Origin of the sequence: Pantoea sp. B9002 (assembly GCF_013385945.1) — a bacterium.
In the GTDB taxonomy this organism is placed as follows: domain Bacteria; phylum Pseudomonadota; class Gammaproteobacteria; order Enterobacterales; family Enterobacteriaceae; genus Pantoea.
This window is the reverse complement of sequence record NZ_JACAPA010000038.1, coordinates 1-54932: the sequence shown is the minus strand read 5'-3', so window position 1 is coordinate 54932 and position 54932 is coordinate 1. Positions and strand designations below refer to the sequence as shown.

The window sequence follows — 54932 nt, the reverse complement described above, 5'->3', positions numbered from 1 at the left end:
TGCGCTATTACCCTGGCCGATTGCGAGACCTATTGCTGCAGCGCTTGCGAGGTGGAGCTAATGAGCGACCCGAATTTCAGGATGTGCGGAGGAAGCGATGAGGAAAGTCAGAAGGCGATGTAAAAATACCGACTGCCGCGAATGGTTCCATCCAAAATTCAGCAACCAATGGTGGTGCAGCCCGGAATGCGGAACGGTAATCGCATTAGCCAAAAGAGAAAAAGACCGTCAGAAGTCGATACATGAAGCAGAACGACGACGAAAGGATGAAGCCCAGCAGGAACGACGCAGTATCAAAGTCCGCAAGTTAGAACTCAAGCCCGCCAGTTACTTCAAAGCCCAAGCCCAGCAAGCCTTCAATCAGTTCATCCGCCTTCGTGACCATGACCAGCCCTGCATCAGCTGCGGAGAAACAAACCCTCCCGATTTGCATGGCGGACAGTGGGATTGTGGGCACTTCAAAACGGTTGGCGGCTTTCCAGAACTCCGCTTCGTTGAAAAAAACGCTTATCGCCAGTGCAAATCCTGCAATGCCGGATCGGCAAAGCATGGGGCTAAGGCTGCAACGGTGGCGAAGCAGTACGAAGCCAATCTGGTGCTTAGGTTCGGGCAGGAGTTGGTTGATTGGCTGAATGGCCCACACGAGATGACGCGCTACCGCCGGGAAGATTACATCCGCATCCGCGACGATTACCGGGCAAAGGTGCGAGAACTCAAAAACCAAATGGAGCAGGCCGCATGACCGACTACCTCAGACAGAAGTGGCTCCGGCTACGCATTATGAAGATGCGCGGCATGGCGGAGATAAATTACCGGATTATCAAACTTGAACTGAAATTGAGAGGTGCGCGTTATGGGGCTTGAAGCAACAATAAAATTTCACTTCCCGAAGGGCCAGAACTTCAGCGGAACAGCACCACAGACTTCACCAGACACGCTTACCGGCACTGATTACATCGCAGCCATGGGAATGGTTCTGAGTATCGCGCCACTTGGCTACAGCGCTTTCATGGGGAAGGTAGGAGTAAGTGAGAACGACGCCGCACGCGCCGTATCCCTGTTAACTGATTATGCACTTCAAACCTGCGATAAGGTTCCAGCCTTACGCAAACTCGACACCGATATTAAACCAGCCGTTATGCAAACTCTCGCAACTTATGCCTACATGGATTACTGCCGCAGCGCCGCCAGCGTAAAGCCTTGCGACTGCTGCAATGCGAAGGGCTTTATTGAGGCGGACGTGTTCTCGATGAAATCACCCCTGTCCGGCGGCGTTGCCCGAAACGTGAAAGAGGTGGTGCGTGTGCTCTGCAAACCATGCGGCGGTAAGGGCTTAGTTTCGACAGCCTGCCGCGATTGTAACGGGAGAGGGCGAGCGGTCGATCGCAAGCTGACTGAAGAGCAGGGCGTACCGGTTATGGGCGACTGCAAGCGCTGCTGCGGGCGCGGTTTCGAACGCATTCCCTCAACTGACGTGCACCGGTCAATCTGCGAAATTACCGATGACATCAGCCTGGACACCTGGAAGAAAAGCGGTAAGGCTTTCTATGAGCAGTTGATCGGCAAGCTGGAGATTGAGGAATCGTGGGCAAACTCAGCATTGAATAAGGTCACTGCGTAGCGCAATAGGAAATAGCTCATTAATTTATCGTGAGCTATTTACTTTTCCCGAAGCTGGGGATATGATTCCCAACAGTTGAAGTTGCGCACTGATGTTTGCAGGGTGAGTGCAACGACAAGTTCCATCACAGTGAGTGACATAAAAGCGCCGCGGCTACCAACCGATGGCGCTTTTTTATTGCCTACTGAAAACCAAATCTCAAAATCAGGCACTTTTGCGATTGCCTGAGATTAAAGGTCAGCCATAGAGCTGATCACTTCTTTCGCCCATGCCAGCCAATCCAAACTCACTCGTTATCCTGTGTGGCATCGGGCGTCTTTTATTCACAGCAATGGGCCGGAATATCCGGGATCGCCGGAGACGGCTATGGACTTCGAAATTACCAAAGAGTTTTTCATAGGCGCCGGCGGTTCACTTGCTGCCTGCGTCGCTGGAATTCTTGGATTCTCCAGATACTGGGTAAGCGGAAGGGCGGCAAACGCCAATGACCGCTCTCAGGTGAACATGCTTCAGTTTCTGACCGATGAGCTCAAGAGCACAAAGGCAGAAAACAAAGAGCTTCGCGATGAGATAGAGCAGCGCGACGAGACTATCCGGAAATACTGGGCGGAGATTGGAGAGACAAAAACCTCCCTCCGGCTCATCCAGGAATCTCAGCGACACCTCGAAGAGCAGAACACTCTTCTCAAAGAACAAATTCACGAACTCACCACATCCAACATCGAGCTGATGAAGCAGGTGGTAGAGCTCAGGGATTCACTGAGGGTTTAACGATGACAGAATTACTGGACGATCGTCCCGTCACCCTGCGCACCGTGCTCATCGTCTCTCTTACCTCGCTAGCTATTTTCCTTGGTGGTATGTCATCAGGGTATTTCCTTGCCCGGTCTGAATACCTTCCAAAGACGGAAGCGCGAGACAAAGTGGTGAATGAAATTAAGCAGAAAGTTGACCAGCTACCTCAGCAGATTAACCGGGACATTCAGGAGGATCAGAAGCGATGAGCCAGATTATTCAGATCCTCAATTTTGAGGAAGGCTACAAAGAAAAGCCTTACCTCGACACGCTGGGTTATCCGACTGTTGCAGGCGGAATTAAAATTGGCCCTCAGGGTGCCAGCCTGGCGAATTACACATTCTCGGTGCCGAAGCAGGTTGGAGACGTTTGGAAGTTAGCTCTCGTAAATAGCAAAATCAGCGAGATGAAGACATATCCGGTTATCGTTGCTGCCATGGCTCAATGCAACCCTGCACGAATGGATATCCTCGAATCGATGGCATATCAGCTAGGTGTCGTAGGGCTGTCAAAATTCAACAAAACACTCATCTTCATTTCAAATGCCGACTTCATCAGCGCGTCCAGTGAAATGCTGAATAGCGCATGGGCGAAGCAAACACCATCAAGAGCCCGGCGTCACGCTGATGTGATGCGCACCGGCAGCTACGACATCTACAAGGGGCTGATATGACATTCCTTGTATGGCTACTGATTATCTTCGCCATGATTATCGTGCTGCTGCTGATCCGCAAATACACCAGTCTCGAATTCGTTGCCCATGCCAAATTATTGTTTAAGGCGTGGAGCGTTTGGCTTGGTGCAATCTCGGCGGCGGTGACCGGCTACATGATGCAGTTTCCAAATGCTGCGCTTGACGCGTGGAACTCGCTACCTCCGGATGTGAAGAGCTTCATCCCGCCAAACCTGCTTGGTTACATCAGCCCCACGTTGATGGTGATGGCTGTGCTTGCTCAGTATGTGCGGCAGAACAAGCTGAAAGACCGAGCTGACCAGATGAGAGGCAATCCATGAGCGAAATACTCTCCCTCTTCTCTGGCGGCTGGAATTACGTTCTGGCCGCACTTGCTGTCGTGGCTGCATTACTGACGAGTTACTTCGGAGGTAAGAAAGTTGGCACTGTCCAGACGCAGGCAAAAGCAGATGTGGCTGCTGCTGAAAAAGATAAGAGCCAGGTTGAGGCAGTAGCGAAGAAACAGAATGAGAACGCGGAGGCCGCCAAGAATGTTCAGTCGATTAATTCCGGCATTAGCGATAGTGCTGCTCGCGACAAGTTGCAGCGGTCGAAGTACAACTCAGCCGACTAACCAGCCAACACAGGTAGTCGATTCATCCTGTAGCGCATTCTCACCCATCATCACCCACGGCGATGACTACAAGGTCATGGACATCAGAACCGTCCGGGCTATCAACGCTCATAACGACCTGTACGACAAGCTGTGCGGAGACAAGAAATGAATCCACTTAAATGGCTGCTGACTAAATCAGAGCCTTCAACCAGGGAAAGCACCGTGAGCGATATCACCGCATCAGATCCAGTAGCAGTAGAAGCACAAGAAACAGCTCCAGTAGTTGCAGTAAAATCCGGCGTGAAAGACTTCGAAGCAGCCTTCAGCTTCGTTGAGCAGGGTGTCGCTCAGTTAGGCATCGCAGCTAAAGATGAGCTGAAAGCGCTGGCGCAGAAGTACCTGTAAGGCATTACAAGAGCCATCAACTTTTCCAGGTGGCTCTGATAATGACTTACCCAAGCGAGGAATCGAACATGAGCACTAAATGCATGTCAGTCGGCGGCTACCCGGTAGATGTAGCAACGCCTGAAGATATTGAGGGTGGTGATTACACGCTACCGGCAGCAACGACCACTGCGATCGGTGGTGTGAAGAAAATGGCAACGCAGGCTGATTCAACCGCAACTGATGTTGCTGGCCTGGTGGCAGACTTCAACGCGCTGCTTGCTAAGGCACGAACTGCGGGATTGATTTGATATGAATGGCCTGACTCAGAAGCAAGAAAAGTTCTGTCAGGCATACATCGAAACGGGTAATGCTTCAGAGGCTTATCGGACGGCGTATGCTGCTGACAAGATGAAACCGGAAGCAGTGCACGTAAAGGCGTCAGAGCTGCTCTCCAGCGGTAAGGTATCGGTAAGGGTTGCAGAATTGAAGGCTGATGTTAGAGCTCGTCATGATGTGACTGTCGACTCCCTCATACGTGAACTGGAAGAAGCTAGGCAAGCAGCGTTAACTGCTGAAACACCTCAGTCGTCAGCTGCTGTCGCGGCGACGATGGGCAAAGCCAAGCTGACCGGACTTGATAAGCAGGTGGTTGAACTGCATGGCGCCATTGGCATCAACCTGAACAAATCCCTCAGTGAGCTATTCGACGATGACGGCAATTAATCCCATCTTCAGACCATTTGTTAAGCCTGCCCGCTACAAAGTAGCAAAGGTGGTCGCGGGTCAGGGAAAAGCTGGACGATCGCTCGCTTACTGGTTGAGATAGCCAGACGGGGCGCTTATCGCTTTCTCTGCGCCCGCGAATTGCAGAACAGTATCAGCGACTCGGTTATTCGCCTGCTCGACGACACAATCAACCGTGAAGGTTATCAGGCTGAGTTCGAGGTTCAGCGTGCCAGTATTCGCCACCTGTTTACCGGCAGCGAGTTCATGTTCTACGGCATCAAGAACAACCCGACAAAAATCAAATCGCTTGAAGGTATCGATATCTGCTGGATGGAAGAGGCAGAAGCGGTATCGAAAGAGTCGTGGGACATCCTGATCCCCACCATTCGTAAGCCTGGCTCTGAAATATGGGTCAGCTACAACCCGAAGAACATTCTGGACGATACGCATCAGCGCTTTGTAATCGCTCCGCCTGATGACATCTGCCTGCTCACAGTGAACTACAGCGAGAATCCATGGTTCCCTGACGTTCTGCGTCTGGAGATGGAGGAATGCAAGCGTAAAGACTACGACCTCTATCTGCACATCTGGGAAGGCGAACCTGTTGCTGACAGCGATATGGCAATCATCAAGCCATCTTGGATTGCTGCTGCGGTAGATGCGCATAAGCTGCTTGGGTTCGACATTGCCGGTGAAAAGCGAGTTGGATTCGATGTGGCCGACGAGGGTGAGGACAGCAACGCCCTGACGCTTCGTCATGGCTCAGTGGCCGTAGATGTGCAGGAATGGGATAAGGGTGATGTTATCGAATCATCCAACCGCGTGAACCTCTATGCCGAGCAGCAGCATGCTGATGAAATCATTTATGACTCAATCGGTGTGGGCGCTGGCGTAAAAGCGCAGTTAGGCCGCATAGCCAAAGTGAACATACAGGGCTTCAATGCCGGCGCCGCTGTCCTGCATCCTGAATCTGAGTACATGGCTGGCAAGAAGAACAAGGACATGTTTGCGAACATCAAAGCGCAGGCATGGTGGCACGTACGCGATCGCTTCTACAAAACATGGCGCAGCGTCGAAGCACGTAAAGCCGATCCGAATTGCACGCTCGAGTACAAACCCGACGAGCTGATAAGCCTCTCATCTTCCATTCCGAAACTTGAATACCTCAAGGCTGAGTTGTCACGCCCATGGGTTGACTACGACGGCAACGGAAAGGTGAAGGTGGAGAGCAAAAAGGACATGAAGAAGCGCGGCATACCGTCACCAAACATGGCTGACTCGCTGATTATGGCGTACGCACCACTTATCAGGAAGCCAATGGTTATCGACCCACGCCAACTCGGGAGAATTTAAGTGTGGCCTTTTAAGAAAAAAGAGATCGCCGCGCCTGAGCCGGTGAAGCCGCCTGAAAAGCCGGTGATGAAGATTAAGCCCGAAGAAGTAGCCAGCGTCACAGCAAAACCCGCCAGAGAGTTTCAGCCGTACAAGCCACCTAAAGGTGTTATCCCCGCAAACATCGAGACAGCCGTTCTTGCAATGGACTCCACCGACTACGTTGCGATGAATGATGCCTATGCGATGGGCATGGGCCACGGCAACCTCGACAGCTTCCCCGGCTACCCCTATCTCGCAGCAATGGCGCAGAAGCCAGAGTACCGCAAGATGGTCGGCACCATCGCCGAAGAGATGACACGCAAGTGGATCAAGCTCAAGACGGTTGGCGATGACGACAAATCAGAGCGCGTTAAACAACTGGTTGATGCGCTGGAACGCTATCAGGTTCGCGAGAAGTTTCGCGAAGCAGCGGAGCACGATGGTTACTTCGGCGGCGGACAGATTTATATCGATGTCCTGTCGCCTAAAAATGTATCGGCCTGGACTGATGACGCTGAACTGCAAAGCAAGCTGTTTATCAGCGACAAGAAGATAACCAAAGGCAGCCTGAAAGGGTTGCAGGTTATCGAGCCTGTCTGGACATACCCCGGCGTTTATAACGCGAGCAACCCGTTGAGCCCTGATTTCTACAAGCCGACAGAATGGTTTGTGATGGGTAAAACGGTGCACGCCAGCCGCATGATTGATTTCGTATCGCGGCAGGTGCCGGACCTGCTGAAGTCCTCGTATAACTTCCGTGGGCTGTCACTGGTGCAAATGGCCGAGCCTTACGTGAACAACTGGCTGCGTACGCGTGACAGCGTCAGCGACATGATTCACTCCTTCAGCATCCCGGTGCTGGGTACCGACATGAGTCAGGTGCTGATGGGGAATGGCGCGGATGAGCTGCTTGCACGAATGGAGCTGTTTAACCGCTGTCGTGATAACCGCGGCGTGTTTGCCAAAAACAACGTCGGTGATAGCGAAGAAACGGTTGAGTTCGTCAACGCGCCACTGTCCGGACTTGATTCATTGCAGAACCAAGCTCTGGAGCAGCTTTGTGTAGTTTCTGGCGAGCCAATGGTCAAGTATGCAGGCATCACCCCTAGTGGGCTCAACGCATCATCTGATGGCGAAATACGCGTGTTTTATGACGGCATCCACGCCAAGCAGCAGATAGTGTTCGGGCCCGCTTTAAAGCGCGTTATCGATATCATCCAGTTGTCTGAGTTTGGAGATATTGACCCAGACATCTATTTCGAATTTGAGCCTCTCTATGAGATGAGCGCGAAAGAGAAGGCTGACATCCGCAAGGTTGATGCTGACACTGATGCGGTTTACATCACGGCTGGCGCACTATCAGCAAATGAAGTGCGCGAGAAGATTGCTGACGACCCCGAAAGCCCTTACCACTCACTGGACTTAAGCGATGACCTCGAAATCGAAGAAGGCGACCTCGACGAAAACGAGGAAACCGAGTCCGAAGACGATCCGCCCGACAAGACCTAACGCCGGTGTCGAAGCCTGGTATCGCAGGCAGCTGGATAAGCTCATCACCGAAATGAACGACTCAGTGGTGTACTGGCTAAAGGCGAATTATCGGGCATCCGGCGCAATGGCAATGGACGCATCGCCAGCGGTGTTTATGCGTGACGCGATGAAGAAGTTGGCTAAGCGCTGGCAAAGGCGATTCGATGATGTGGCCGCAAAACTTGCTGACCGGTTCGCTGGTCAGGCGCAAAAGAACTCTGACGTGTCGCTTTATAACGCGCTGGAGACTGCCGGTATGACGGTTCAGTTCAAAATGACGCCAGCGATGAATAACGCATTGCAGGCGACCATCTCTGAGAATGTGAACCTGATTACCAGCATTCCTGAGCAATATCTGACGCAGGTAGAAACTCTGGTTATGCAGTCGGTCAGTCGTGGGCGAGACCTTTCGACACTGACTGATGAGCTGCAGCATCGATATGGCGTCACGCGCAGGCGGGCAGCGCTCATTGCACGCGACCAGAACAACAAAGCCACCGCAGTTATGCAGACGGCAAGGCAACAGTCACTCGGCATCACTGAGGGAATCTGGCGCCACTCTCACGCAGGCAAAGAGCCACGGCAATCACACGTGAAGGCTGATGGTAAGAAATTCGACCTGTCGAAAGGGCTGTATCTGGATGGCAAGTGGACTCTTCCCGGCGAAGAGATTAATTGCTGCTGCACATGGTCGCCGGTCATCCCCGGACTTAATTAAACGGAAGCACACATGACTATCGAACGGTTAGCGTTTGACCGCGCATCCGTGCGCAAACTCGATCATGTCGGCAGGCTTCAGGTTTCAGTCAGCAACATCAGCAAAGCGAATGTCTGCCCCTATTACGGGCGAGAGATTCCCGGTCATGAAGAGTTGGGCCTTGACCCTGACAAAATCTACCGGCTGTACCGCGACCCTGAAGAACTTAAGAAAGCCGTGCCGACATTCAACAACATCCCGATCCTCTGCATTCATACCCCTGACTTCCCCGGCGACCCGCCGCGCGAATATCGGGTTGGCTCTACCCACTCAAGCGCTACCTTCGATGGCACGTATTTAGCTAATGGCCTGTCCATCTGGGACAACTCGGCTATCGCAGGCATTGAGACTGAAGAGCAAAAAGAACTGTCGTCCTCGTACCAGTACAGGGCTGACATGACTCCCGGCGAAGCACCAGATGGCGAAGCATTTGACGGCGTCATGCGTGACATCGTCGGGAACCACGTTGCACTGGTCGAAACCGGCCGCGCAGGAGCTGACGTAGTAGTCGGCGATTCTCTCCCACAGGAGTTCAAACACATGAAGTTAGACCGCAAAGGCGTTGCCATCCGTGCAGCGCTGGGAGCGTACCTTAAGCCGCGACTGGCTCAGGACGCCGCCCCGAAAGACCTGACGGCCATCCTGAATGCCCACAAAACACCGAAGGCAATTGCACAGGCCATCTCCAGCAAATACAAACCGACCCTGGCCGCCGACATGGAGCTTGAGCCGGAAGAGTTGGTGGAAATCATCGAAGCATCCGCTGAAGGCGTAGAGCCGGAAGAAGAAGTGAAGGTTGCAGGTGATGACGACAACGAATCGATCATTTCTCTTCTGCGCGAAGCTGGCGTATCGGAAGAGGTGATCGCCAAAATCTCCGCCGCTCTGTCACCTGCAGTTGCTCAGGATGCCGACAAAGACGACGACAAAGAAGATAAGGACGAAAAAGTGGATAAGCCCGCTATGGATGCTGCCATTCGCCTGGCTGCTGACAGTGCCACTAAGAAAGCTGCTGAAAACTTCCGCTTAGTGCGTCAAGCCGAGCAGGACGTTAAGCCACTCGTAGGCGATCTGGTTGCGATGGACTCTGCTGATGATGTCTACCGCACCGCACTTGAACAGCATGGCGTAGACGTCTCTGGCGTTCATCCTTCAGCGTTCCGCGCGATGGTAGCTCAGGCTATCAGCCACAAAGAAAATTCACGCCCTGCAACTATTGCGCAGGACGCCGCTTCCATCAGCGACTTCGAGAAAGAGTTCCCGACCGCTGGCAAACTGAAACGAGGTTACTGAGATGGCAGGTTTTCAGAGTGTAATTAACCAATACCCGGCTCCGGGTGTTGAAGGTGGCTTCGCAAGCACCAACGAACATGCCACCTATCTGGCTGGTGAAGCAGCGCTGGTTGCAGGCACCGACGGCCTGACAATTGGTCGCTTTGCATGGGACGTTAACGGCGTGGCATCTAATGCCGGCACTGGCGTTCCTTCTGGTTTCGTACATCGCGATGGTCAGGCAATAATCACCACATGGCTGGGCGCAGCATCAAACGTTATCCAGTCCGGTCGCGAAGTGACCCTGATGGTTGCTGGAGACTTCTGGGCGCGTACTTCTACTGCTGCTACGCGCGGACAGAAAATCTTTGCGTCGCTGACCACTGGTCAGATTCAGACGGGTGCGGCTGGCGCCACGATCGCCGGTTATGTCGAAACCCCATTTAAAGCCGGTAGCGTCGCAGCAGCAAACGAACTGGTTAAAATCAGCACCTGGAGCAACTAATGAATAAGTTTCAACAGCACTACGCCGCAGCGAGCGGCAAGTACGGCATCGTGCTGCCGGGCGCGAAAGACTACCTGAAGCCGGAGTTTGCAGAAAACTTCTCACTGGCGATGGATGCTCAGCCAACAATGGTTACCACTGGTAGCTCAGGCATCCCGGCATTCTTCACCAACTACGTTGATCCAGAACTCATTCGTGTACTGGTTACCCCGATGAAGGCAGCAGAAATCATTGGTGAGACCAAGAAGGGTGACTGGACCACATTGACCGCTCAGTTCCCAATCGTGGAATCAGCGGGTGAAACCAGCTCTTACGGTGACTACAACCATAACGGCATGACCGCAGCGAACGTTAACTGGGTGCCGCGTCAATCCTACCATTACCAGACTCACACCCGCTGGGGTGAGCGCGAACTGGAAATGTATGGCGCTGCGCGTATCGGTTACGCCGCGGAGCTGAACGTGGCTTCTGCACTGATTCTGAATAAGTTCCAGAACAAATCCTACTTCTACGGTATTGCGGGACTGCAGAACTACGGCCTGCTGAACGATCCGAACCTTCCTGCATCAATCACCCCCGCCGCAACTGGCACTGGCGGCGGCCTGCTATGGAATACCAAAACGGGCGACCTTGTTTATGACGATGTTGCATCACGCCTTTGGAACCAATTAGTTGTGCAGACTAAGGGTCTGATTGAGCGTACAGACCCGATGACTTTGGCTATGTCCCCTGTGTCGGAAGTGAACCTGACCAAGACAAACATGTACGGTATCAACGTCATGGATCTGCTGAAAAAGAACTTCCCGAACCTGAAGATTGAGACAGCTATCGAGTACTCAACTACAGCCGGTGAAATTGTTCAGCTGATTGCCGATCGCTTGGGTGAGCAGGACACCGCTTACGCCGCCTTCACCGAGAAGATGCGCGCGCATGCAGTGGTGACTGAAGAGTCATCATGGAAGCAGAAAAAATCTGGCGGCACCTGGGGTGCAATCATCCGTCAACCGCTGGCAATCGCCACCATGTTGGGAGTGTAAGAAATGGCTGAAGTTGTAACTGTAGGATGCAAACTGCCGAATGGTCTGGTGCTGGATGTTGAAGGTTCTCAGCCGATCGTACTGAATGGCGCGAACTCAGCCACCGTAATTGGTGGCTACGGCCTGACAGAGAACGTCGATAAGGCAGTTTTCGATAAGTGGCTGGAGCAGCATAAAGACCAGCCCTATGTGAAAAACGAGCTGGTATTTGCTCAGGCGAAAACCAACAGCGCCGAGTCGAAGGCCAAAGAGAATGCTGATGTGAAGTCAGGTCTCGAAGGTCTGCCGCAGGATAACCCGGCGCCCGGCGTAACCAAATCAGACGGTAAGTAATCATGGCGATCGTTGTGTTTGATGTCGCGGCATTCCGCGAAAGTTACCCGGAATTCGAAACCGTAAGTGACACGCTGCTGAATGCTAACTTCGTTAAAGCAACGGTCTACCTGAACAACACCGACACAAGCCCGGTCACTGATGTGAATCAGCGAGCGGTGTTCCTGAACATGCTGGTTGCTCACATCACCGCCCTCACTAGTGGGGTAGGCGGGCAGGCGGCGTCAGGGTTGGTTGGGCGGGTAACGAGCGCATCTGAAGGTTCTGTGTCGGTGTCAGTGGATGCTGGCCCCTCCAGCTCCGCTTCATGGTGGTATCTCCAGACACCTTACGGCGCACAGTACTGGCAGGCCACGCTGCCTTACAGAACGATTCGTTACCTGCCCGGTGGCTCACCATCGATGTACCCGTATCACTACAATCGGCGCGGCACTTTCCGGAGGTAATCATGACTAGCTTTTCAGGTGGTGAAGGCCTCGAGAAAGCGCTGGCAGAGATTGCGGAGAAATTGGGTAACGGATCTACGTTGCGGGTTGGGTTTCTTGAAGGAGCAACTTACCCTGACGGCGAATCGGTGCCTATGGTTGCTGCAGCGAATGAGTATGGCGATCCGGGCAAGAATCGGCCGGCACGCCCATACTTTCGACGCATGATTGCTGTCAAATCACCGGATTGGGGAAATGACATATCGAGAATAGCGAGCGCCACAAGTTACGATCCACGTGCTTTTCTCCCGTTAATGGGTGAGCACATTAAATCGCAGCTGCAGGAGTCAATTCGGGAATTCACCGACCCACCATTATCTGCCTATACCATCAAGCGGAAAGGTTTTGCCAAGCCGCTCATCGAAAAGGGCGTGATGCTTAATGCGGTCGATTATGACGTTAAGGACGGCGTATGAACCTCCATGGCATTGTGCGCCGCGCCATCACCACTGTTAACGCGGATGTGCCGGGCGTGATGATGGTTAGCCTTGGCACATACACTACCGATGGCGCCGGTCACCGAACTCCTGCTTATAGTGAACAGGATGTGACTGTGCAGCTGCAGCCATTGACCTATACCGACCTGATGAAGCTCGACGGCCTAAACCTGCAGGGCATCAAAAAGAAAGCGTACGTGAACGGTAACTTTGAAGGCGTTAACCGACCGAAACAAAAGGGCGGCGACAAGCTCATCGTTAACGGCGAGACGTGGCTGATTACTCAACCTCTGGAAGAATGGCCTGACTGGTGCGCCTTCGCTGTAACGCTGCAGGTGAGCACATGAGCGCAACGATAAGCATTAAACAGGATGACCTGACGACCGCCTTGCGCGGTTTTTTATTGTCTCTCGTCGACGTAGAAGTGTTTCTGGCGCAGGAAAACCTTGTGCCGATGCCGAATGAAGACTTCGTCACCATGACGCCGATGTTCATCACCGGCCTGTCAACCAACCGCGTTGCTTATAACGATCCCGGCGTGGGTGCGGGCAGTGAGATGACACAGCGAAGCAATCAGTGGCGATGTCAGCTCGATTTCTACGGCAACACAGCTGCAGAAATGGCTGCGATCGTCGGCACGATGATTCGTTCTGAGTACGCCGCGAACTGGTTCAAACAAAACAACATGCCGGTGACGCCGCTTTATGCCGGTGAACCGCATCAGACAACGATGATCAACGCCGAGCAGCAGTATGAAAGCCGCTGGACGCTTGATTTCATCGCGCAATTTAACGCAGTCGTTACGACGCCTCTGTATTTCTTCGACGAAATTGAAGTCACAGCGATTGCCGCAGACCTGAAATACCCACCGGAGAATGCTTAAATGCCAATCCCTTTAAGTAAAGATATTTCCATCATCCCCGGCGTGCTTTCTGCCGGCGGTACAGCCCTCTATCTGAATGGGTTGGCTCTGACCGATAGTGAATATGCGCCAGTTGGTGCGGTTACAGCATTCACCAGCCCTGATGATGTTCTCAGCTACTTTGGCTCAACGTCTAATGAATATGCATTCGCGAGCATCTACTTCAATGGTTATGTCAATTCAACCAAGAAGCCTGGCGCATTGCTATTCGCTCGATACAACGTGACGGACGTTTCAGCGTTCCTGCGTTCTGGTTCGATGAAAAGCGTCACGCTTGACCAGCTTAAGCTGATGAGCGGCGTACTCACTATCACCGTTGACGGCACCGTGAAAACCTCGACCAACATCGACCTGAGTACTGCAACCAGCTTTGCTATGGCGGCCGACCTGATTGAAACCGCAATCGGCAATACCGTAGAAGTGACCTTCGACACAACTCAAAAGGCGTTTGTTATCACGTCAGCAACGGCGGGTGCTGATAGCACCATCAGTTACGCCTCTGGGACCATAGCGACGAGCCTGAAGCTAACCAGTGCTCAAGGCGCGGTGATTTCTCAGGGTTCTGACCCGGCTGTCGCCGCCGACGCTTTCAAGCAGATTAAAAGCAAGTCACAGAATTGGGCGCTATTCACAACCACATTCGAAGCCGACGAAGCGACACATCTCGCTATCTCTTCTTGGGTGAGTGCGCAGAACTACCGTTATGGCTATGTGCCTCACGATAACTCTGTAACAGCAACGGTAAGCGGAAGCACTGATTGCCTGGCATACAAAATCATCGCCATAAACAACTATGCCAGCGTGATTCCAGTGTATGGCGATCATCTTGATGCAGCTGCGGTGCTTGGTTACTCAGCATCTCTTGACTTCGACCGTCGGGAGGGTCGAGTCACTCTCAAATATCGCGAGACTGATGGGTTGGCAGCGAAAGTTGAGGATGGGGATGTTTATGACGCGCTAATCGCTAACGGTTACAACTTCTATGGCGATTACGGTGAAAATAACATCTCAGATAATTATTGGGCAGATGGCACCGTTTCAGGTTCGTTCAAATGGGTCGATAGCTTCTGCTTCGAAATCTGGCTAAACGCCAACCTTCTTGGCGACGCTATTGAAACGATGAAGTCTAACCAATCGTTCCCATACAACGCGCGTGGCAAAGCGATTATCGAGGCAGGGTTCGCCGAAACCTTTGCGCAAGGTGTTGCTTATGGCGGCATCCGTGCTGGCGTAACGCTGTCTTCCTCTCAGATTACACAGATCAATAATGCTGTCGGCACCGACATTTCCGCATCACTCAACGCCAAGGGTTATTACCTGTATATCGGCGATGCGACGCCAACAGTCCGTGCAGAACGTGGCTCACCACCGATGCAACTTTGGTACTGCGATGGCGGCAGCGTGCAGAAAATTTCATTACCATCCACGATGGTTCAGTAAGGAGCCGAATAAATGGCTGGAAATAACACGATCACCAGTGCTGACGCTATTTTTTCGCTCACTGTGACTAACCTGTACCCATCTGCGCAGGTGCTTGAGGGTTACGCCGCTGACGCGATGTTTGCGATGGGCGACACCGAAATGGCGGTTGCTGTCCGTGGCGCCGACGGCAAGCTGTCAGGTGGCTTCGTCTTCGGTGAATACCTGCAGACGATTACCATCATGCCTGATAGCCCAAGCTGGCCCATCTTCGAAACGTGGGTGCTTACCTCCGTAACGGCAAAAGCAATCTTCCGATGCAACGCGACGATCATCATCCCTGCAACCGGCAAAAAGTACACGCTGACCAACGGCATCCTGCAGCGCACCAAGGCGATGCCTGATGCACAACGCGTACTGGCGGCGGGTACTTTCCAGATTAACTGGGAAAACGTCACCCCTGAAGCTTACAACCCATAAGGCACCACATGGCACGTAAAGAGATTTTCTACACCGTAGACACCAAAGGGCGCGACCTCGGCAAGGTGTTCTTCATCCGTGAGATGTCAGCAACACAGGCTGAATGGTGGGCAATTCGCGCCGGGATGGCGATGGCCCGTAGTGGGGTTGAGTTACCTGATAACTTCGCTGACATGGGTATTGCCGCGATGGCTGGCACCGGCCTTAAAATGGTGTCGCAAATCCCTGCTGCAGAAGCCAAGCCGCTGCTGGATGAGCTCATGGAGTGCGTGCAATGCGTTCCAGATGCCAGCAATCAGAGCATCAAGCGCAAGCTTATCGATGATGACATCGAAGAAATTGCCACGCGCCTCAAACTTCGCATGGAAGTGTTCAAGCTTCACGTAGATTTTTTCACCGCCGCCGCCAGTTAGACATTCCACCAATGATGAGCGAGACCATCATAGGCCTTGCTGATTATGTCAACGTGCCTAAAACCATTGCTACCGTGCTTTCGTCAGGGAAATGCTCTCTGACGGAGCTCAGCACGACGCTGGGCGTTGAGGACTTATGGTGGTGGCTGGAGATTATTACCGTGGATAACTACAACCGGATGGTGGCTAATAAGCAGGGTGATTAAAAAATGCCAACAATTATCGACTCTCTGGTTGTAACGCTTGGTCTCGATCCGTCAGGGTTCAAGAAAGGCCAGAAGGATGTGAAGGGTGGTTTAGACGACACCCGCAAGCAGGCAGAGCAGACAGCGAAGGACATGGAGGCCGCAGGTAAAAGAGCGGCCTCTTTCTTTGGTTCAATCCGCACTGAGCTGCTGGCACTGGTAGGCGTTACCTTGTCAGTGCAGGGCTTTAAATCGTTCGTCACCGGCATGACAAGCGACCTGATGCAGTTATCAATCAGTTCCAGGGCGCTTGATATGTCGGCGCAATCTCTGGATGGCTGGCAGCGAGCAGCAGAGGCTGCAGGGTCAAGTGCAGAAAAAATAACAGGAAACCTGCAATCATTCCAAAACCTTATAACAACATTTAGAGGGGGCGGAAACGTACAGGGCAACCCTCTGCTGATGGCTTTGAATGGTTTCTCTGGTGCTACTGGCGCCCAGTTTAATCTGGGAACTCAGTCATCCGAAGACATCATGAGAACCATTGCTCAAAACTGGAGCAAACTGAACAAGGATGCCCAGAGAAAATTTGGTTCTGACATAGGTTTGGATAATGCAACCCAACAGGCATTAAGTAATGGCCAGTTAGTAACTGATGCGGATCGCTTCTCGAAAATTTCGCGAGCCACGGAATCCGCAGAGCAGAAGGCGCGTGAATTCAATCGCCGGTTGTCAGAGATGAAGCAGAACTTCTCCGCAGCAGCGCAGGTGCTTTATGAGGCGCTCATTCCCTACGTTGAAAAGCTAATCCCGATAATTGAGAAGGTCGGCATCTGGATAGCCGAACACGGACCGGAGATCGAGAAGTTCTTCACTGATTCTGCCGCCGAGATAAACAAGGTGGTTGATGCCGTGGGTGGGTGGCAGAACGCACTGGAAATACTGGCCGCGTTTGTCGTCGGGGGCTGGGCGCTGAAGATGCTTTCCGGCATTGCAAGAGTGCGCGGCGGATTTGCTCCGTTACTTGCTGCAATCGCGGCTGTGAGTGCGTGGGATAAACTTGGTTCAAACGATGAAGAAGCCAAAAAGGAAGGCAAGACTACCGGTCAATACCTGATTGACAGGATGAACAGCAATACCGGCAGCACCGGCGGCATTATGGGCAAGGCTGATGAATGGCTCAAAAAGTCATATGCATGGTGGGAGTCAATCACCAGTACTGGCGGATCCACCAATAAGTATGACGCTTATGGTACCGCTCCCGAGGCGAAAGGGTCTGGCAAGGCGATGTTGGAGTGGATGACGCCCCTCTTCTCTAAACTGGAGGCGCTTTACAAACTGCCGTCAGGGCTTTTAAAGAGCGTTGCAACCACGGAGTCTGGTGGGAATCAGTTTGCAATATCGGGAGCTGGAGCTAAGGGGCTTTTCCAGATTATGGACGGAACTGCACGTGATCTGGGCTTGACGGGTGGGGATGTATTTGACCCTGAGAAGTCAGCCAATGCCGCAGCGAAGTACCTTTCTCAGCTCCTTAAGTCTAATGGCGGTGATCTGGTTAAGGCTATTGCTTCCTATAACTGGGGTATAGGAAATGTGCAAAAAAAAGGTCTCGATAATGCGCCGCTGGAAACTCGAAATTATGTTCCTAAAGTTCTGGCTGGGATTCAGGTAGGGGCGGGCGCATCAGTCCAAGCCAAAAGACAGCCAGATACTCAGCAGCAAGCGGGCAACAAAACTGACATCCACATTGGAGAGGTGACACTTCAAACCTCGGCAACCACAGCTAATGCTTTAGGTTCAGATCTCCAGCGCAAAGTGGAAAGGCAGGGGCTGGTATCGGCTTACAATACAGGGCAGAAGTAATGAACTTTTCTCTGAACGAAACAACGCTACTGAATGCCGTGCAGGGTGGCGGCATTTTCTCAGTCATCAACAGCATTATCAGCCCCGGTTACGGCATCTACTTTAATGACGGCACGGGCAAAGCGTTAAGCCCGTCATCATTCCTTGGCATTGAGTATGGTGCTGACGCTTCAGTCGTGTCAGCGCCAATTGAGAGCGGCTCATACAACTCTTACAACAAGGTGAAGCGCCCGCCGGTTATTCGTGTGCTGTTCGTGCTTGAAGGCTGGTCCGGATTGACTGGTTCATTACCTAACCTGACCAATTTCTCACTGACCAGCCGCGCCGATATGCTAGCGGCTCTCGATGCGATGGTAGCTGATGCAAAGACGTACGACATTGAGACGCCGGACACGACTTATGAAAAGTACGACCTGGTGCGATTCAACTACCGAACGTCAGAGCGCGATGTGACGCTGCTGACCGTGGAGGCAATTTTCCAGTCGGTTCTGGAAGAGGCAGAAGTTACGCTTACCAGTACAACTGCACAGAGCTCAACCACCACGAACGCTACCAGTCAGGCATCAAGCGTGGTGTCTGAGAAGATTAATTCATCCACTTCTGAAGCCACGCAAAGCAGCGTTTCATCGGCGCTTACAGGTCTGAAAAACTCAGTTTCTAGCGCCGCCACTACGGTAGCCAACAAGGTATCTTCGGTAGCCAGCAACATCACGCAGACGACTACGGCATCTATAAACGGTGCCGCGACCTCAGCTATCAACAAGCTTTCATCATCCGTCACTGAACTGGTTAAGGTAATCACCTGATGCAGACAATCACATTGCAGGCCATTAAGGCTCAGGAGATGACGGTCAGGCTTGGCGACCAGTCAGTAACCCTTCGCATTTACCAGCGTACGACCGGTATGTATATCGACATTGGCATTGATGATTTGTGGATAGCGCAGGGTGTCATCTGCCTGAACGGCAACAAATTGGTCAGATATTCCCACCTTGGCTTTCAGGGTGAGTTGTTCTTTGCTGACACGAAAGGAAATGATGATCCTACCTATGATGGTTTGGGTGATCGCTTCCTGCTATTTTACGCCACAGCTGAAGAAATGAGTGCAGTCGCATGACTTACAAAAAACGCAGTCTTAAATTCCAGTTCAAGTTAAGCGATGGCGCTTTCGATGATAAGAAAAATGACATCCTTACCTTGGATAACGCCAAGGCTGAGGTTCAAGTTTCTGCGCTTGGAAGTCTTTCAGCTAACACGATGGATGCGAAGGTGTATGGACTCAGCCTAAAGAACATGGCAACCATCGGCTACAAAGGAACCCAATACGGAATAACAACTCAAAACATGATGAAAGTGTGGGCTGATGAAGTTCCGATATTCGAGGGGTCTATTGGCTGGAGTTATGCAGACGCTAACGAGATGCCAGACGCACCATTAATAGTGTACGCATCATCCACAGGTTACGCTCAATCTGTAGAAGCTGCGCCCTTCAATAAATCAGGAGTTGTGAAGGTCGCAGACATTATCACAACAATAGCTTCGCTTACTGGTTTTGCGGTTCGGGTTTCACCTGAGATAAGCGAGGTTGAAAGCAACCCGTTTTATCGGGGAAATTATATAGATCAAATACGTGATTGCTGCCGTGCTCACAATCTACTGTTTGATGTAAGACTAGGGATTATTTTTGTGTGGAAAGAGGGGGATGCCATAGACGATAGCATTCCGTTCGTTTCCTCGCGCACTGGTCTAATTGGTTACCCTCGATTCAATGGATGGGGAATTGAATTTAATACTTCCTTTAGCCCATTGTTGATTTTAGGTCGTGACGTGCAGCTTGAAACAGATCTGCCAAATGCCAGCGGGAAATACCGAATTAATTCAGCGGTGCACCATCTTTCAACATGGATGGAAGGCGGCCCTTGGATGACTCAGTGCTCTGCATCTCTCTTTACGGCAGGAAGATGAATGACAAATAAATATACCATCAAGCCACATGATCTTAATTCTGATGCCAATGCACAATTCTACATTTTAGAAAAGTTTCTGAACTCAAAGTCGTTCATCATGCTTGGTGTCGTAACAGCGGTGAAGTTAGGTCAAGATAATGAAATGAGCTTTGTCGACCTCAAGCCGCTTATCTCTGATCAAGGAGCGAACGGAAGCCTACTTGATAGTGGTACCATCTATAATGCCCCTGCCTGGAGGCTTCAGCGCGGCAGTAGTGCTGTGATCATGGATCCAGTGATTGGTGACATTGGGCTGATGGCTATATGTGATAAAGATATTAGAAACGCCGTAGACTCCCGCAAAGAATCAATGCCCGCTTCAGAGCGAAATCACAGCCCAGGAGATGCAATCTATCTGGGTGGTGTTTTGAATAATTCACCTTCGCAATATTTGAGGTTTATGGATGATGGCATCGACCTTGTTTCACCATTGGTAATAAACGTAGATGCGCCCGTAATTACCGCCAATGCATCAGAGTCATTTGTTGTTAACTCACCTAGCATCACGCTTAACGGCCCAGTAAATCAGGGGGCAGGAAGCTTCGCCGGGGACTTCAATTTTGCAGGCAATATCACCGCCACCGGAGAGGTCACTGGCAGAGGCATTAAGCTTTCTACACATACTCATGGTGGGGTACAATCAGGTAACTCTGATACACAAGGACCTAAGTGATGAGAATAAAAAACGCTTTTTTGTGCACGCTGCTGAGTTTTTTCGCTTATGGCTGCGCCATGTCACCTACAGATGCGGTCTCATACCAAAAAGATAACGGATTTGACGCGATAAAGCATCGGACGAGTGGCGGTGAAAAACTTTCTGTTTTGGATCTCAAGTCCAGATACAAAACGGAGACAAATAATAACTTGCCAATAATTCAAACCGCATCCTGTAAAACTGATGATGTTTGTTATTACGATTCCTATGCTAAAACGTATGATGACTTGGTGAATAAATATCGCCTAGAAAAGTCCAAGCAAAAAGCAAAGGAAGAAGAAAGCTGCGCATCTGATGAAAAGTGCTCTAGAGAAAAGGCTGTGAGCGATCTGTCTCAAAGGTTAAGGCAGCAATACAGCTTTATGCTTAGCACTAATCCTTACTTCCAAGGTGATGCAGACTCAATATTTCGGTCTGTTTGCGATGCATCAGCAAAGTATTATAAAAATGGTAACTCAAAAGAATCCCTCATCAACAACCTTCGAGATGCTCCCGGACTAGGGCCGCAAGCCAGAGGACAGTTGCTTGATATAGCGTCAACTTGTTGGGACATAACCAAGGCAGGCGTTAATTGGAATGTAGCGATAAGATAAAATAAACCTCCATCAGGTGAGATTTGTTACCCAATAATAGCCTCGGCAATTGCCGGGGTTTTTTTATGCCCGGAGAAAGCATGCTAACAAAATCACTTCAGCTAAACACCGAAGCATGGGACATCACTCTGGATGGCGCAGGCAACCTCGCATCGACTGCAAACCCCTACGCGGTGGCACAGGACGTTGCATGCGCCTGCAAGACGTTCTTGGGTGAGACCTGGTATGACACCACACTCGGTATTCCCTACTACCAGCGCATCCTAGGCCACTGGCCCGGAACTCAGCTGATCAACACCAAAATGCAGTCAGAAGCGTTGAAACTGGATTACGTCCAGACCGCAACCTGCACGACCGTAATCGGCAAGCAGAACCGCGTAGCTTCCGGCGTCATGACCATAACCGACACGAACTATAACCAGAGCACCATCAATTTCTGAGGCCAACATGGTAGATGAAGTAATTGTCACAACCTCAGTGCCGGCGGCAACGTTCTCTGACATTGGCCTTTCCTTACCTGATGAGAAAGATATTCTCGACGGGCGCCTGAGCGATCTGGATGACGCGCTGGGCGGCGGGATGAGCAAAAGCCTGACGACGCCGCAGGGGCAGATTGCCATGAGTGACACGGCAATCATTGCGGAAAACAACGACCAGAAACTGGCGATCGTAAACGGCATCAATCCAGATTATGCATCCGGACGATTTCAGGATGCTATCGGCCGCATTTACTTCATTGACCGTATAGCGGCACAGGGAACCACGGTAACAGCAACGGCAACTGGATTGGTCGGGACGTTAATTCCTGCCGGTAGCGCCGCGCAGGATGATGCGGGTTACATCTACTTCTCACTGGCTGACGCCACCATCCCGGCGTCGGGCGCGGTCGATATCGTGTTCCAGAACCAGACAACCGGCGCTATCGCCTGTCCGATTGGTTCACTAAACACGATATATCGCGCAGTTAACGGTTGGTCAGGCATCACAAATGCCGCCGCAGGTGTGCCGGGCAACGCCGTTGAAACGCGCGCCAACTTCGAATACCGGCGTAAGCAGTCGGTAGCGTTAAACGCGAAAGGTACTCCGGAGTCAATTTATGCCGCGGTGCTTGATGTGGAGGGTGTAGTTGATGCTTACGTCTGGTCGAATCATTCTGGCTCGACGGTCAACATTGGCTCTACAAATTACCCGGCGCCCGCGCATAGCGTTTATATCGCCGTTTATGGCGGTGAAGCAGCTGATATCGCGCAGGCCATTTACGTAAAGAATCAGGCTGCGTGCGGCATGGTGGGTAACACCTCAGCGGTGGTCACGGATACATCGCGCGGCACCAATATTTCTCCGAAATACACGATGACATGGAACACGCCAACGCAGACGCGAACATACTTCAAGGTGCAACTGGAAAACACCTCTTCGCTGCCTTCTGACATTGTCAGTCAGGCACAGGAAGCGGTCATCAGTGCGTTCAATGGTAACAGCGAATTGGTTCCAAAAGCGCGGATCGCATCGAAGGTTTTCGCCGGCGGTTATTACTCAGTGCTGAACAACATCGACACTGCATCCGTAAACGTCCTGTCTGTGACCATCAGCATTGACGGAACGAATTACAGCCCATCCATTGAATACGGCGTTGACCAGATACCCTCCCTTGATGCCAATGACATAAGCGTAACCCTCGTATGAAGAATGTGAGAGACACGATCCTCACACAATACGCCGCCAGCCCTAACCTGCGAAGCCTGATTGAATCATTCAATACCACGATGGATATGACGGAATTCACCGAAGGATTCCTCTCAACTATCTGGGATATCTCTACGGCTGGGGATTACGGGCTGGATGTGTGGGGCAAGATAGTCGGCGTTTCCAGGCTGCTTAACGTACCGCAGAAAACTACCAATTTCGGGTTTGACGAAGCGCTTATAAGCGCGAGCGACGACTCACCAAAGCCATTCGATGAAGCGCCCTTTTATGAGGGGTTACAACTAACCACCACGGTGCGGCTTGCGAATGATGGATACAGAAAACTCATCCTTGCCAAAGCGATGGCAAACATCACTGACTGCTCAATACCCTCACTGAATAACGCACTCAATTACCTCTTTGAAGGCGAGGGTGATGCTTTCGTGGCAATCACCGGCGTGATGTCGATGAGCTACGTATTCAGCTTCAATCTGTCACCGGTTGAATGGGCGATTTTGCTCAACTCAAATGCGATCGCCAAGCCCGCGGGTGTGAGCGTCAGCATCATGTCACTCGATTTCAATAACACATTTGGCTTCGCCGAGGCTGATATGCAGCCATTCGAAAGCGGAACGTTCTTCCCTGATTCAGGAATTCAAAATGCAAACCAGCTCACAACCTAAATTACTTCCAATCCCGTTTGCTGATGCGGGGTCAAAGCAGGACATTCCCAACGACTCTCAGATTGGTATTGTTGCTGGTCGAGCGTCTTATAATGACGGATTCCCTCCACTTACGAGGACGCCTCTTGCTGGAGGTGGTGTTCCACCGTTTGGCACCGACTTTAACGGCGTGTTCAACGACATCACTGCTGCAATTCGCTGGACACAGGCTGGCGCCGGTTATCCATTCAATGCTGCGTTTAACACTGCCGTGGCTGGCTACCCGAAAGGCGCGAGAATACCTAATTCGACGCTAGATGGTTTTTGGCTAAACACCACGGATGGGAACAGCGCAAACCCTGAAAATACCACCTCAGCACTGACTGGCTGGGTACCATCTGGAGTTTATGGCACTACAGCAATCACGGGATTGTCTGGTTCAAGCGTCACCCTAACAACGCTTCAGGCGTCCAAAGACAGAATTACACTGGCTGGCACGCTTACCGCCAATATCAACCTGGTTGTTCCGGCATGGATTAAGCGCTGGGAGATCGTAAACAACTGTACCGGTTCCTTTGCGGTAACGGTTAAGACACCAAATGGTACTGGCGTTGCGATAGCTACAGGAACCGTTATTAACGTTCTTGGTGATGGCACAAATATTGTCGCTACATATTCACCTGGCGCACAAATTGGCGCACCGATAGTAATGACCTCAACTGGCACATACACCCCTAGCTCAGCGGCGGTTAAATTTGTTGATGTTGAACTTTATGCTGCCGGTGGTGGTGCTGCAGGCGTGCCAGCATATACCAATAACACAGGCTCCGTAGGTGGAGGCGCATCTGCCGGGTCGTGGGTTAAATTCCGCGTACCTGCATCATTAATTGCCTCAGGCGTACTGGTGACAATCGGTGTGGGAGGTACCAGCGGAGTTTCCGGTGGCGGGAATGGAGGGGACGGCGGCCTATCGTCATTTGGTTCACTTGTTTCATGTCCTGGCGGGCTAGGTAGTGGTTATTCATCAACTACCGCCGCGATTAGTGCTGGCTCAGCAGCTCAGGCAGCAGCTCCAACAGTTTCAGCTTCGGTAACGACCATTACTTCTTCGAGGGGAATGCAAGGCAGCCCCGGATATCTTATCTCAACATCAACAGGCTCAGCAGGGGCCGGTGGTAGCAGTCCTGTAGGTGCTGGGGGAGGCACTGGAGCTTCAGGCAGCTCAGGAAGCAATGGTGCTGGTTATGGTTCAGCCGGAGGCTCTAGCCGCGCAATGGTGGGTGATACCGCAGCAAAACCCGGAGGCGCAGGCGCTCCAGGAGTCTGCATTATTAGGGAGTTAGCATAATGAGTAATACATACGCATTAATCCAAGACGGCATCGTTATTAATACTATTGTTTGGGCTGGTCCAGATGAGGAGCCGGTGGATTTTGGCGATGGTGTAACTTACGCAGAAATCCCCGATGATGAAGGTAATCAACCTTCAACCGGATGGCTTTATGATGGAACGACCTTTTCAGCTCCACCAATTAGTGAAGAGGAAGCGGCGGAACTCAAGCAGCAAAAAATTGCTAATAATTTAGCGATGAAGGCCAGCTTGATTGCTCAGGCAACGATAGCGATTGCACCACTTCAGGATGCTGTTGACCTTGATGAGGCGACCGATGCTGAAACCGCTCTACTTAAAGCCTGGAAGCAGTATCGCGTGGCCGTGAATAGGATCGATGCTAACACCGCGGACGAGATAACCTGGCCTAAGCAACCGTAATCAAAAAAGCCCCGGCAACGGGGCAGCTTAAGACCGCGTCCATCTTCATGCAGGCTGCGGGTGTAACCTTGAGGTTAGACCATTTGAGCCGTTTCTCATGTGATTCCCTTGCGGCAGGCGTACGTTAGAACTGCAGACCAAGGAGGCGTTATGGAAAACCTACTCAACAAAGAGGCTCAACATGAAGTGGCACGCATAATTGGCGATGCTGCGATAACCGTTCTTGCAGAGAAGCGGCCGCTATCGAGAGATGCTCTGATGCAAGTGATTCTCGGTGAGTCAAACCAAGAGCCCAACATAGCCAGAGACATCGCCCTGCATCTGCTTGAACGCTGACACCAGCCGGGCGGCATTGTCGCCCACCTAAATTCCCTTCCTCGCCAATCCCTTCGCAAAAACCACCATTAATCGACTTGATCGATCCTACCGATCGATATTACTGTATTTATATACAGTAAATATCAGGGAGGGAGATGACCATGCCCCGCGACTACGAAATCATGATGGCCTTTAAGCAGGCTATGAAGCGAGATGGATCAGGCCGCTTTACTATTAGCACGCTCGACTTTGTGAGCGAACTGGAGCGGCTCAACTGGCATTACACGCTTCGCGCAGCTAATAGCTGGATAGAGATGCACACGACTACCTTCCGTGACATTTCAACGGCTGATGGCGATGAGCGCACCTTTCAGGTATTCAATCCAAACGGCGGCATGTGATGTTTGCGCTCGTTGACGTGAACTCGTTTTACGCCAGCTGCGAGACGGTGTTCAGGCCAGATTTGCGCGGTAAACCGGTTCTGGTTCTCAGCAACAACGACGGCTGTGTGATCGCCCGCAGCGCGGAAGTTAAAGAGCTGAAAATCCCGATGGGTGCGCCTTACTTCAAGCTGAAGGACGAAATCCGCAGGCACAAGATTCACGTGTTCAGCAGCAACTATGCGCTGTATGCGGATATGTCGAATAGGGTAATGACGACGCTGGAGCAAATGGCGCCGTCAGTAGAGGTCTACTCAATCGACGAAGCTTTCATGGACCTGACCGGCGTCCGCAATTGCCGGGTGCTGGAAGACTTCGGCCGCGAGGTGCGCGAGACGATTAAGCGCAACACGCATCTGACCGTTGGCGTTGGCATTGCCCAGACTAAGACGCTGGCCAAGCTCGCCAATCACGCCGCGAAGAAGTGGAAGCAGACCGGCGGCGTCGTTGACCTGTCGAATGTCGATCGGCAGAAAAAGCTAATGGCGCTGGTACCGGTAGAGGAAGTGTGGGGCGTCGGCCGGCGCATCAGCAAGAAGTTAAATGCTATGGGCATCATTACCGCCAAAGACCTGTCGGAGCAAAGCACTTACATCATTCGCAAGCACTTCAACGTTGTGCTGGAGCGCACGGTGCGTGAGTTGCGCGGCGAACCATGCCTTGAGCTGGAAGAACTCGCGCCGACGAAGCAGCAAATCGTTTGCTCACGCTCCTTCGGTTCCCGAATCACCGAGTACATGGACATGCGCCAGGCTGTTTGCTCGTACGCAGAACGCGCTGCAGAGAAGCTGAGAAGGGAGCGGCAGTATTGCAGTCAGGTAGCCGTGTTCGTCCGAACCAGCCCGCACGCTAAAGGCGAGGTGTTCTACGGTAATCAGGCAATGGGCAGGCTGCTAACGCCCTCCAATGACACGCGCGACATCATCCGGGTTGCAATGCAGGGTCTCGACCACATCTGGCGCGACGGATGCCGGTATATGAAAGCAGGCGTGATGCTGGGCGACTTTTACAGTCAGGGTGTATCTCAGCTCAATCTCTTTGACGAATTCAAACCACAGGCCAACAGCGAATCGCTGATGCGTGTCGTTGATGGTCTCAACCAGAGCGGGAAGGGGAAATTATGGTTTGCAGGACAGGGTATCCAGAAATCCTGGGAGATGAAGCGCGAAATGTTGTCGCCGGCATACACCACCAGACTGTCGGATCTGCCAGTGGCGAAGTAACGTTCCTGCTTCAGCCGCTGCAGCATATTCTTTCTACCAGCAATGCCTGCTGCATGGTTGAGCTGAATGGCCGCAGGTGCATAATCGACAAGCAGCGTTACCCGGTAAACGGCGACACTGTGCTGATAGATATGTCAGGCATGTATGAGTGGGCGATGATCATGATTCACCCACGTCGCATCATTACCGATGATGGCGCATTCCTGATGGATGACCTGCTGGAAGATATTGCAGTTGTGGGGGAGGTGACGCATGAAATAACATCTTTATATGCTGATGATGATTTGCCAATATAGTTGTACCGAAATTTGTCCGAACCTGATCCGAATAAACTGGTAAGTGTTTGATCTGCAAAGTGTGTAATGGTAAGTATTGCAACCATGAAAAGGGGTGTTTTTGTTATCTATCTCCATAATAGATAAGAGAAATATCCCTATGCATCGTAAACAGGAATCGTATTCGGTCTTTTTTTGTCTCTTTTTTACCTTCCGAATTTAAAACCCTTTATTCCTCAATGAGAAAATAAAATTTCTTTTCGCTTGCTACTCCGCAAGATAAATGCGTTAATACTTCGTCGGTCTGAATAGCAGACAGTTAGAAGGTTAGTTCCCATTGTATTTCTCATCCCAGTTAGTGCCGCTTCAAGCCCTTTCTCTTTGAGTCTTATCCTAAGTTCTGATTCGTATCTGCAACTCGGCCCTTACGCCAATAGGCTCATTTAAAAGGTAAAAATTATGTCTAATAAAATTCTTGGAACGGTAAAATGGTTCAACTCAGAAAAAGGCTTCGGCTTTATTTCTCCTGAAAATGGCAGCAAGGACGTTTTCGTCCACTTCTCAGCCATTCAGGGCACTGATTATCGCTCACTTGATGAAGGTCAGCGTGTTGAGTTTTCAGTTGAAGATGGTCCAAAAGGTCCGTCTGCAACAAATGTATTAGGTCTGTAATTATTCGCATTTATAATCGTTTAAGATGTCCGCATTGCCAGAGTTCACAATATCGCACCTCCGCGTTCGATATTACGAAAATGAACCCACATGGCGCTAAATGTATTTTCTGCAAATCATCAATGATTGTGTTGAAAACTGCATAATAGCGGATATTCTGCCCTGATAATTATTAGGGCTTATCAGGTAATTGCCTGATATCAGAATCATTAGCACTGCTCAGGCAGTGCTTTTTTATTTTAAATACCCAGCATAACTTCACTTATTCCCGCGTTCGTCATCTTCAGCACATGCTATCTTTTCTCTTATTCCGCAATAAATCACCGTCAAAGAGAATCTTACGAGATGCACAAGTCTGTTATCCTGATCGCCTTGCTGCTGAGTGGTTGCGCACTGAAACAATATCCGCAGTCCGCCAATGTGAGCGATGCCGAAGCGCAAAGCTATGACTGCGCAGCCCTGAATCAGGAGATCGCTAAAAGCCAAAGCGTTCAGCAGCAGATTGATAAAACCGGTGAGTTTGATGCGCTGACGGTACTGGGATTCGTCGGGGATTTTGGTATCGGTAATGGCATTGCGAAGGCCAGCGCTAACAATAAAGCTGCGGCGCGTTTGCAACAGATGGAAAATCTCAAATCCGTGCGTTGTGTACATAACGCGACTTGATCATTATCGGATGGCAAATAACCAGCAAAAAAGATGCGGTCATATAGCAGCAGTCAGCCTGTGTGAAAAATGGTATAACGTTGGCGCATCTGATTAATGGCCGGATAAGGATCCTTCATGGCAAATACACAATATCTACTTTGGGTAATGATTGGCACACTCACGCTGCTTTGTATCTTTATTGGTGTGGTGGTTGGCCGTGCTAAAACCCCGCGCATTGGAACACTGACATTCGCCGGTTTATTAGCCTTCTTCTTGCTGGCGATCTTTTTAATCACGCGCTAGTACGCTATGCCCGCTGAATGCCGCAAATAGCGCGGCAGGGATGTGTAAAAGGCTGCAGTGTGCAGCCTCAATTCATTGTCACAGCGGTTTACGCGCGGCCAGCAAGAACATCATCGGACGATCGCGTTCTTCCGCCAGCGCGGGATTGAGTGCAACCATCTCTTCGCTCGGGCCCCATTCATCAAGATGCACGATCTCAAATCCTGCGCCAATTAACGCATTGATCCAGGTTGCCAGCTTGCGATGCTGCTTCTTCACGCCATCGGCAAACCAGTTGCTGATGCGTTCGCCTTCCTGCTGGTAATGATTGACTGACCAGCTGCGCTGCTGTTGTTCATCCACAATCCACTGCTGTTGTGTGGGTGCAGTGTAAATCGGATGCTCACAGGAAAACACCAGTGCGCCGCCCGGCGTTAACGCCTCAAACACGGTCGCGAAGAGCGCGTCAATATTGCTGAGGTAGTGCAGCGCCAGCGAGCTGTAGGCGAGATCAAAGGATTCGCTGAGCTGTAGCGTTTCTAAATCGGCGCGCTGATAGCGAATCTCGGTTCCCTGCGTCATGGTCGCGGCTTGCGCTAACATTTTCTCGGAAACGTCCAGACCCAGCACCTCGCGCGCGCCTTGCTGCTGCGCGTAGCGGCAAAACCAACCGTAACCGCAGCCGAGATCGAGAATACGTTTATCATGCAGGTCGGGCAGTAGCGCACGCAGTGCGGGCCATTCTGGCGCGCCGTCTAATCCCTTAACGGAACGTGGCAAGGTGGCGTAGCCGGCAAAAAAAGTGGGGTTGTCGTAAATATTCTGGCTCATACAGTCTCCTTTATATGATGCGCAAAGGAGTTTAGGCGTTTAGCGCGGAATGTAAAGTCGCGTAATTATCCCACAAATAACAGATGTACCAGACGAGCCAGTGATTCCAGCAGCAGCAAGCTGCCGATGAAAATAACGATTAATACACCAATGAATTGCTTCCGTCCGCTCATGCTGTTCCCTCCGCTGGCTAACCTTACCGGACTATACTTTAAGCCGGGCTCACTAAACTTCCAGTCAACCGGGAAAGATTACATGCTTTACCAAAAGGTAAACGCGCAAATGTGGCGAAATATTTGGGTGGTTGGCGATCTGCACGGTTGCCGCGCCCAACTCGATGCACAATTGCTCAAGCGGGATTTCGATAAGCAGCAGGATTTACTGCTGTCGGTGGGCGATTTAATCGATCGTGGCCCGGACAGTCCAGGCTGTTTAGCGCTGATGCAGGAACCCTGGTTTCGTTGCGTGCGTGGCAATCATGAACAGATGGCGCTCGCTGCGCTGGATGGGCGCGATCAAACCTTGTGGATGATGAACGGTGGCGAGTGGTTCTGGCAGCTAAAAGGCGCAGCGTTAATCGCTGCGCGCCATGCGTTGAAACGGTGTGCTGAGTTGCCGTTGATCCTGCATCTGGATTTCGGCGATCGCGTGGTGGTGATTGCCCACGCCGATTATCCTGCCAGCCACTATGCGTTAGGGCAGGATGTTGACTGGCAGCAAGTGGTGTGGAGTCGCGATCGGCTGGGACGCCATCAACGCGGCAGTTCAGCCCACATCGACGGCGCCAGTGATTTCTACTTCGGCCACACGCCGTTAGAACAACCACTCAATGTGGCGAATCAGCATTATATCGATACCGGCGCGGTCTTCGGCAATCGTCTTACTTTGGTGCAGTTACAGTAACGCTTAGCGGAACAGACGTCCGTCGCGCACCAGTTCACGCGGATAACTGTTTTTAATCCGATTACCTACCTTCTTCGCCAATCCCAGCGGCTGCTGCTGGTAGGTGACGATCACCTCATCACGGTTGGGCAACGTTTCCGGATGAATATCCTGACCACGATACCAGGTTTCCGCTTCCGCATCGGTGAGCTCGAAATCCAGCGCGCTGCATGGCTGCGTCAACGCCACAACTGCTTCGTGCTGCCAGCGATAGCCTTTCGGGAAGGTTTCGGCCAGCTTAAGGCCGATGCGCGAGAAGCGCACTTTACCCAGCCAACTCTCCAGCGCCGCCGGGAACAGCCACAGCTCTTTATCGCGCTGCCACAGCGTGTGGTTTTCATCCCACTGCAAGCCGACTTTGGCAGCGGCCTGTTGCACTTCGGCGCTCAGCTTGCGGCTGGCCGGAGAGAAGGGCAGTTTGCCGACTTTGTAGGTTGGCGTTGGCAACGCGGGAATGCTGGCGGTTTTGCGCAGACGCGCGACGAAGAAACCTTCGCTATCGAAAATCTGCGGGAATACGTGCAGGAAACCTTCGGCGGTTAACGCCTGATCGGCTCCCTCGAACAAACCGTTTAGCGGCACGATTTCAACCGCATCGGGATAACGCTGCTGCAACCAATGAATCACCTGCTGATTTTCGATTTGATTCAGTGTGCAGGTGGAGTAAATCAGCGTGCCGCCTGGCTGTAAGGCATGGAAAGCACTGTCGAGCAGATCGCGTTGGGTTTCCGCAATCGCTTCGGTGCTGGCCAGCGTCCAGTTACGCAACGCATCGGCATCTTTACGCACCACGCCTTCGCCTGAGCAGGGCGCATCGAGCAGAATGGCATCGAAACGCTCCGGCAGTGCGGCACCAAACACGCGACCATCAAAATGGGTCAGCGCGACATTGCTGACGCCGCAGCGGCTGATATTAGCGTGCAGCACTTTGACGCGGCTGGCCGAGTATTCGTTCGCCAGAATGGCGCCCTCATTGCGCATCAGCGCGGCCATCTGCGTGGTTTTGGAACCCGGCGCGGCAGCCACATCCATCACCTGACGCGCATCGGGTGCGGCGTCAAACAGCGCGGTAACCGGCAGCATCGAGCTGGCTTCCTGAATATAAAACAGTCCGCTCAAATGCTCCGCCACGCTACCGAGCGGTAGCGATTCGTCGTCACGCTCGATCCAGAACCCTTCGGCGCACCACGGAATGGGCGATAAGCGCCATCCATAATCGGTGGTGCGGGCGAGGAAATCATCCACGCTAATTTTTAAGGTGTTGACGCGTAAGCTGCGACGCAGCGGTTGCTGACTAATGGCGAGAAAGCGTTGCAGTTCGGCGTCGTCAGCAAGGCTGGCGCGCATCAGCGCGAGGAAATCTTCGGGAAAGCGATCGGACACGGGCATCTACCGGGAAACGAAATGTGCGCGAAGTGTAACACGCGAAAAAGAATCGGGCAGCCAGGCTGCCCGATTTGCTTAAGGTTGATTAGGGTCCGGAATCGCGGTGCCCCAGTCGCGCCACGCTTTCGGCGCTTCATCCTGTAGCAGGAAGTGTTTGTTGGCGCCGGCCTGCGGTGCTAACGGCACCGTTGGCGGCGTGGCAAACTGTACGCCGCCGCGAATGAACTGCTGGAAGGTGCCGGTTTTCAACACGCCGCCGATCAGACCGAAATCGAAGTTATAGCCGGAAGCCAGCCAGAACACCGAGTTGTTGCGCACCAGATGCTGGTACTTCTTGCTGATACGCAGCGCGATCTGCACGCGATCTGCCATATTGCCCAGCGACGTTCCGGTGACGGTGCCCACTTCGACGCCACGGAACAACACAGGCGTGCCCACCGACAGCGATCCCGCGTCAGCGGCATCGACATAAATCGTCAGGCCGTTCAGGTAGCGTGAATCGGTGATGGTGCTTTCCTGCAGTTCAAAGGTGCGCGCCGGCGAACCTTTGCCCGGATCGACGTTGAGATATGGCTGCAGCAGCGTTTCGATATGGTTAACGCCCGCCGCAGAAATCTCCGGCGACACCACCGAGAAGCGGCTGCCGATGCGCGCGAAGTCCTGCACGTATTCCGGATAAAGCACCGCTTTGGCGACAACCTGATTGTTATCAGAACTCAGTGCCAGCGATTCAACCTGACCAATGTTGATGCCGAGATAGCGAATCGGCATACCCGCCGCCAGTTTGCTGGCATCGAAGGTGTGCAGCGTAATCTGGCTGCCAACTGCACGCGCCGCGGTTTCTGACGAGTAGAGCACGCGTTTCACGCCTTTCGCCGCCTGCGCGCCGGTGAGATTATCAAAACTGATGGCACCTTTCAGCGCGCGGTTGAGCGGGGATGCCTGCACGGTCAAACCGCTGCCGTTGAGCTGCACTTTGGCGCCGCCTTCGGCCCAGAACACGCTCTCGCTGGTCAGCAACTTGCGATACTGCGGCTGGATATGAATCGAGATTTCAAACGCATCCGCACGCGGCACCACATCCACCACTTCACCGACCTGGAATTTGCGGTACAGCAGCACTGAACCGGCCTGTACATCCGGCAAGCTTTTGGCGGTAAGTTTCAGCGTGGTTGGCGGCTGTTCACCCACGATGCCTTCTTCGGCACGTTCCGCATCGGCATATAAAGGATAACGACTGGAAGGATTGCCTTTCGCGCCCGGAATCAGGCGAATGCCGCCATCCACCCATTCACGCGCGCTGGCGCCCAGCACTTTCATCCCGTCGAGGCCGAACTTCACATCGAGACGGCTATTCACCACAAACTTGCTGTCGGCGTGCACCAGATTACGGTGCTCCGGATTGATGGCCGCCACAAAGCTGATGCCATTTTCATCCAGCGTGCGTGAAATCACCTGGCCGATTTTCATGCCATACAGCATCACCGGCTGGCCGGCATCGATACCGTAGGTTTCCGGTGCGCTGAGTTTTACCGTCAGCACGTCCGGTTTTTGCAGCAATGTTTCGCTGGCTGGCAACACGGTGAAGTGATCCTGCGGCTCGCCTTCGCCTGGCACCAGTTCAAAGGTATTGCCGGTTAGCAGGCTGCTAAGATTGGTGTCGGTCAGGCTGATCTTCGGCGTGCGCATTTCAATGCGCGTCCCGCTGCGCATCAAACCGGTTACTGAAGGATCAACCGTCAGCTCGCCGGTGACTTTGCCGCCATCCAGCAGGTTGAGTTTGGTTAAGGTGCCGACTTCCAGTCCCTGATACATCAGTGGCGTGCTATCGGCTTTCAGGTTATCGCCGCTCGGCAAATCCAGTTTCACTTGCACGCCGCGCTGACTGCGCGCCAAATCTGGATAGAGCTGGTAGTTGGCATCCACCTGAGCTTGTTCACCATCATTAGGTGAATCGAAGGCAATTGCACCGTTCACTAACGCGGCCAGGCTTTCCAGCTTCACTTTGGCACCGCTCAGGCTGACATCCGCATCGACGCCGGAGACATTCCAGAAGCGGCTCTGCTTTTTCACCAGATTGATAAAGCGGCGCTCAATCAGCACATCAATGGTGACGCCATCGGTGCTGTTGTTCAGGCTGTAATCGTAAACGCGACCCACCGGGATTTTGCGGTAATAAACCAGCGAACCGGTGTTGAGCGAGCCGAGGTCGGGCGCGCGCAGGTGAATCAACAGTTCGCCGGTATTAACGCGATACTTCGGTTGGGTATCGAGCGCGGTGAAGTGATCGCTCTCTTTACCTTTACCCGGCATCATGCCGATGTAGTTACCGCCGACCAGTGCATCAAGCCCGGAGACGCCCGCCAGCGACGCTTTCGGCGTCACCAGCCAGAACTGAGTGTCTTCACGCAGTGCATCGCGCATGTCGCTTTTGATGCTGGCTTTAATCTGGATGCTGCGATAGTCATCACTCAGCACAATGCCTTGCACCGTGCCCACTTCTACGCCCTGATAACGAATCGGCGTGCGGCCTGGCACAATCCCGTCGGCAGTCTGGAAGTTAATGGTGATCGTCGTACCGCGCTCCTGATAATTGGTCCACAGCAGCCAGCCAGCAATCAGCAGGGCGATAATGGGCAATAACCAGAACGGCGAAATCTTGCGCTTGTTGCGCAGATTGGCGCTAGTCGGTGTAGTCGGCGTTTCCTGTTGCATGTGCATCCCAGATCAGGCGGCTATCAAGCCACTCTACAGCCATAATGGTCAGAACAACGGCGGCGCCAAAATAGAAGGCGGCCGGTCCCATGGTAAAAGCCAGCAGCTGATCACGATTGACCAGCGACATGGTTACAGCAATCACGAACAGATCCAGCATCGACCAGCGGCCCACCCAGGTGACGGCGCGCAGCAGGCGAATGCGGGTTTTTAAGCCCTGTTCGCATTTGAAATGAATGCTGATCAGCAAGGTCAGCATCACTAACACTTTGGTAAAGGGCACCAGAATACTGGCGATAAACACCACCGCGGCCACCGGTATATTGCCCGATGCCAATCCCAGTATGCCGGAAAATATGGTGTCTTCACGGCGTGCGCCGTTAACGTACACCACCGATATTGGCAGCAAATTGGCGGGGATAAGCAGCACAATCGAGGCAATCAGCGCTGCCCAGGATTTCTGCAAACTGTGGCGGCGGCGATAGTCGAGCGGCGTATGGCAACGCGTGCAGCGACCGCGTTCATCTGGCACACCGGTTTGATGGCAGTTGAGGCACACTTGCCACTGTTCCGGCGGGGAAGTGGGCATCGCTTGCGGATAATAGTGTTCCCACAGCTGCTCGACGTTCAGGTGAATCAGCGTCAGTAGGCTCAGCACCGTCAGCGCAATATAGGCCACTAAACCGTAGCCCACTTCCAGCGAGGCGTAATCCTGCACTTTGATCGATGCCACCGCCACGCCGACCAGATAGATATCCAGCATCACCCACTCTTTGAGCTTGTCCATCATCAGCAGGACCGGGCGCAGGTTCATCCCGAGCGCGTTGCCCACCCACAGATAGAGAATGCCGATCACCAGCGTGACCGGCGCGCCAATGGTGCAAAACGCCACCATTGAAGCGGTGAGGATGTTGCCTTGCTGCGTCATTTGAATCACGCCCTCCAGCAGGCTGGCGTTAATACGCATGCCAAGCAGGCGAATATCGACCAACGGCAAGCTAAAGGCGAACGGCATCAGCACGATCATTACCACCGCCATGGCGGTGAGTCGCGTCATCGACCAGTCACGACCGCTCTGAATTTGTGCATGACAGCGAGGGCAATAGGCCGTCTGATGCGATTTCACATCCGGTAAGGAAAAAAGGGTATCGCATTGCGGACAACGCTGATAACGTGCGTGGGGCAACGTCTGGCTGATAGCGTGAATTTTCATAGGTGACGCAAGTGCCCATCGTTCGTTACGTTTACCGGCATGCTGAGTAGCGCAAATTTGCCTGCAATATTCGGTGGTAGCAGAATACGCTTATCCACCGACTGCTAAGGGTATAGTAACTAACAGAATGATTCACCTTATGCGCCTGGATAATTAGTGCTTATTTTAACAACTGAGTGACATCAAGGTCACCACAGTGACGAGTTATGGTTGAACAATGAACAAAAAAGCTTTTTACGAGGATTTGAATCGCGATATCCGCGCCCTGTTGGCGGGTGAAACCTCGTTCCTGGCCGCGCTCGGCAATTGCAGTGCGCTGCTTTTTGAACGCCTGGAAGGCGTGAACTGGGCTGGATTCTATTTACTGACGGAACCGAACACGCTGGTACTGGGCCCGTTCCAGGGCAAAATCGCCTGCGTACGTATTCCGGTTGGCAAAGGCGTGTGCGGAACCGCGGTAGCCGAGGACAAAGTGCAATTGGTGGAAGACGTGCACGCGTTCCCAGGTCATATCGCGTGTGACGCCGCCAGTAATGCCGAAATCGTGATTCCTCTGAAAGTAAATGGCACCCTCGTGGGTGTTTTAGACATTGATAGTACGGTTTATTCTCGCTTCGATAGCGAGGATGAAGCGGGGCTGGTGGCCCTTACCGACGGGCTTTGTGAAGTGCTGGCGGGCAGCGACATCGTAAAATTTATTCAGCTGACGCACAGCTAATCGACTGGATCACATAGCATTTGGCGATGTTGTCATTATAATGTCGCCTGTTCATGCCTGCTCTGGTCGGCAAATCCGTTGTAATCAGGAAATTTCATGGAAAATCAACCTAAGTTGAATAGCAGTAAAGAAGTCATCGCCTTTTTGGCGGAACGTTTTCCGCAATGCTTTAGCGCCGAAGGCGAGGCGCGTCCGCTCAAAATCGGCATTTTTCAAGATCTGGTCGAGCGTGTTCAAGGCGAACTGAGCCTGAGCAAGACGCAACTGCGTTCTGCCTTACGTCTTTATACCTCTAGCTGGCGTTATCTTTATGGCATCAAAGCGGGTGCCATTCGTGTCGATCTCGATGGCAACGCCTGTGGCGTGCTGGATGAGCAACACGTAGAACATGCGCGCAAGCAACTGGAAGAAGCGAAAGCCCGCGTTCAGGCGCAGCGCGATCAGCAGAAAGCGAAGAAGCGTGAAGCCGGTGAAGAGACCGCTGAACGTCGTCCGCGCAAGCCTGCTCCGCGTAAAGCTGCCGAAGGTGATGCACCGCGTAAGCCACGTCCTCAGGCGCCGCGTGCGGCCGCTACTGAACGTGCCGCCGCACCGCAGCCACCGCGGGCCAAACCTGTCACTGATACCTCAACGTTGCAGCCCGGCCAGAACATCAAAGTGACTGCAGGCAAAGGTGCAATGGACGCTACCATTCTTGAAATTACTAAAGATGGCGTTCGGGTTCAGCTCGCTTCCGGCATGGCTATGATTGTGCGCGCAGAACATTTGCAGTTCTGAAACGGAGGCTGACCCTGGCATGAACAATATTTTAAAGATCGGTATGATCGCGGGCCTGCTTTTAGCAGGCCCCACCTTTGGTGCAGATAATATTACCCGCGCCGACCAGATTCCCCAGCTACACGAAGATCCACAGCATCCCACCGTCAGCGAACGCGTTACCTCGCGTTTCACCCGCTCTCACTATCGCCAGTTCGATTTGAATCAGGACTTTTCCGCGAAAATTTTTGATCGCTACCTGAATCTGCTCGACTACAGCCACAACGTGCTGCTGGCATCGGATATCGCGCAATTCGCCGATAAGAAAACCACCGTCGGTGATGAGTTCCGCAGCGGTAAGCTGGATGTGTTTTACGATCTCTACAATCTGGCGCAGAAACGCCGCTTTGAGCGCTATCAATATGCGCTGAGCGTGCTGAACCGCCCAATGAATTTCACCGGCAATGACACCATTGACATTGACCGGGCAAAATCGTCATGGCCAAAGAGCGTTGATGAGCTCAACGCGCTGTGGGATGCCAAAGTTAAATATGACGAACTGAGCCTGAAACTGGCCGGTAAAGATGAGAAAGAGATCCGCGAAACGCTGACCAAGCGTTACAACTTTGCCATCCGTCGTCTGGCGCAAAGCAACAGTGAAGATGTGTTCCAGTTGGCGATGACCGCGTTCGCGCATGAAATCGATCCGCACACCAACTATCTTTCACCGCGCAACACCGAGCAGTTCAATACCGAAATGAGCCTGTCGCTGGAAGGTATCGGCGCAGTGCTGCAGATGGATGACGATTATACGGTGATCAACTCGATGGTCGCCGGCGGTCCGGCGGCGAAGAGTAAAGCGATCAGCGTCGGCGACCGCATTGTCGGTGTCGCTCAGCCGGGCAAGCCAATGGAAGATGTGATTGGCTGGCGTCTGGATGATGTGGTTTCAAAAATCAAAGGACCGAAAGGCAGCAAAGTACGCCTGGAAATCCTGCCAGCGGGTAAGGGCACCAAAACCCGCACCGTAACGCTGACGCGTGAAAAAATCCGTCTGGAAGATCGCGCCGTAAAAGGCACCGTGCATAACGTCGGCAAACAGAAAGTTGGCGTGCTCGACATTCCTGGCTTCTACGTTGGTCTGACTGACGATGTGAAAGTGCAGCTGCAGAAACTGCAGAAGCAGAACGTCGACAGCGTGGTTATCGATCTGCGTACCAACGGCGGTGGCGCCTTGACCGAAGCCGTTTCACTTTCGGGCCTGTTTATTCCAAGCGGGCCGGTGGTGCAGGTGCGTGATAACAATGGCCGCGTGCGTGAAGACAGCGATAACGACGGCATTGTCTATTACAAAGGTCCGCTGGTGGTGCTGGTCGATCGCTTCAGTGCTTCGGCTTCAGAGATCTTCGCGGCGGCGATGCAGGATTACGGTCGTGCGCTGATTGTCGGTGAGCCGACCTTCGGTAAAGGCACCGTGCAGCAGTATCGTTCGCTGAACCGTATCTACGATCAGATGCTGCGTCCGGAGTGGCCAGCGCTGGGTTCTGTACAGTACACCATTCAGAAGTTCTACCGCATTAACGGTGGCAGCACTCAGCGTAAGGGCGTAACGCCCGATCTGCTGATGCCAACCGGCGTTGAAGCGGCAGAAACCGGTGAGAAGTTCGAGGACAACGCGTTGCCTTGGGACAGCGTGAATGCGGCAAGCTACACCAAAACCGGCGATATCGCGCCATTGGTACCGCAGCTGACCAAAGAGCACGCCGATCGCATCGCTAAAGATCGCGAGTTCCAGTACATCATGAAAGATATTGCGCGTTTCGATGCGATGAAAGACAAGCGTAATATCGTGTCGCTTAATCTTGCCCAGCGCGAGAAAGAGAACCGCGAAGATGATGCACTGCGTCTGGAACGCATCAACGCGCGCTATCAGGCGGAAGGCAAAGCGCCGCTGAAGAGCATCGAAGATCTGCCGAAAGATTATAAAGAGCCGGATCCGTATCTGGATGAAACGGTGAAAATCGCGAACGACATGGCGGAGCTGGAAAAATCCCAGCCTGCTGCCGCAAGCGCGAAATAACCGTCTGGTTTGTGAAATAGCACCGCTTCGGCGGTGCTTTTTTTTACGCTAAAATCGTTGTTAAGCGCCGCTGATGCAGCGAAATGCGCACTTCACTGCCTAATGTAAAGTTATGTCTTTTTAGGCACTTAAAGATTAAGGTTGCTTGAAATGCGCGGCGATGACCATAGGATAGATATCCGCGCATAAGCGCGTGCACAACTGAGGAAGATTAACGTTTATGATGCGTATTGCTCTTTTCCTGCTCACCAACCTGGCGGTGATGTTGGTATTCGGACTGATTTTGAGTCTGACAGGAATCCAGTCAAGCAGTGTTATGGGTCTGATGATTATGGCAGGTCTGTTTGGCTTTGGCGGTGCGTTTGTTTCACTGCTGATGTCCAAATGGATGGCGTTACGATCCGTTGGCGGTGAGGTCATTGAACAACCGCGTAATGAGACGGAACGCTGGCTGATGGAAACCGTCGGCCGCCAGGCACAACAGGCTGGCATTGCGATGCCGCAGGTGGCGATTTACCACGCGCCCGACATTAACGCCTTTGCGACAGGTGCGCGTCGTGACGCCTCGCTGGTCGCTGTTTCTACCGGCCTGTTGCAAAACATGAGCCGTGATGAAGCGGAAGCGGTGCTGGCGCACGAAATCGCCCATATCGCCAACGGTGACATGATCACCATGACGCTGATTCAGGGTGTGGTGAACACCTTTGTCATCTTCATCTCGCGTATTCTGGCGCAGATCGCTTCCGGTTTCCTGTCGGGTAACCGCGACGGTGAAGAGAGCAGTAACGGAAACCCGATGGTGTATTTCGCGGTCTCCATGGTGTTGGAACTGCTATTCGGCTTCCTCGCCAGCATCATTACCATGTGGTTCTCACGTCATCGTGAATTCCATGCCGATGCGGGTTCCGCCAAACTAGTTGGTCGCGAGAAGATGATTGCTGCACTGCAACGTCTGAAAACCAGCTACGAGCCACAGGAGCCAAGCAGCATGATGGCATTCTGCATCAACGGTAAAAACAAATCGTTGAGCGAGCTGTTCATGTCGCATCCGCCGCTCGATAAACGTATCGAAGCACTGCGCAGCGGTGAATATCTGAAGTAGTCGGTGATTGACAGAAAAAAGGGCGCCAGATGGCGCCCTTGCTGTTTCTAGGATTCGGCAGGCTGCCGTGACTGCGTCATGCGCGCCAGGCTCACCACGGCGGCGACGCTGGCGAAGCTGCCTGCTAACAGCAGAGACGCGTGCGTGCCGCTGTCGTTGAACAGATTAAACATCAGCGCCACCAGCGCCGCGCCGCTGCTTTGTCCTACCAGACGCGCAGTGCCCAGCATTCCGCTGGCGCCACCGCTGCGATTACGCGGTGCTGCGGTGATGATGGTGTGATTGTTGGGCGACTGGAACAGGCCAAAACCGGCACCGCACAGCATCATGCGCCAGATGATATCCACGTCAGTTGGCTGCGTCGGCAAGAGCGCCAGCAGGAACAGACCGGCAGCGAACATCGCTAATCCCAATCCACCCAATAATCCGGCATGGAACTTCTCGATCAGGCGACCCGCAATCGGTGCCATCACCATGGTTGCCAGCGGCCACGGCGTGAGCAGCAAACCGGTTGCCACTTCATCCCGGCCCAGCACGTTTTGCAGGAAGAACGGCAACGCCACCATCGCCAGCATCTGCGCGCAGAACGAGCAAATTGAGGTGCCAATCGACAGCGAAAAGATCGTAATGCGCAGCAAATCCACCGGCAGCAACGGCACCGGCATCGCCAACTGGCGACGGACAAACACGATGCCAACCAATACCAATGCCACCAGTTCGGCCACAATCAGCCAGCCGTTTTGCCCCTGCGAGAAACCGCTCAGTGCAGATATGAGCAGGCCAAAGAACAGCGCATTCATTACGGCGCTTGGCACGTCGAATTTCTGTTGTTTGGCTTTCTGGGTGTTATCCGGCAGGAAACGCAACGCCAGCCACAGCGCAACGATGCCGAGCGGAATGTTGATCAGGAACAGCCATTTCCAGCTGGCGACAGACAGAATTGCCGCCGCTACGGTTGGTCCAGCCGCGCTGGAGACCGCAACAATCAGCGAATTGATCGCCATACCGCGTCCGAGGAAGCGCTGCGGATAGATGATGCGGATCAGCGCCGTGTTCACGCTCATCAACGCGGCACCACCAAAGCCTTGCAGCACGCGCGCCACGGTCAGCGTATTCAGCGATGAGGAGAGGGCGCAAAACAGTGAGGTAGCGATAAACAGCGCGAGTCCAACTTGATAAACACGGCGGTAGCCGAGCATATCGCCGAGAAACGATAGCGACAGCAACGAAATAACGATGGCGATTTGGTAGGCGTTTACAATCCAGATCGATTCGGCTGGGCTGGCATTCAGTTCACGCGCAATGGTCGGTAAAGCCACGTTGGCGATCGCTCCATCCAGCACCGCCATCATAATACCGAGCGCAATGGTGATGATCGCGCCATAGCGCTGTGGAACGGGTAATCCATCCTGGGCAACTGTAGAAGGCATAAGTAAGGTAAGTAAAGAGAGTGAATATCATCATGCTAATCAATTCGCTGCTGAAAAGCACCGCATTCATTGACATAAAATTACGTGTGAATGTGTCACTTCGCGTCAGTCGTTGCCGCCATCAGGCTGAAACGCATATACTGACGTTTCTGTTCCGTTTTTTTTGAAACACTGTCAAAAAAGGATACGCGCCATGGCGAGCAGCGATAATGATAAACAGCCAGACTCGGTTTCATCAGTGATGAAAGTGTTTGGCATTCTGCAGGCGCTGGGCGAAGAGCGCGATCACGGCATCACTGAATTGTCCCAACGTGTGATGATGTCGAAAAGCACCGTCTATCGCTTTTTACAGACCATGAAATCGCTCGGCTATGTGGCGCAGGAAGGGGAAAGCGAGAAATACTCGCTGACGCTCAAGCTATTCGAACTCGGTGCCAAAGCGTTGCAGAACGTCGATCTGATTCGAAGCGCCGATATTGAGATGCGTGAGCTGTCGCGTCTGACCAAAGAAACCATTCACCTCGGCGCGCTGGAAGAAGACAGCATCGTCTACATCCATAAAATCGATTCACTGTATAACCTGCGCATGTATTCGCGCATCGGCCGCCGCAATCCACTGCACACCACCGCGATTGGTAAAGTGCTGCTGGCATGGCGCGATCGTGCTGAAGTGCAGGAGATCCTTAGCGAAGTAGAATTCCGCCGCAGTACCGCTAAAACCATTGTCACTGCAGAAGCGCTGCTGGCGGTGTTGGATCAGGTAAAAGTGCAGGGATTTGGTGAAGATAATGAAGAGCAGGAAGAGGGCTTACGTTGCATCGCGGTGCCGGTATTTGACCGCTTTGGCGTGGTGATTGCGGGACTGAGTATCTCGTTCCCCACCATTCGTTTTTCCGAAGAAGCCAAAAATGAGTATGTGGCGATGCTGCACCGTGCGGCGCGCAATCTGTCCGAACAAATGGGCTACCACGACTATCCTTTCTGAAATGAAAAACGGGCTGTTACCAGCCCGTTTCAACGCTTAATTGTCGACTACTTCGCCACTTTTCTTCAGCAGTGGACAATCCGTTACGCCGACGATACCGCTGTCTGTGTGCAGATACTGTGCCGTAATCATACCGCGTGCGGTCAGATAGCTGCATTGCAGCCCAAATCCCGCCGCATTCTTATTGCTGCCGGTGAGTACGCCATAGCCGGTTAGCAGCATCGCTAACCAAATTAATGCCACCAGCATAATCGTCCGAATAAGTAGTTTCATCTTTTCTCCTTGTGATACACAACGCAGCGCGTCCAACGTTGCTGCGAATCTACTGTAGCAGCATGCCGCGCTTTAGCTATCGAATCGATCAGAGATAACTGAAAGAGAGGAGATACGGGATAATCTGCTTTCCGTCGCTACCCATTATCTTTTGCGTCGGCAACGAGTAGAATCAGCGGCGGAGTAGATATTTGATTTTTGACTACAGAGGCAGTTATGAACGAATTAGCCGCAAACACCAGCCCGCTGTTTAACTATGGCGTTCTGGCCCTCATCATTCTTGTGGCCTTTATTGTCTGGTTCTTTGTTAACCGGGCTAGCGTGCGCGCCAGTGAGCAGATCCGTTTGCTGGAAGCCGTTATCGAAGAGCAAAAGAAACAGAATGCGCTCCTGCGTCGTCTGGTTGACGCACAGCCATCCACAGCAAAAGCACCAGTAGATGAAGACGCGGATGAAAAACGCGATTTTATTCGGATGATCCCGGAACGTTAAGCCGTTGGAAGGGGTGAAATAATCGCCGTTAAGGCAACCAGCTACGCACTGAAATGGTGCGTGGCGGGATAAGGCCTTTAAGTTGATTCCCTTCTTCAATTCGCTATGAATAGCAGTGATCACGGCCAGAAAGAATATCAACTAAGATTAATCCTAATGAGTTTTTGTTAAATCAAGCTCTTCAATGTTTTTTTTAACATTTAATTGTTGGGTAGATAGTTAGAATTGAGATAAATGCCACGTAATGTTAATGCGTTTATATGGGGCGTATATTATTGGCTTCTCCTGATTTTGGTGCAAAACAATTACGAACTTATACCCGATAAAACTATTTGTACAAGATTTGAACAGCGCGCAGTTGTTGTGTAGCGAGCGAACTTTTCAGTGGAATATTTTATTGATGCCATATTAGTGCAATATTTTTGTCGTAGTGTTAACCCCTTAAAATTGTACCGATTTAGACATTACCGCTGCGCTTGACTAAGCGGCGATTTAGCGCTAACTATACTGACTGATAACCCTTTTTTGCGCACCTTCCGCGTTGGGTGTCAATATGTTGATTGATGAAGTGCAGCGCCAATTAACTAATTCTGTGCGTCACGTCGATCACCGTTTAAAAATGGCTTGCCATTAATTAACGGATATGTGATAACAAATCGTGGGTCAAACGAGGTACAGTTCTGTTTATGTATGGCATCTTCAGTAAAGAAGTTACGAGTAAAGACGTTGACGTTGAATACCGCTTCCTTGCCGAACCTTAAATTAGTGCCTCATTCAGTAATGTCTCTGGTTTATCTGTAAGTCTGCCTGCGGGCAATATAATCATTGAAAGGAAATTTGCGAAATGGCAAAGATTAAAGGTCAGGTTAAGTGGTTCAACGAGTCTAAAGGTTTTGGTTTTATTACTCCTGCTGATGGTAGCAAAGATGTGTTCGTACACTTCTCTGCAATCCAGGGCAATGGTTTTAAAACTCTGGCCGAAGGCCAAAGCGTTGAGTTCGAAATCCAGGATGGCCAGAAAGGTCCTGCTGCGGTCAACGTTACCCCAATCTGATTTCGCCCTCAGGCTCGGTGCCATGCACCACTGAAACGAATCCTAAAGCCCCGTTCACTGAACGGGGCTTTTTCTTTTATCCTTTCTGTAGCCAGATGATCAGGGTAAACTGCGCCGCGAATTGCTAACCCGGAGTTATCTATGTCTTTGATTTGCCCACTTTGTCATCAGCCTTTATTGCAGCAGGCCAATAGCTTCCGCTGTGATGCAGGTCATCAGTTTGATCAGGCGAAAGAAGGGTACGTCAATTTACTGCCGGTGCAGCATAAAGGTTCGCGCGAACCGGGTGATAGCGCCGAGATGCTGCAGGCACGGCGCGCCTTCCTCGATGCCGGACACTATCAGCCGTTGCGCGCGGGTGTCGCCGGGATCCTCGCTCAGCATCTGAGTGAGCAAGGTGCGCAGCTGTTAGATATCGGATGCGGGGAAGGTTATTACACCGCGGCGATGGCCGATGCGTTACCGCAGGCGCAACTCTTTGGGCTGGATGTGGCAAAAGCGGCGATTCGCATGGCAGCTAAACGTTATCGCGAGGTGAAATTCTGCGTGGCGTCCAGCCAGCGTTTGCCTTTTGCCGATGCTTCTCTGGATGGCGTGGTGCGCATCTATGCGCCCTGCAATGAAGATGAGCTGAGCCGCGTAATTAAAGCGGGTGGCTACCTGCTAACGGTGACGCCGGGACCGCATCACTTGCAGCAGTTCAAGGCGCTGATTTATCGCGAAGTGCAGCTACACGCGGCAGAAGAGAAGGTATATGCCGGCTTTAAGCCGGTCGATCAACAAAACCTGACTTACAGCATGACGTTGAGCGGAAGTGAGGCGGTGAGCTTATTGCAGATGACGCCATTTGCCTGGCGCGCGCGCGAAGATGTGTGGCAGAACCTGGCGGCATCCAGCGAGTTTAACTGTGATGCCGACTTCATGCTGACGTTGTGGCAGCGCGATTAACGCGCTTCCACCAGCGTATTGTAGATTCGTTCCAGGTCATCCAGCTGTTTGACGGCAATCAGCAGGCGGCGCTGCTCCAGCTGCATTACCAGAATGCCGTCTTCAGACAGATTCATACTCTGAATGCGACCGTAGTCGATCCACACGCTGCCAAAAAACAGGCCATTTTCCTTCATCAGCAGCTTCGGGCTGCGCACCCAGAATAGCCAAATCGCCATAAAGCACAGCACCATCAGCAAATTGGTGGTGAGTTGCGTGCCATGTTTATCAATGTTGTTCCACAGCAGAATCAGCAGCAGCACCACGAAAATGGCGCTATCGATTTTATGGCGACGGCGCAGCGCGACGCGCAGTTTGGTCGGACCATTGCGGCGTGGCAGGATCGCTTCATCATAGATGGCGAACAGAATGAAGCCTGCAATCAGCAGGGCGATCAGGGCGTCAGTCAGTGACATTAGGTGTTCTTCCTCAATCGAAATTACCTCAACGTGGGCGCTCAGGTAATGCCGCTCGAAAATAGCCGGGAGCAGGGCTCCCGGCAGGATGATTACAGACCAAGCAGGCCGATCCAGTAACCGAAGATACCGAGGGCGAAGAAGCCGACGATAATCCACAACGCATTCACCTTACGACGCAGCAGCCACATACAGCCAAAAGTCAGCAGTAGCGGAATCAGGCCAGGCATCAGCTGATCGAGGATCGATTGCACCGTAGTAACCGTGGTTTTACCGGTCTGGTCGGTGATGCGCGACACCACCAGCGGCACATTCACATGCGTCCACTTGTTAACCAAGGCCCCCATGACAAAGAGGCCGAGAATCGACGCGCCCTCCGTCAGTTTCTGCAGGAAACCGCCGCCCATATCACTGACGATATCCACGCCTTTACGGTAGCCGTACGCCACACCGTAATAACGCGTTAACAGACGCACGGCGTTAAACAGGATGAAGAACAGCAGCGGACCCAGCAGGCTACCGCTCATCGCGATACCGGCACCCAGCGCAGCAAACACCGGACGCACGGTACCCCAGAAAATCGGGTCACCTACACCAGCCAGCGGACCCATCAGACCCACTTTGATGCCGTTAATCGCCGCATCATCAATCGGCGCACCGTTGGCACGCTGCTCTTCCATCGCCATGGTAACGCCCAGCACCGGCGCCGCTACGTAAGGATGGGTGTTGAAGAACTCGAGGTGACGTTTAATCGCCTGTTTACGTTCGTCGTTGTTTTCTGGATAGAGGCGACGAATCACCGGCACCATTGAGTAGCAAAAACCCAGCGCCTGCATACGTTCAAAGTTCCACGAACCCTGAAACAGGTTAGAGCGCAGGAACACACCGCGGACATCGCCGGGGGTGAGTTTCTTTGGAGTGTTAGTTGTATCAACCATGATTTCACCTGTTCCTAGTCGAGTTCGTTATCGAGGTCATTGTTTGCAGGACCGCTGGTTGCAGCACCTGCAACGCGGTTATATTTCGGTGCCAGCTGGATATACAGCACCGCCATCACCACGCCAATCACGCCGAGCGCAACCAGGTTGAAGTTGGTGAAGGCTGCAGTAACGAAGCCAAGGTAGAAGAACGGCATCAGGTAGCCCGCGCGCATCATGTTGATGACCATCGCGTAACCGACCACCACGATCATGCCGCCGGCGATGTTCAGGCCGTTGGTGACCACGTCTGGAATCGAGTTCAGCAGTTCCTGAACGACGTGAGTACCGACAGAAATCGCCACGATCAGTGCTGGGATGGCAATACGCATCGCCTGCAATACCAGCGCGGATACGTGGATCCAGCTGATCGCCGTCAGGTTACCTTTCTCGGCTGCCTTATCGGCGGCGTGCTGGAAGGCCACGGTGATGGTACGCACGATGATGGTCAGAACCTGACCCGCCGCGGCCAGTGGAATCGCCAGTGCGATACCGGCACCCACGCTTTGACCACCGGCAATAACCAGAATGGTTGAGATAATCGAAGCCAGCGCCGCATCCGGTGCAACGGCCGCACCGATGTTCATCCAGCCCAGTGCAATCATCTCCAGCGTACCGCCGATGATGATACCGGTTTTCATATCACCGAGGACCGCACCAATTAAGGTACAAGCCACCAGCGGACGGTGGAACTGGAACTCATCAAGAATCGATCCCATCCCGGCAATACAGGCCACAATAAATATCAAAATGATTTGTAGCGTGGTTATCTCCATTGCATTTCTCCTCTGCAAGGTCTCTAAAATTCGCCCACAAATGCAGGCAAAGGGCGAACTACGGATTGACCTTGGCGATCAGGTCCATCATTTTCAGTCGCTGATCGCTGGACACTTTACGTACTTCCAGTTCGATACCGCGCTCGTTAAGTTTGCGGAACGCCGTGATATCTTTTTCATCCACCGATACCGCGTTGTTCACCTGCGTTTTGCCCTGACGGAACGCCATGCCGCCAATATTGACCGACTTAATGTCGACGCCTTGCTCAACAATCCTCACCACATCGGTGGGATTGGTGAACAGCAGCATCACTTTGTCATTGCCATATTTCGGGTTGTTCCACACGCGAACCATCTTGTCGACATCCACCACGTGCGCGGTAACGCCCGGCGGGGCCACCTGCGTCAGCAGCGTTTTGCGCACATGATCGTTCGCCACTTCATCAGATACCACGATGATGCGGGTAACGTTGGTCTCTTTGGTCCAGCGCGTGGCCACTTGCCCGTGAATCAAGCGGTCATCAATACGCGCCAGGCCGATTTTCATGTGATCGCCCGGAGCCATTGGTTTTGGCGGCTGAGCAGGCGCTTTCGCTGCTACCGGAGCAGGTGCAGGTGCAGCCTGCGCAGGCGTTTCAGTCTTGAGGGCTTTAACGCCTTCACGACCGGCTTCCACCGCGATGTGAATCAGTTCTTCCAGCGATGGGTTGTCATCACGTCCCATCAGGGTTTCCACCAGCATCGGGATGTTGACGCCGGCGATGACATCATAGCCATCCTTATCCACCACAATGCGGCTGGCCGCATTAAAGGGACTGCCACCCCAGGTATCGACCAGAAACAACACGCCCTTTGACGTGTCGAGATCTGCCAGTCGTGCCTGATACTTTTCGATTAGCGTTTCTGCATTTTCGCCGGGAACGAAATCAATCCATCCGACATTTTCCTGCTCACCCAACAGCATCTCTGCTGTTTTAAGCAACTGTTCTGCCGCCCAGCCATGTGTACCAATTACAATAGCAATGGTCACTTGCTACCTCCGTTCGCGTGAGAGATTCTCTGGCATTGCCGGGAATCATTGAAAATTACCGTTAGTGTTTCAGGTGGATCGTTAATGATGAGAGTGAGAAAAAGCATCAATAACTAGAACGCAACAATCCGCTGCACAGCGATAAGGTCGCGATTTATTTTAGTGATCGAAAAAATAAATTATGTGATGTTTGTCAGCTATTTCGAGCGTAACGGCGCTAATGTGCACTTTTGTTCGTTATTCATGCGTTCACGTAGATATTTGTAAATGTAATAAATTTTTTTGACGTCGTTGAAGTAACTGATACATTAGCGTTCTGTTTTTTATTCAGGAGTACCGGGCTTCAGCTCACCTTTATGGACCGTCACCGACGTCGCTCAACATGTTCTCAGCGCTTTTCCGCGCCCGCTTCCACGCTCTTCAGCGTTATCACCGCCTGTAACGATCTCTCGTCTCGCCCTCTGGTGCAGACTCAATTTCGTGCGCCTTCACGTCCGGTAAGGAGTCATTGATGGAATTTCTCTTCGACCCCTCAATTTGGGCGGGTTTGCTCACGCTGATCGTACTGGAAATCGTTCTCGGCATTGATAACCTGGTGTTTATCGCCATCCTCGCGGACAAATTGCCGCCGAAGCAGCGCGATAAAGCCCGTCTGATTGGTTTGTCGCTCGCCCTGGTCATGCGTCTTGGCTTGTTGTCGCTGATCTCCTGGATCGTGACGCTGACGCGGCCCCTATTCAGCGTAGGCGATTTCAGCTTTTCCGGACGAGATTTAATTCTGTTGTTCGGTGGTTTGTTCCTGTTATTCAAGGGAACCATGGAACTGCATGAGCGGCTTGAGAGTCGCGGGCTCGAACATCAGGGCAATAAGAGCTACGCCAGTTTCTGGGCGGTGGTGATTCAGATTGTGGTGCTGGATGCGGTGTTCTCCCTCGATGCGGTGATTACTGCAGTCGGTATGGTGAACCATCTGCCGGTGATGATGACCGCCGTGGTGATCGCCATGGGCGTGATGCTGCTGGCCTCGAAACCGCTGACGCGCTTTGTGAACGAACACCCAACGGTGGTGGTGCTGTGTCTGAGCTTCCTGCTGATGATTGGTTTGTCGCTGGTGGCCGAAGGCTTTGGTTTCCACATTCCCAAAGGTTACCTGTACGCTGCGATTGGCTTCTCAATCATCATTGAGCTGTTTAACCAGATTGCGCGCCGTAACTTCATTAAGCATCAGGAACATCGGCCGATGCGTGAACGCACCGCCGAGGCGATCCTGCGTTTGATGGGTGGACGCCAGCGTAAGCAAGCGACGACAACCGAAGAAACCTCGTTGACCGAAGCGATGCCGCAGGAAGCGTTTAAAGATGAAGAGCGCTACATGATTAACGGCGTACTGACGTTATCGCAGCGTTCAATCCGCAGCATCATGACGCCGCGCGGCAACATTTCGTGGGTAGATGTTTCACGTCCGCTGGATGAAATCCGTATTCAGCTACTTGATACGCCACACAGCTTGTTCCCGGTGTGTCGCGGTGAGCTGGATGAAATCATCGGCGTGGTGCGTGCCAAAGAGCTGCTGGTGGCGCTGGAACACGGAATGGATGTGGCGACCTTCGCCGCTAATACGCCGGCGATTGTGGTTCCGGAAACCCTGGACCCGATCAATCTGCTGGGCGTACTGCGCCGTGCTAAAGGTAGCTTCGTAATTGTCACCAACGAATTTGGTGTGGTGCAGGGCTTAATCACGCCGCTGGACGTGCTGGAAGCGATTGCTGGTGAGTTCCCGGATGAAGACGAAACGCCAGACATCATTGCCGATGGCGACGGTTGGTTAGTGAAGGGCGGTACCGATTTGCATTCGCTGCAACAGTTGCTGGATCATCACGAGTTGGTGAAGGCCGATGAAGATCACGCCTCGCTAGCCGGTTTGTTGATTGCGCAGAAAGGTCAGCTGCCGCTGCCGGGCGAAGTGATTGATTTGCCGCCGCTGCACTTCCAGGTGATTGAGGCGACCGATTACCGTATCGACCTGGTGCGCGTCACCAAAGATAAGCCATTCGATCACGAAGAACACACCGATTAACTAATCGCGCTGAAGTAAACAAAAACGGCCACCCCAAAAGGAGTGGCCGTTTTTTTATGCGCTTAGCTGCGCCTGATGCTGCTCCAGCCATTGCGGGAAATCTTCAATCGGCATCGGGCGCGCGTAGAAATAGCCTTGCAGATGGTCGACGCCGCGCTCACGCAAATAGTGCGCCTGCTCGGCAGTTTCCACACCTTCCGCCACCAGTGAAATATTCAGGCGCTGCGCCAGCGAAATCACCATATCAGTCACGGTAGCGTTAATCGCATCGGTACCAATGGCGGCAGTGAAAATCTTATCGATTTTAAGCACGTCCGGTTTGAGGTCTTTCAGATAAGCCAGCGAACTGTGGCCGGTACCGAAATCATCAATCGCCAGACGCACACCAATCTCATGCAGCTGCGACACCACCGATTGATCGATGATGGGCAGGGCATCACGCTCCGTCAGCTCAACCACCAGTTTTGGAATGGGATTGGCCGGCCACCAGATATTTTGCAGATCTTCCACAATGGCGCGATCGCGAAAATGGCTGGCAGCGACGTTAATCGCAATGTGGAACGACGGACATTGCGGCAGATTCGGCAGCTCATCCACCACTTTCGCCAGCACGAACCGGGTTAACGGCGCGATCAGATTTTGCCGTTCGGCCAGCGGAATAAACACGTCCGGCGCAATCCAGCCCTGACGCTGGTTATGCCAGCGCAGCAGCAGCTCTATGCCGTCACACTCGCCGCTTTTGGCGTTAATCAGCGGCTGGCAATAAACCATAAATTCGTTGGCAGTGATGCCATAACTGATCTGCCAACTGAGGCTCATGCGATTGGCGGTCGCCAGCCAGACGATGTAACCCATCAGCAGGCTGAGCATCAGCGCCAGCGGCAGCTGTGAAGGCAGCGTGTTGAGCGCCAGCCGGGCGGGAGAAGGGCCATACAAGGTAATGCTGAACGGATAACGCAGCGATGCCTGATCGTAAGCCACTTCATCTTCAGAGGGTTCGGTTTGTTCAATCAGCGGATTACCGTATTCAAGGCTCTGACCACCCACGTTGAAGATGGCGCGTTCAACCCACGGTAACTGCGGCTCCAGCAGATAATTGGTCATCAATTCAATATTAATGACTTGCAGCAGACCTTCGCGGTTATCCAGTGATTTTGGCGTCCACAACAGCAGCACCGGCGATCCTTTCAACAGATCACTGTCGGTGGCTAACATCATGCGCTGATTATTGATGGCTAATTCAGGATAGGTTTGGCTGAAGGAGAGATTTTGCGGGCCGAAAATGCTTGAGCAGTAGAGCGTGTCGTCCTGCACCAGCAGCACGGTGCGCACCGTTTGCAGCGCGGCAATTTTCTCAATCAGCGGATAGCGCACTTGTGCGCAAGGCACGCCAACCAGGCCGAGCGTGTTGTTGGCGGAAACGTCCAGCGGCGAGAACATACGATCAAAGCGTTCAATCGCGCGGGTAGCGAAATTCAATGACTGCTGCTCAATGCGCGATTTCTCTTCGATGTAACGAAAAGTCAGCGTCAGGACCAGAACCAGCGAGGCGATCACTAACGCGATAAGCAATCGCTTACGGCGAAATTGACCCACAAATTGCTGGGGAATGAGCATCAGTAACCACCTTGCAAAACAAAGATTGAAGCCAAATTAACGTGTAGGTTATCGGCATTGAGGCGGCCAGGTTTAGCGCGGCTGAATAAAAAATACGGCACTAAAAAAAGCGCGGCCACCAAGGGCCGCGCTCGAAATCAATGTATCTGGTTTACTCAGTTGGAGGTAGCAACAGATGAATAAAAATATTCAACTGTTGTTTAAATCACCAGCGAAGCGTTAGTCGCACTGGACCTTAATCGCCAATCCACCGCGTGAGGTTTCACGGTATTTGGCGTTCATGTCCTTACCGGTTTCGTACATGGTCTCAATCACTTTATCCAGCGACACGCGTGGTTCACTGGTGCGGCGCAGCGCCATGCGCGCGGAGTTAATGGCTTTTACGGAAGCGATGGCGTTACGCTCAATGCACGGCACCTGAACCTGGCCAGCGACCGGATCGCAGGTTAATCCCAGATTGTGTTCCATGCCGATTTCCGCCGCCACGCACACCTGTTCCGGGCTGCCGCCCAGCAGTTCCGCCAGACCGGCGGCTGCCATGGAACACGCCACGCCCACTTCGCCCTGGCAGCCCACTTCGGCACCCGAAATAGAGGCGTTCATTTTATACAGCACGCCAATGGCACCAGAAGAGAGGAAGTAGCGGATAAAGATGTCCGGCGTAACGGGTTCGATAAAGTGATCGTAATAGGCGAGCACTGCAGGCACGATGCCGCAGGCGCCGTTTGTTGGCGCCGTCACTACACGACCGCCTGCCGCGTTCTCTTCATTCACCGCCAGCGCGAACATATTCACCCAGTCGATCACATCCATCGGATCTTTTGAGTGCTTAGAGGATGACACCAGCAGACGGCGCAGCGAAGCAGCACGACGAGGTACGCGCAACGGACCCGGCAGCACACCTTCCGTATTCAGACCACGATCGATACACGCCTGCATGGTTTGCCACACGTTGCCAAAATAGGCGTAAATCTCGTCGCGAGAATGCAATGCCAGTTCGTTCTTCATCACTAAACCGGACAGCGACAAGCCGCTTTCGCGACAGTGGCTGAGCAGCTCTTTAGCGGAATGGAACGGCCACGGCACGGCCACCTCGTCCAGCACCGGCTGACCGAAATGCTCTTCATCGACGATGAAACCGCCGCCGATGGAATAGTAGGTTTTGCTCAGAATCAGCAGATCGCCCGCGAAGGCAAATACCGTCATGCCGTTTTCATGCAGCGACAGGTTTTCGCTGCGGAACACCATGCCGCCTTCACGTGGAAAATCCACTTCACGCGCGCCGTTGGCTAACAGCAGACGTTCGCGCTGCTCCACGTCTTTGATGAACGCGGGAATGCCATCGATATCCACGGTGGCCGGTTCGAAACCCGCCAGGCCCATGATAATCGCGATATCAGTGTGGTGACCTTTGCCCGTGAGCGACAGCGAACCGTAGACGTCAACCGCCACGCGCGTCACGTCTTGCAATTTGCCTTGTTCGGCCAGCAGATCAACAAACTGCTTGCCCGCTTTCATCGGGCCGACGGTATGTGAACTGGATGGGCCGATGCCCACTTTAAACATGTCAAAAACACTAATCACAGGTGACACTCCTCACAAATCTTATTCTGCACGGCATAAGCCGTTTATGCGGCTAATAGTAATCGCCCATGCCGTATAACGAGCAGCTTTTCGCATGAAATAAACTAATTATAAACCACAGAAATAGTTATCCGTTTGTACAGTTGTGAAGCGGATCGGTTCTCCCGGCGAAAGGCTAACGAAGCGGAGTTTTACGGCACATTGCTTGTTTGGTCAGCCAACGAAGAGTGAGCTGGCCGGGGCCACTTTTGGTCCGGCGGTCCTCGCGCCGCTAGCGCGGTACCTTCACTTCGTTCGTCTGCCTGACGGACCGGCGGAGATGAACTGAACCCCTTAACCTGGACTCTTTAAGTCAGCTTAATTTACTTATC

Annotated in this window: 69 protein-coding genes (1 of these 69 running past the window's edge); 57 read left to right on the top strand and 12 right to left on the bottom strand. The window is 52.6% G+C overall.

Going from position 1 to position 54932, the window contains the following annotated elements; genetic code table 11:
• The 46 genes from HX773_RS26185 to HX773_RS18760 all read left to right on the top strand — a co-directional run.
• Positions 1–123, top strand: the 3' portion of a protein-coding gene (locus HX773_RS26185; RefSeq protein WP_176972821.1) for a protein NinF. The gene continues 69 nt to the left of window position 1, outside the view; the window shows 123 of its 192 coding nt (coding positions 70–192); its start codon lies off the left edge, out of view; it ends in the stop codon at positions 121–123.
• On the top strand, positions 98–742 hold the full coding sequence (locus HX773_RS18970) for a recombination protein NinG (protein WP_176972820.1): 645 nt from the start codon (positions 98–100) through the stop codon (positions 740–742). The genes HX773_RS26185 and HX773_RS18970 overlap by 26 nt, the downstream gene beginning before the upstream one ends.
• A complete protein-coding gene (locus HX773_RS25985; RefSeq protein WP_255433267.1) occupies positions 739–864 on the top strand; it encodes a hypothetical protein in 126 nt (41 codons plus the stop codon). The genes HX773_RS18970 and HX773_RS25985 overlap by 4 nt, the downstream gene beginning before the upstream one ends.
• Positions 854–1621 (top strand): antitermination protein, encoded by a 768-nt coding sequence (locus HX773_RS18965; protein WP_176972819.1) that lies wholly within the window; start codon positions 854–856, stop codon positions 1619–1621. The genes HX773_RS25985 and HX773_RS18965 overlap by 11 nt, the downstream gene beginning before the upstream one ends.
• A gap of 366 nt (positions 1622–1987) precedes the next feature.
• A complete protein-coding gene (locus HX773_RS18960; protein WP_176972818.1) occupies positions 1988–2392 on the top strand; it encodes a hypothetical protein in 405 nt (134 codons plus the stop codon).
• Between the two features lie 2 nt (positions 2393–2394).
• Complete coding sequence (locus HX773_RS18955) at positions 2395–2625, top strand: hypothetical protein (protein WP_101763998.1); 231 nt, start codon at positions 2395–2397, stop codon at positions 2623–2625.
• Entirely contained in the window at positions 2622–3089 is a 468-nt protein-coding gene (locus HX773_RS18950) for a lysozyme (RefSeq protein WP_176972817.1), read from the top strand. Before HX773_RS18955 ends, HX773_RS18950 begins: the two co-directional genes overlap by 4 nt.
• Positions 3086–3430 (top strand): hypothetical protein, encoded by a 345-nt coding sequence (locus HX773_RS18945; RefSeq protein ID WP_176972816.1) that lies wholly within the window; start codon positions 3086–3088, stop codon positions 3428–3430. The genes HX773_RS18950 and HX773_RS18945 overlap by 4 nt, the downstream gene beginning before the upstream one ends.
• The gene (locus HX773_RS18940) at positions 3427–3723 is read left to right on the top strand and encodes a hypothetical protein (RefSeq protein WP_176972815.1); all 297 of its coding nucleotides are present in this window, start codon (positions 3427–3429) and stop codon (positions 3721–3723) included. Before HX773_RS18945 ends, HX773_RS18940 begins: the two co-directional genes overlap by 4 nt.
• A 147-nt stretch (positions 3724–3870) precedes the next feature.
• Complete coding sequence (locus tag HX773_RS18935) at positions 3871–4110, top strand: Ig domain protein group 1 domain protein (RefSeq protein WP_176972814.1); 240 nt, start codon at positions 3871–3873, stop codon at positions 4108–4110.
• A gap of 68 nt (positions 4111–4178) precedes the next feature.
• Positions 4179–4400 (top strand): head fiber protein, encoded by a 222-nt coding sequence (locus HX773_RS18930; RefSeq protein WP_176972813.1) that lies wholly within the window; start codon positions 4179–4181, stop codon positions 4398–4400.
• Between the two features lies 1 nt (position 4401).
• Positions 4402–4815: a terminase small subunit gene (locus tag HX773_RS18925; RefSeq protein ID WP_101764004.1), complete on the top strand. Its 414-nt coding sequence runs from the start codon at positions 4402–4404 to the stop codon at positions 4813–4815.
• 78 nt (positions 4816–4893) lie between these two features.
• The gene (locus HX773_RS18920) at positions 4894–6171 is read left to right on the top strand and encodes a PBSX family phage terminase large subunit (protein WP_176972864.1); all 1278 of its coding nucleotides are present in this window, start codon (positions 4894–4896) and stop codon (positions 6169–6171) included.
• Complete coding sequence (locus HX773_RS18915; protein ID WP_176972812.1) at positions 6172–7701, top strand: DUF1073 domain-containing protein; 1530 nt, start codon at positions 6172–6174, stop codon at positions 7699–7701.
• A 52-nt stretch (positions 7702–7753) separates the two neighbouring features.
• On the top strand, positions 7754–8440 hold the full coding sequence (locus tag HX773_RS18910; RefSeq protein WP_176972863.1) for a phage minor head protein: 687 nt from the start codon (positions 7754–7756) through the stop codon (positions 8438–8440).
• Between the two features lie 12 nt (positions 8441–8452).
• Positions 8453–9772 (top strand): DUF2213 domain-containing protein, encoded by a 1320-nt coding sequence (locus HX773_RS18905; protein WP_176972811.1) that lies wholly within the window; start codon positions 8453–8455, stop codon positions 9770–9772.
• Between the two features lies 1 nt (position 9773).
• Positions 9774–10256 (top strand): hypothetical protein, encoded by a 483-nt coding sequence (locus HX773_RS18900; RefSeq protein ID WP_176972810.1) that lies wholly within the window; start codon positions 9774–9776, stop codon positions 10254–10256.
• Positions 10256–11293 (top strand): major capsid family protein, encoded by a 1038-nt coding sequence (locus HX773_RS18895; protein WP_176972809.1) that lies wholly within the window; start codon positions 10256–10258, stop codon positions 11291–11293. Before HX773_RS18900 ends, HX773_RS18895 begins: the two co-directional genes overlap by 1 nt.
• Positions 11294–11296: 3 nt before the next feature.
• A complete protein-coding gene (locus HX773_RS18890; protein WP_101764011.1) occupies positions 11297–11626 on the top strand; it encodes a hypothetical protein in 330 nt (109 codons plus the stop codon).
• A gap of 2 nt (positions 11627–11628) precedes the next feature.
• Complete coding sequence (locus HX773_RS18885; RefSeq protein ID WP_176972808.1) at positions 11629–12072, top strand: DUF4054 domain-containing protein; 444 nt, start codon at positions 11629–11631, stop codon at positions 12070–12072.
• A 2-nt stretch (positions 12073–12074) separates the two neighbouring features.
• A complete protein-coding gene (locus tag HX773_RS18880) occupies positions 12075–12527 on the top strand; it encodes a hypothetical protein (RefSeq protein ID WP_176972807.1) in 453 nt (150 codons plus the stop codon).
• Positions 12524–12895 carry a hypothetical protein gene (locus HX773_RS18875; RefSeq protein WP_176972806.1) on the top strand — a complete coding sequence of 124 codons (372 nt, stop codon included), beginning with the start codon at positions 12524–12526 and terminating at the stop codon, positions 12893–12895. Before HX773_RS18880 ends, HX773_RS18875 begins: the two co-directional genes overlap by 4 nt.
• Positions 12892–13431, top strand: coding sequence for a hypothetical protein (locus tag HX773_RS18870; protein ID WP_176972805.1), 540 nt, complete (start codon positions 12892–12894; stop codon positions 13429–13431). Before HX773_RS18875 ends, HX773_RS18870 begins: the two co-directional genes overlap by 4 nt.
• Positions 13432–14910 (top strand): DUF3383 domain-containing protein, encoded by a 1479-nt coding sequence (locus HX773_RS18865; RefSeq protein WP_176972804.1) that lies wholly within the window; start codon positions 13432–13434, stop codon positions 14908–14910.
• A 12-nt stretch (positions 14911–14922) separates the two neighbouring features.
• A complete protein-coding gene (locus HX773_RS18860; protein ID WP_240632926.1) occupies positions 14923–15369 on the top strand; it encodes a hypothetical protein in 447 nt (148 codons plus the stop codon).
• An 8-nt stretch (positions 15370–15377) separates the two neighbouring features.
• Positions 15378–15782, top strand: coding sequence for a hypothetical protein (locus HX773_RS18855; RefSeq protein ID WP_176972803.1), 405 nt, complete (start codon positions 15378–15380; stop codon positions 15780–15782).
• 14 nt (positions 15783–15796) lie between these two features.
• Positions 15797–15988, top strand: a complete 192-nt coding sequence (locus HX773_RS18850) for a transglycosylase (RefSeq protein WP_101764069.1) — start codon at positions 15797–15799, stop codon at positions 15986–15988.
• A 3-nt stretch (positions 15989–15991) separates the two neighbouring features.
• The gene (locus tag HX773_RS18845; RefSeq protein WP_176972802.1) at positions 15992–17830 is read left to right on the top strand and encodes a lytic transglycosylase domain-containing protein; all 1839 of its coding nucleotides are present in this window, start codon (positions 15992–15994) and stop codon (positions 17828–17830) included.
• Complete coding sequence (locus HX773_RS18840) at positions 17830–18636, top strand: hypothetical protein (protein WP_176972801.1); 807 nt, start codon at positions 17830–17832, stop codon at positions 18634–18636. Before HX773_RS18845 ends, HX773_RS18840 begins: the two co-directional genes overlap by 1 nt.
• Positions 18636–18947, top strand: coding sequence for a hypothetical protein (locus tag HX773_RS18835; protein WP_176972800.1), 312 nt, complete (start codon positions 18636–18638; stop codon positions 18945–18947). Before HX773_RS18840 ends, HX773_RS18835 begins: the two co-directional genes overlap by 1 nt.
• Positions 18944–19795, top strand: a complete 852-nt coding sequence (locus HX773_RS18830) for a hypothetical protein (protein WP_176972799.1) — start codon at positions 18944–18946, stop codon at positions 19793–19795. The genes HX773_RS18835 and HX773_RS18830 overlap by 4 nt, the downstream gene beginning before the upstream one ends.
• Entirely contained in the window at positions 19796–20509 is a 714-nt protein-coding gene (locus HX773_RS18825; RefSeq protein ID WP_176972798.1) for a phage baseplate assembly protein, read from the top strand.
• Positions 20509–21144 carry a hypothetical protein gene (locus tag HX773_RS18820; RefSeq protein ID WP_176972797.1) on the top strand — a complete coding sequence of 212 codons (636 nt, stop codon included), beginning with the start codon at positions 20509–20511 and terminating at the stop codon, positions 21142–21144. Before HX773_RS18825 ends, HX773_RS18820 begins: the two co-directional genes overlap by 1 nt.
• Before the next feature lie 80 nt (positions 21145–21224).
• Complete coding sequence (locus HX773_RS18815; protein ID WP_176972796.1) at positions 21225–21584, top strand: hypothetical protein; 360 nt, start codon at positions 21225–21227, stop codon at positions 21582–21584.
• Between the two features lie 7 nt (positions 21585–21591).
• A complete protein-coding gene (locus HX773_RS18810; protein ID WP_176972795.1) occupies positions 21592–22830 on the top strand; it encodes a baseplate J/gp47 family protein in 1239 nt (412 codons plus the stop codon).
• Positions 22827–23513: a DUF2612 domain-containing protein gene (locus HX773_RS18805; RefSeq protein WP_176972794.1), complete on the top strand. Its 687-nt coding sequence runs from the start codon at positions 22827–22829 to the stop codon at positions 23511–23513. The genes HX773_RS18810 and HX773_RS18805 overlap by 4 nt, the downstream gene beginning before the upstream one ends.
• Complete coding sequence (locus tag HX773_RS18800; RefSeq protein WP_176972793.1) at positions 23491–24840, top strand: hypothetical protein; 1350 nt, start codon at positions 23491–23493, stop codon at positions 24838–24840. The genes HX773_RS18805 and HX773_RS18800 overlap by 23 nt, the downstream gene beginning before the upstream one ends.
• Positions 24840–25262, top strand: coding sequence for a tail fiber assembly protein (locus tag HX773_RS18795; RefSeq protein WP_176972792.1), 423 nt, complete (start codon positions 24840–24842; stop codon positions 25260–25262). The genes HX773_RS18800 and HX773_RS18795 overlap by 1 nt, the downstream gene beginning before the upstream one ends.
• Positions 25263–25412: 150 nt before the next feature.
• Positions 25413–25598 carry a hypothetical protein gene (locus HX773_RS18790; RefSeq protein WP_176972791.1) on the top strand — a complete coding sequence of 62 codons (186 nt, stop codon included), beginning with the start codon at positions 25413–25415 and terminating at the stop codon, positions 25596–25598.
• Between the two features lie 143 nt (positions 25599–25741).
• A complete protein-coding gene (locus HX773_RS18785; protein ID WP_176972862.1) occupies positions 25742–25981 on the top strand; it encodes a DNA polymerase V in 240 nt (79 codons plus the stop codon).
• Entirely contained in the window at positions 25981–27243 is a 1263-nt protein-coding gene (umuC, locus tag HX773_RS18780; RefSeq protein ID WP_176972790.1) for a translesion error-prone DNA polymerase V subunit UmuC, read from the top strand. Before HX773_RS18785 ends, umuC begins: the two co-directional genes overlap by 1 nt.
• A 53-nt stretch (positions 27244–27296) precedes the next feature.
• Complete coding sequence (locus tag HX773_RS18775) at positions 27297–27539, top strand: hypothetical protein (RefSeq protein ID WP_176972789.1); 243 nt, start codon at positions 27297–27299, stop codon at positions 27537–27539.
• 438 nt (positions 27540–27977) lie between these two features.
• Entirely contained in the window at positions 27978–28190 is a 213-nt protein-coding gene (locus HX773_RS18770; protein WP_007889586.1) for a cold-shock protein, read from the top strand.
• A 2-nt stretch (positions 28191–28192) separates the two neighbouring features.
• Entirely contained in the window at positions 28193–28336 is a 144-nt protein-coding gene (locus HX773_RS25980) for a cold-shock protein (protein ID WP_101764610.1), read from the top strand.
• A 199-nt stretch (positions 28337–28535) separates the two neighbouring features.
• The gene (locus HX773_RS18765) at positions 28536–28856 is read left to right on the top strand and encodes a hypothetical protein (protein WP_176972788.1); all 321 of its coding nucleotides are present in this window, start codon (positions 28536–28538) and stop codon (positions 28854–28856) included.
• 117 nt (positions 28857–28973) lie between these two features.
• Positions 28974–29141: a hypothetical protein gene (locus HX773_RS18760; RefSeq protein ID WP_008110452.1), complete on the top strand. Its 168-nt coding sequence runs from the start codon at positions 28974–28976 to the stop codon at positions 29139–29141.
• Positions 29142–29219: 78 nt separating this feature from the next.
• Here HX773_RS18760 and HX773_RS18755 read toward each other — a convergent pair whose 3' ends face one another.
• Positions 29220–29951, bottom strand: coding sequence for a trans-aconitate 2-methyltransferase (locus HX773_RS18755; RefSeq protein WP_176972787.1), 732 nt, complete (start codon positions 29949–29951; stop codon positions 29220–29222).
• A 255-nt stretch (positions 29952–30206) separates the two neighbouring features.
• Here HX773_RS18755 and HX773_RS18750 point away from each other — a divergent pair, with 255 nt between their 5' ends.
• Entirely contained in the window at positions 30207–30854 is a 648-nt protein-coding gene (locus tag HX773_RS18750; RefSeq protein WP_176972786.1) for a metallophosphoesterase, read from the top strand.
• A 3-nt stretch (positions 30855–30857) separates the two neighbouring features.
• Here the strand turns inward: HX773_RS18750 and rsmF are convergent, their stop codons facing one another.
• The 3 genes from rsmF to yebS form a co-directional block, all read right to left on the bottom strand.
• Positions 30858–32282: a 16S rRNA (cytosine(1407)-C(5))-methyltransferase RsmF gene (rsmF, locus tag HX773_RS18745; RefSeq protein ID WP_176972785.1), complete on the bottom strand. Its 1425-nt coding sequence runs from the start codon at positions 32280–32282 to the stop codon at positions 30858–30860.
• Positions 32283–32354: 72 nt separating this feature from the next.
• Positions 32355–34994: a PqiB family protein gene (locus HX773_RS18740; RefSeq protein ID WP_176972784.1), complete on the bottom strand. Its 2640-nt coding sequence runs from the start codon at positions 34992–34994 to the stop codon at positions 32355–32357.
• On the bottom strand, positions 34963–36207 hold the full coding sequence (yebS, locus tag HX773_RS18735) for a membrane integrity lipid transport subunit YebS (protein WP_176972783.1): 1245 nt from the start codon (positions 36205–36207) through the stop codon (positions 34963–34965). Before yebS ends, HX773_RS18740 begins: the two co-directional genes overlap by 32 nt.
• A gap of 217 nt (positions 36208–36424) precedes the next feature.
• Here yebS and HX773_RS18730 point away from each other — a divergent pair, with 217 nt between their 5' ends.
• The 4 genes from HX773_RS18730 to htpX all read left to right on the top strand — a co-directional run bounded on the left by HX773_RS18730 (position 36425) and on the right by htpX (position 40863).
• Positions 36425–36925, top strand: a complete 501-nt coding sequence (locus HX773_RS18730) for a GAF domain-containing protein (protein WP_008110428.1) — start codon at positions 36425–36427, stop codon at positions 36923–36925.
• A 96-nt stretch (positions 36926–37021) separates the two neighbouring features.
• Positions 37022–37702 carry an RNA chaperone ProQ gene (proQ, locus tag HX773_RS18725; RefSeq protein WP_008110425.1) on the top strand — a complete coding sequence of 227 codons (681 nt, stop codon included), beginning with the start codon at positions 37022–37024 and terminating at the stop codon, positions 37700–37702.
• A gap of 19 nt (positions 37703–37721) precedes the next feature.
• Positions 37722–39761: a carboxy terminal-processing peptidase gene (gene prc, locus HX773_RS18720; protein ID WP_176972782.1), complete on the top strand. Its 2040-nt coding sequence runs from the start codon at positions 37722–37724 to the stop codon at positions 39759–39761.
• 220 nt (positions 39762–39981) lie between these two features.
• Positions 39982–40863 (top strand): protease HtpX, encoded by an 882-nt coding sequence (gene htpX, locus HX773_RS18715; protein WP_176972781.1) that lies wholly within the window; start codon positions 39982–39984, stop codon positions 40861–40863.
• Between the two features lie 47 nt (positions 40864–40910).
• Here htpX and HX773_RS18710 read toward each other — a convergent pair whose 3' ends face one another.
• Positions 40911–42293: an MFS transporter gene (locus HX773_RS18710; RefSeq protein WP_176972780.1), complete on the bottom strand. Its 1383-nt coding sequence runs from the start codon at positions 42291–42293 to the stop codon at positions 40911–40913.
• Between the two features lie 193 nt (positions 42294–42486).
• Between HX773_RS18710 and kdgR the strand changes: the two genes are divergently transcribed.
• Complete coding sequence (gene kdgR, locus HX773_RS18705; RefSeq protein ID WP_176972779.1) at positions 42487–43278, top strand: DNA-binding transcriptional regulator KdgR; 792 nt, start codon at positions 42487–42489, stop codon at positions 43276–43278.
• A gap of 36 nt (positions 43279–43314) precedes the next feature.
• On the opposite strand, the gene HX773_RS18700 is transcribed toward kdgR, so the two are convergent.
• On the bottom strand, positions 43315–43551 hold the full coding sequence (locus tag HX773_RS18700) for a YobH family protein (protein ID WP_176972778.1): 237 nt from the start codon (positions 43549–43551) through the stop codon (positions 43315–43317).
• A 216-nt stretch (positions 43552–43767) separates the two neighbouring features.
• Here HX773_RS18700 and HX773_RS18695 point away from each other — a divergent pair, with 216 nt between their 5' ends.
• The 4 genes from HX773_RS18695 to rlmA all read left to right on the top strand — a co-directional run bounded on the left by HX773_RS18695 (position 43768) and on the right by rlmA (position 46045).
• A complete protein-coding gene (locus tag HX773_RS18695) occupies positions 43768–44043 on the top strand; it encodes a YebO family protein (protein WP_176972777.1) in 276 nt (91 codons plus the stop codon).
• Positions 44044–44729: 686 nt separating this feature from the next.
• Positions 44730–44804 carry a DUF2627 domain-containing protein gene (locus HX773_RS18690; protein WP_110866451.1) on the top strand — a complete coding sequence of 25 codons (75 nt, stop codon included), beginning with the start codon at positions 44730–44732 and terminating at the stop codon, positions 44802–44804.
• 83 nt (positions 44805–44887) lie between these two features.
• Complete coding sequence (gene cspE, locus HX773_RS18685) at positions 44888–45097, top strand: transcription antiterminator/RNA stability regulator CspE (RefSeq protein WP_008110414.1); 210 nt, start codon at positions 44888–44890, stop codon at positions 45095–45097.
• 141 nt (positions 45098–45238) lie between these two features.
• Positions 45239–46045, top strand: coding sequence for a 23S rRNA (guanine(745)-N(1))-methyltransferase (gene rlmA / locus HX773_RS18680; RefSeq protein ID WP_176972776.1), 807 nt, complete (start codon positions 45239–45241; stop codon positions 46043–46045).
• On the opposite strand, the gene HX773_RS18675 is transcribed toward rlmA, so the two are convergent.
• The 4 genes from HX773_RS18675 to manX form a co-directional block, all read right to left on the bottom strand.
• Positions 46042–46500, bottom strand: a complete 459-nt coding sequence (locus tag HX773_RS18675) for a DUF986 family protein (RefSeq protein WP_110866290.1) — start codon at positions 46498–46500, stop codon at positions 46042–46044. The two genes, rlmA and HX773_RS18675, sit on opposite strands and share 4 nt — an antisense overlap.
• A 92-nt stretch (positions 46501–46592) precedes the next feature.
• A complete protein-coding gene (locus tag HX773_RS18670) occupies positions 46593–47438 on the bottom strand; it encodes a PTS mannose transporter subunit IID (protein WP_008110411.1) in 846 nt (281 codons plus the stop codon).
• A gap of 14 nt (positions 47439–47452) precedes the next feature.
• Positions 47453–48253 carry a PTS mannose/fructose/sorbose transporter subunit IIC gene (locus tag HX773_RS18665; protein WP_064738889.1) on the bottom strand — a complete coding sequence of 267 codons (801 nt, stop codon included), beginning with the start codon at positions 48251–48253 and terminating at the stop codon, positions 47453–47455.
• Positions 48254–48311: 58 nt separating this feature from the next.
• Positions 48312–49283 carry a PTS mannose transporter subunit IIAB gene (manX, locus tag HX773_RS18660; RefSeq protein WP_176972775.1) on the bottom strand — a complete coding sequence of 324 codons (972 nt, stop codon included), beginning with the start codon at positions 49281–49283 and terminating at the stop codon, positions 48312–48314.
• A 511-nt stretch (positions 49284–49794) separates the two neighbouring features.
• Here manX and HX773_RS18655 point away from each other — a divergent pair.
• Entirely contained in the window at positions 49795–51360 is a 1566-nt protein-coding gene (locus HX773_RS18655; protein ID WP_176972774.1) for a TerC family protein, read from the top strand.
• Positions 51361–51414: 54 nt separating this feature from the next.
• Here the strand turns inward: HX773_RS18655 and HX773_RS18650 are convergent, their stop codons facing one another.
• Together HX773_RS18650 and HX773_RS18645 are read right to left on the bottom strand one after the other, a co-directional pair.
• Positions 51415–52977, bottom strand: a complete 1563-nt coding sequence (locus HX773_RS18650; protein ID WP_176972773.1) for an EAL domain-containing protein — start codon at positions 52975–52977, stop codon at positions 51415–51417.
• 219 nt (positions 52978–53196) lie between these two features.
• Complete coding sequence (locus HX773_RS18645; RefSeq protein ID WP_176972772.1) at positions 53197–54561, bottom strand: L-serine ammonia-lyase; 1365 nt, start codon at positions 54559–54561, stop codon at positions 53197–53199.
• Between the last annotated feature and the right edge of the window lie 371 nt (positions 54562–54932).

Coding starts and splice junctions, on each gene's coding strand:
- HX773_RS18895 (WP_176972809.1), top strand. CDS start 10,256: ATGAATAAGTTTCAACAGCACTACGCCGCAGCGAGCGGCAAGTACGGC.
- kdgR (WP_176972779.1), top strand. CDS start 42,487: ATGGCGAGCAGCGATAATGATAAACAGCCAGACTCGGTTTCATCAGTG.
- HX773_RS18925 (WP_101764004.1), top strand. CDS start 4,402: ATGAATGGCCTGACTCAGAAGCAAGAAAAGTTCTGTCAGGCATACATC.
- HX773_RS18930 (WP_176972813.1), top strand. CDS start 4,179: ATGAGCACTAAATGCATGTCAGTCGGCGGCTACCCGGTAGATGTAGCA.
- HX773_RS18750 (WP_176972786.1), top strand. CDS start 30,207: ATGCTTTACCAAAAGGTAAACGCGCAAATGTGGCGAAATATTTGGGTG.
- HX773_RS18805 (WP_176972794.1), top strand. CDS start 22,827: ATGAAGAATGTGAGAGACACGATCCTCACACAATACGCCGCCAGCCCT.
- HX773_RS18810 (WP_176972795.1), top strand. CDS start 21,592: ATGGTAGATGAAGTAATTGTCACAACCTCAGTGCCGGCGGCAACGTTC.
- HX773_RS18760 (WP_008110452.1), top strand. CDS start 28,974: ATGGCAAATACACAATATCTACTTTGGGTAATGATTGGCACACTCACG.
- HX773_RS18675 (WP_110866290.1), bottom strand. CDS start 46,500: ATGTCACTGACTGACGCCCTGATCGCCCTGCTGATTGCAGGCTTCATT.
- rsmF (WP_176972785.1), bottom strand. CDS start 32,282: ATGCCCGTGTCCGATCGCTTTCCCGAAGATTTCCTCGCGCTGATGCGC.
- yebS (WP_176972783.1), bottom strand. CDS start 36,207: ATGAAAATTCACGCTATCAGCCAGACGTTGCCCCACGCACGTTATCAG.
- HX773_RS18875 (WP_176972806.1), top strand. CDS start 12,524: ATGAACCTCCATGGCATTGTGCGCCGCGCCATCACCACTGTTAACGCG.
- HX773_RS18795 (WP_176972792.1), top strand. CDS start 24,840: ATGAGTAATACATACGCATTAATCCAAGACGGCATCGTTATTAATACT.
- HX773_RS18790 (WP_176972791.1), top strand. CDS start 25,413: ATGGAAAACCTACTCAACAAAGAGGCTCAACATGAAGTGGCACGCATA.
- HX773_RS18860 (WP_240632926.1), top strand. CDS start 14,923: ATGGCTGGAAATAACACGATCACCAGTGCTGACGCTATTTTTTCGCTC.
- HX773_RS18960 (WP_176972818.1), top strand. CDS start 1,988: ATGGACTTCGAAATTACCAAAGAGTTTTTCATAGGCGCCGGCGGTTCA.
- HX773_RS18730 (WP_008110428.1), top strand. CDS start 36,425: ATGAACAAAAAAGCTTTTTACGAGGATTTGAATCGCGATATCCGCGCC.
- HX773_RS18740 (WP_176972784.1), bottom strand. CDS start 34,994: ATGCAACAGGAAACGCCGACTACACCGACTAGCGCCAATCTGCGCAAC.
- HX773_RS18835 (WP_176972800.1), top strand. CDS start 18,636: ATGCAGACAATCACATTGCAGGCCATTAAGGCTCAGGAGATGACGGTC.
- HX773_RS18710 (WP_176972780.1), bottom strand. CDS start 42,293: ATGCCTTCTACAGTTGCCCAGGATGGATTACCCGTTCCACAGCGCTAT.
- prc (WP_176972782.1), top strand. CDS start 37,722: ATGAACAATATTTTAAAGATCGGTATGATCGCGGGCCTGCTTTTAGCA.
- HX773_RS18820 (WP_176972797.1), top strand. CDS start 20,509: ATGAGAATAAAAAACGCTTTTTTGTGCACGCTGCTGAGTTTTTTCGCT.
- HX773_RS18765 (WP_176972788.1), top strand. CDS start 28,536: ATGCACAAGTCTGTTATCCTGATCGCCTTGCTGCTGAGTGGTTGCGCA.
- HX773_RS18885 (WP_176972808.1), top strand. CDS start 11,629: ATGGCGATCGTTGTGTTTGATGTCGCGGCATTCCGCGAAAGTTACCCG.
- HX773_RS18655 (WP_176972774.1), top strand. CDS start 49,795: ATGGAATTTCTCTTCGACCCCTCAATTTGGGCGGGTTTGCTCACGCTG.
- HX773_RS18935 (WP_176972814.1), top strand. CDS start 3,871: ATGAATCCACTTAAATGGCTGCTGACTAAATCAGAGCCTTCAACCAGG.
- umuC (WP_176972790.1), top strand. CDS start 25,981: ATGTTTGCGCTCGTTGACGTGAACTCGTTTTACGCCAGCTGCGAGACG.
- HX773_RS18770 (WP_007889586.1), top strand. CDS start 27,978: ATGTCTAATAAAATTCTTGGAACGGTAAAATGGTTCAACTCAGAAAAA.
- HX773_RS18815 (WP_176972796.1), top strand. CDS start 21,225: ATGCTAACAAAATCACTTCAGCTAAACACCGAAGCATGGGACATCACT.
- proQ (WP_008110425.1), top strand. CDS start 37,022: ATGGAAAATCAACCTAAGTTGAATAGCAGTAAAGAAGTCATCGCCTTT.
- HX773_RS18865 (WP_176972804.1), top strand. CDS start 13,432: ATGCCAATCCCTTTAAGTAAAGATATTTCCATCATCCCCGGCGTGCTT.
- HX773_RS25985 (WP_255433267.1), top strand. CDS start 739: ATGACCGACTACCTCAGACAGAAGTGGCTCCGGCTACGCATTATGAAG.
- HX773_RS18755 (WP_176972787.1), bottom strand. CDS start 29,951: ATGAGCCAGAATATTTACGACAACCCCACTTTTTTTGCCGGCTACGCC.
- HX773_RS18900 (WP_176972810.1), top strand. CDS start 9,774: ATGGCAGGTTTTCAGAGTGTAATTAACCAATACCCGGCTCCGGGTGTT.
- HX773_RS18830 (WP_176972799.1), top strand. CDS start 18,944: ATGACTTACAAAAAACGCAGTCTTAAATTCCAGTTCAAGTTAAGCGAT.
- HX773_RS18665 (WP_064738889.1), bottom strand. CDS start 48,253: ATGGAGATAACCACGCTACAAATCATTTTGATATTTATTGTGGCCTGT.
- HX773_RS18775 (WP_176972789.1), top strand. CDS start 27,297: ATGGTTGAGCTGAATGGCCGCAGGTGCATAATCGACAAGCAGCGTTAC.
- HX773_RS18700 (WP_176972778.1), bottom strand. CDS start 43,551: ATGAAACTACTTATTCGGACGATTATGCTGGTGGCATTAATTTGGTTA.
- HX773_RS18800 (WP_176972793.1), top strand. CDS start 23,491: ATGCAAACCAGCTCACAACCTAAATTACTTCCAATCCCGTTTGCTGAT.
- HX773_RS18825 (WP_176972798.1), top strand. CDS start 19,796: ATGACAAATAAATATACCATCAAGCCACATGATCTTAATTCTGATGCC.
- HX773_RS18955 (WP_101763998.1), top strand. CDS start 2,395: ATGACAGAATTACTGGACGATCGTCCCGTCACCCTGCGCACCGTGCTC.
- HX773_RS18880 (WP_176972807.1), top strand. CDS start 12,075: ATGACTAGCTTTTCAGGTGGTGAAGGCCTCGAGAAAGCGCTGGCAGAG.
- HX773_RS18855 (WP_176972803.1), top strand. CDS start 15,378: ATGGCACGTAAAGAGATTTTCTACACCGTAGACACCAAAGGGCGCGAC.
- HX773_RS18965 (WP_176972819.1), top strand. CDS start 854: ATGGGGCTTGAAGCAACAATAAAATTTCACTTCCCGAAGGGCCAGAAC.
- rlmA (WP_176972776.1), top strand. CDS start 45,239: ATGTCTTTGATTTGCCCACTTTGTCATCAGCCTTTATTGCAGCAGGCC.
- HX773_RS18850 (WP_101764069.1), top strand. CDS start 15,797: ATGAGCGAGACCATCATAGGCCTTGCTGATTATGTCAACGTGCCTAAA.
- htpX (WP_176972781.1), top strand. CDS start 39,982: ATGATGCGTATTGCTCTTTTCCTGCTCACCAACCTGGCGGTGATGTTG.
- HX773_RS18940 (WP_176972815.1), top strand. CDS start 3,427: ATGAGCGAAATACTCTCCCTCTTCTCTGGCGGCTGGAATTACGTTCTG.
- HX773_RS18695 (WP_176972777.1), top strand. CDS start 43,768: ATGAACGAATTAGCCGCAAACACCAGCCCGCTGTTTAACTATGGCGTT.
- HX773_RS18870 (WP_176972805.1), top strand. CDS start 12,892: ATGAGCGCAACGATAAGCATTAAACAGGATGACCTGACGACCGCCTTG.
- HX773_RS18905 (WP_176972811.1), top strand. CDS start 8,453: ATGACTATCGAACGGTTAGCGTTTGACCGCGCATCCGTGCGCAAACTC.
- HX773_RS18970 (WP_176972820.1), top strand. CDS start 98: ATGAGGAAAGTCAGAAGGCGATGTAAAAATACCGACTGCCGCGAATGG.
- HX773_RS18890 (WP_101764011.1), top strand. CDS start 11,297: ATGGCTGAAGTTGTAACTGTAGGATGCAAACTGCCGAATGGTCTGGTG.
- HX773_RS18650 (WP_176972773.1), bottom strand. CDS start 52,977: ATGCTCATTCCCCAGCAATTTGTGGGTCAATTTCGCCGTAAGCGATTG.
- HX773_RS18950 (WP_176972817.1), top strand. CDS start 2,622: ATGAGCCAGATTATTCAGATCCTCAATTTTGAGGAAGGCTACAAAGAA.
- HX773_RS18945 (WP_176972816.1), top strand. CDS start 3,086: ATGACATTCCTTGTATGGCTACTGATTATCTTCGCCATGATTATCGTG.
- HX773_RS18845 (WP_176972802.1), top strand. CDS start 15,992: ATGCCAACAATTATCGACTCTCTGGTTGTAACGCTTGGTCTCGATCCG.
- cspE (WP_008110414.1), top strand. CDS start 44,888: ATGGCAAAGATTAAAGGTCAGGTTAAGTGGTTCAACGAGTCTAAAGGT.
- HX773_RS18670 (WP_008110411.1), bottom strand. CDS start 47,438: ATGGTTGATACAACTAACACTCCAAAGAAACTCACCCCCGGCGATGTC.
- HX773_RS18785 (WP_176972862.1), top strand. CDS start 25,742: ATGCCCCGCGACTACGAAATCATGATGGCCTTTAAGCAGGCTATGAAG.
- HX773_RS18910 (WP_176972863.1), top strand. CDS start 7,754: ATGAACGACTCAGTGGTGTACTGGCTAAAGGCGAATTATCGGGCATCC.
- HX773_RS18840 (WP_176972801.1), top strand. CDS start 17,830: ATGAACTTTTCTCTGAACGAAACAACGCTACTGAATGCCGTGCAGGGT.